Source organism: Pontivivens marinum (genome assembly GCF_900231835.1).
GTDB lineage: Bacteria > Pseudomonadota > Alphaproteobacteria > Rhodobacterales > Rhodobacteraceae > Pontivivens > Pontivivens marinum.
The window spans coordinates 1-55888 of record NZ_OCTN01000002.1 but is presented as its reverse complement, the minus strand read 5'-3'; the positions used below and the strand labels follow the sequence as shown (position 1 = coordinate 55888).

Below are 55888 nucleotides of genomic sequence, written 5' to 3'. Positions count from 1 at the left end.
CGAAGGTGTTGTCGGCCACAATTATTTTCTGGTGATGACAGGCACCAAAGGGATGATGACCGTCCAGCGCAAAATGGATTTGATCACTGCTGGTCACATAGACCGCTGCGGTGGAAAGCATACGGCCGGGCGCCACAACGACCGCGCCGTTCCACTTCAGGATATAGACCTGCAGGTCGGGCGTCCGCTCGACGACCGCCTCCAGAAAGGCACCTACCTGGTTTGGCAGGCCATCGGGTGCGTTACCGTCATCGTCGCTCTCGCCTGGCAACATCTCGATCTCAAAATCGAAGTCCCACCCGATAAGAAGCAGCTCACGCTGGGTCTGCAGGACGATCTGCCGCAATGCTGCAAAGTAATCTTCACCATCGACGACCAGCGCCAGGCGCTCGGCCTGCCTCACCCGCCAGCAGTTTATGTCTGGGTTAAAGAAACTGGCCGTGACTGTTTCGCCCTCATGCCTGCTCTGTCCCATGCCTTAGCCCTTCATTTTGTCGGTTAGTTAAAGGTCCTATTGTCGCGACCCTGTGCGTTTCGACGAAGCGCCCGATCACTCTGATCCGAATTTACACGTCATAGAAACCACTTTCTGCCAAGTGTATGCGCCGCAGCATTTGTCAAAGATCTTGGAGCCAACCTCCGAAACATAACGCCTGAAGTGACCGACCATGATACCACTAATCCGGCGCACGAAGGTCGCGCAGACCTATCGAATCGGCCCCAAACATGCCGTTAGGAGTCCGCAGTGGCGCTTACCGCCCAAATTGGACGTTTACTAAAGTCGGCCGAGCTAAAGTGAAACCTCCCTCGAAATAGCATTGGGTCCATGGCTCTACTTCGCTCCAGGCCAAAATTTAATATCCCCTTTTTAAATGGACCAACCGCACTCAGCTTTCTATATTTTCGTCCTTTAATTAAAAAATACGCATCTAATTGCATAAAATTGCCTTCAGTCGCATGATACTTTGCAACGTTAAGCAAAAATCACACTGAGTTATTAGGCATTACTGTGTGTAGGCGGAGCATTCAGGAGCACGCTAGCGCTTAAAGTCTAGAAAGCTGTTCGCTTGGAGCGATGTGCGGCCATATCTTGGCCCGCTCTGCAGGCGCCATTGCAGGGCTGTAGGAGACAAAATCGCGATAGGAATGAGACTTGACGCTAATGACCGTCGATAAGCGGAGAGGTATTTTGATATTTAGGAAATCCACCCAAACTTAAATCAGAAAATAAGTATAGCGATGGCCATTCAACAACTAATCATAAATGGTGGTTTTGAGTCTGGCAATGCTAACTGGTCAGGAACTGATACAGAGATAGGCCTAACAGAGGCTCAATATTTCAGCGGTGGCTCTGACAACAAAGTGGCCGAGATGGATGGCAATCCACCAGCAAGTGTAATCACTGTAATGCAGCAAACATTTACAGTTACGAACCCAACGTCAACGAGTTTGAATTTTGATACTGGACTGCGTGATGCTTCAAATCCTGATGCAGGGCTAGAAGGTTTTCGCGTTGAAATTTTGGATAGCGCTGGTAACCAAATTGTCAGTGCAGATTTTTTTCCTACTGCAAACTCTCTTCAACCGGTTTCGGTTCCGGTTACGTTTACGTCTAGTGGCAATTACATAATTCGATTTACGGAGTTGGGCCCCAGCAATGCTTTAGGTGCATTGATAGATAATGTTTCAATTTTTGTTTGCTTCGCGAATGGAACAAATATCCTTACCGCTAAGGGCCAAAGGCCAATTGAAGAGCTTCGAGTAGGCGATGACGTGCTGAACCTGGACGGCAAACGACGAACTATTCGTTGGATCGGATCTCGACAGTTTGACGAAAAAGAATTACGCGAAAATCCAAAACTCTACCCAGTGCGCATAACCGCCGGTGCTATGGGGGAAGGACTTCCTAGGCGTGACCTATTGGTGTCACAGCAGCACCGAATGCTCGTTTCATCAAAAATCACAGAGCGTCTATTTAAGAAAAATTGTGTATTGGTTGCGGCTGTAAAATTAACCAAAATTCCTGGGATTTACGTTGATGAGTCGACCCGTGCGATAAATTATACACATTTGTTATTCGAAGATCATGAGGTAATAATTGCCGAAGGTTCACCATCAGAGAGCTTATTTACTGGACCTGAGGCTCTAAAGATGGTTCCCACTAAATCGCGAGATGAGATTGTGACCATTTTTCCGCAATTAATGAATCTTGATTACAGACCGAAATCCGCTCAGCTAATTGCCAAAGGTAAAAAAAGAAATGAAATGATTGAAAGGCATCTAAAAAATAGAAAGTCCCTATACTGTAATTCTTAAAATTTAAATAAATTTTTTAAAATGATCATGCAACTTAAAGCTAGCACCTCGCGATATGCTTTCAGTTCTAATTACGCTCGGGGTGCAATCAAACCTTGTTTTAAATGCTCGGATAAACTGGCTGCTACTAGAAAATCCAAGGTAAAGGGCTATAAATTCAATGGATTTATCTGAAAATTTTGAGTTACTTAAAATTTCATAGCCAACATCTAATCGCCTATCTCGGATCAGCTTTGCGATACCACCATCCTGTGCGAATACACGATATAATTGAGCCCGCGATACTCGGAAGCGCCTCATCAAACCCTCTACGCAGATATCAGAGCTTAGCAGATTTAAATCAATATAATCTAAAACTCTCTCCCTTAACGAAGATGAGAAGAGTGATGTTGGGGTAGCCGCATATTTTTCGGTCTCATGCATATTGGCCGATACTAGTTTAGTAAAGGCATCCTCGAACTTAATCGTGACGTCTTTTTTAATTGAGTTACTTACATCTTGTAGCCCCTGCATAAAACTTGACAGCATGCGCGTGGCTGGGTCGTGTGATCGCAGAACCATACCGTGAAGTGCCCCCCTAGCCTCTCGGTCAATCATGTCACGCGGGGCCACAATCGTTAAAGTCGAACCGCTAGTTGCGTCCCCCTTCAGCAATCGCATTGGATCTACGATGCAGATATCTCCTGTCTGCACAGAACTTATTTTGCCATCAAAATCGCCAATGAAGCTTCCTGATGTGTACATTTGAAATATGTAACTATCAATTTCAGATTTAATTATGCTTCGCTTATTCCTAAGGCAGCTTTGTGCATTAAACTCTGAACTACTCACTGATAGGCTTCCTATCATCTTTGATTTTATAACACCCTTACATGTTTTATCACCTGAATCTTGAATTAGTGACGGTTCAAAAATTGGGGATACTACAGAAAACCAAAAATCATTTCTATGCCTCTCATCCACCATTTCCGTTGAGATGAATATCTTAGTGTTAGGCATGCCCGCCCCTTTCGATTTCATATTCCCATCTGAATTTTTGAATTTTCCCACGCATATAATTTGCTAATATTAAATAATATTTTGGTATAGCTTTACAGACTTTTTTTGTTGTTTCGATGTTTTGTGGTGCCGCATTGTAGGCTGTCAGCATTGCTTAATGTGGAACGTATCTCGTCACGTGGACAATTGAGTAAAATGATAAATATCCGGCATTTTTTTGGATTTATCACAACCTCTTTTGAGATGCCGAGTACACGCAGCAAATGGCCGCTACCCGCCCCAACCTGCCCTCTTCACCCAAACAAATCCACAATCACCTCCCTGTTAGAGATGACCAGTTCCTTCGCCTCGGTCGCGGCCCCGGCACTGATTGTGTAGGTCAGCGAGACCTCCTCCAGATGGAACGCGGCGAAGGTCTCGCGGATCTCGGGGGTGTCGTTGATGCTGAGAACAAAGGCACCTTTGATCGAGGCCAGCTGGTCCGCCATCTGGCCGAACATCTCGCGCTCGAACATGCCCTTGCCGTAATCGGCCTCGCCGCCTGCATAGGGTGGATCGAGATAGAACAGGGACTGTTCGCTATCGTAACGACGGATGACCTCGGACCAGTCGAGCTGCTCGAACACCACGCCATCAAGGCGGTCATGGGCGGCGGCGAGGATCGGCTCCAGCTTGGAGAGGCTGAACCGCGGACCGGATGTCGAGGCAACACCGAACACACCACCCACCTGCCCGCCAAAGGCCAGCCGCTGCAGGAACAGGAACCGCGCAGCGCGCTCCAGGTCGGTCAGGGTTTCAGGTTTGACCTGGCGCAGCCGCTCGAAGTCGGATCGCGACGAGAGCTGGAACCGCATTAGATCGAGCATGTAGGGATAGTGGCGTTGCAAGATGCGGAACAGGTTCACGATCTCGCCGTTCAGATCATTCGCGACCTCAAGCCGAGGCCGCCAACTGCGGCGCAAAAAGACCCCGCCCATGCCGACAAAGGGCTCGATATAGGTTCTGTGAGGGATGCTCTCGATGCGCTTGATCAGGCATTTGTGCAGGGCTTTCTTGCCGCCCAGCCATGGTGCGACGGGCGCAGCGGGACGGACTTTCTGGTAATCGTTCATTAGGAATTTCCGGCGATGGTGCCACGGCCCCTTGGGGTCACGGGCGATCGATTGTGTAAGCCGGTCGGTGCGGGTTTCTAATGGGTTTCCGCATGGTGAGGGCGTTGGCGCGCCCAAGCCCCCGTGTAGGAAGCATCGTTTCAGGTTCGTTGAGTGTGTAGGGAGTGGTCTTACGCCTATTTTAGGCGCGCCCAAGCGTGGCGGGAACGCGCGACACAATAACGTTAATAAACAACAACATAATTAAAAACCGGAACATTCGCTTCAAACGAACTAATTAAAAATTAACCTTAGTTAACAATCTACGCTTTACGATAATGAAATTTAAAAGCAGGTTGCAGGCGTTAACAAAAGGATAGATTCTTAATGCATAAAATCGCCACAGCATTCACGCTCTTATTTTTGATTAGCGGATGTATCTCCCAACCATCTGAACCTCTTGTCGCCTCCTTCAATGGAGACAGCGTAGATATTCAGATAGATAACATTGAATACCTAACAGCCCCGGCACTAGCAATATCCAGAGCAAACGCAGATGCTCGGGCACAGGAAATTTGCGAACGAGGCCCAAAGAAGAAGGCAGAGTTTGCTAGTGCTCGCAAACTATATACGGCAAATCAATATATAGTTCATGAGCTTAGACTTTACCTTTGCCTTGACTGAAATGCCTCCTATCCCCTGACCCTAAGCAAAAATGCACCCAGTTCAGGGTTCACGCTGCTGACCGCGTCGAGATCCAGCTCCGGATCCGGCGCGGCAGCAACACCGGGCGTCAGCGCGTTGCTAGGCACTCCAACACCGCCGCGCTCAACCTCTCCCGATCTCCACGCGATCCCCTCAATCCGCTCGATACTGGCAGCCGCCGCCTCCACCACCTCAGGTGTTATCCCGCTCCTGCTGCGGGCGGCGCTCAGCTCACGTGCACCGAAGTAGAAGCCGACAATGGCGCCCATCAGCCACCACATCGGCTCGGGGATCAGGGCGACGCCCTGCATGCGGGCGGCAAAGCCGATCGGGTCGGCCATGGCCCAGCCAAAGAGGCCGATCGTGCCGAGCGCCATTGCGGGGCGCGGGATCCGGTTTACCCCGTCGATGAGCGCATCGAACCAGGTCCGGCGCGGCTGGAACTCCGCCGCGAACTGCGCGAGGGCCGAAGAACGCGCCGTCGCCGCCCGCGCAGCACTTGCCTCCGCATTCGGGGTGAAGGCCCCCGCGACATCCGCAACAGCCCGCCCTGCCCCCGAGATCAGGCCCGTCAGGCTTCCAAGCTCCGCGCTTCCAATGCTCAGCCCCATGCCGCGACCCTCCGCTGATGCTGTTCCTGCGTGTAGCGCGCAGCGGGCGACATGAACGCCTCGGCCCGCGTGATCCAGCCGCCCTTGCCGCCATCGCGGCGGCGCGCATATTTGCGACTGGCAGGCCGCCGATCCGCCAGCCGGTAATAGAAGTCCCGCCGCAGGATGCCGTAGCCATCGACCAGCACTTGCGGCCCCAGCTCGCCAATCGCATCGGCCGCCGCGCCAATGGTGCGCGCCCCGATCAGCCCGTCGATCGCCCCGACCGCATAGCCGCACTCGCGCAGCAGTTGCTGGAGAAGCCGAACCGCCCGCGATCCTGCATTGACCTGCATATCGAACACCGCCGGTTGCAGCGGCGCAGGCAGCGCATCGATGCGCGGTTTCCGCAGATATTCGGTTGCGAAGATCTCCGCGGCCATCCCGATCGGCAGCGCCCGCACATCCTCGATATCGACATCGCCGTCACCGTCCACATCCAGCCCCAGACGGCGCATTGTGTGGATCGTCACGCCCCAATTGGTCGGCCCGCCCGGATCATCGGGATCGTTCACAAAGCCGCCCTCGCTGCGCAGGATATCGCGGATCATTTCCTCCACTGTCAGCATGCCTCAACCCCCGTTTGTGTAGAGTGCAGATCGGTCATTTGATGCCCCGCTCGATGTCGCGCAGGTCCTTGCGCATTTCATCTACGGCCCAGGTCAGGCGGTCGATCTTGGACGACAGCTCCGGCGGGTACTGGCACAAAGGCGTGGCGGCAGACGGAGCATCCCCCGCCTCCTTCTTGCCCTGCACCCATGCCCACCGCGCCACGGCCGTGATCGTGCCCAGGATCGAGACGGCCAGCGCCGCCAGTTGTTCAGTACTGAGCATGGCGGGCCCCCAGCGCGTGATAGGAATCCTTCACCGCGCCATAGAAGACCACGATCGAGGCATAGCTCATCGCCAGACCGTAAAAGAACACCCCCGTGGTCCAAGGATCCACCGAGTAGAACCCCGCCGCAAAGATCAGGTAGACCGAGAAGTTGACCCCCGCGATGCAGAACCGAACCAGCGGCGTCCACCACCGCCGCCCGTTGATCCACAGCGCCCCGCAATGCGTCACACCCGTGACCGCAAAGAGCAGCCCCCAATAGAATTCAGGGGCCCAGAGGCGCAGCTGGACAAAGGCGAGGCTGTCCATGCTCTGCGCCGGTGCCATCAGGAACAGCCCGAAGCACAAGGTCACGCGGGCGAACCACCATTCAATCCGACGGTCGCGATGCGGCCTCATGGCACCACCCCTGCGAACACATGGCGCGGGGTGCGGATATCCTCGATCAACTCGATCCCCGCATAGGACAGCGCGGTTTCCATGCCGGTGGTGGTTTCCACTGCGGTGCCGCCCGTGGCCCAGATCAGCAGCAGCGCATCGACCGCCGCCATAGTGGCGCTCTGACCGGTTTCAGCATCGTGGAAGGCGGCCGTCAGTGCGGGCCCCGTCACCAGCAGATCGACATGCTCGCGCGGGTCTACTGGTGCTGGCGTCACCACATCGCCGGTTTCAGGATCGAGGATATCCTCGCCGATCTTGAACCGGCCCAGCCAGACCAGGCTGATGCCCCGCGCCGGTCGCCAGCCAGCACTGGCGCCTGTACTTTCCCCCTCATCGCCAGCGATACCATCTGGCTGCAGCACCCCGAACTGCCGGAACGCCGCCTCCAGCACCGCACGCGACGCGGCCCGCAATCGGATGATCATGATGCGCCCTCCACCAGTTCGGTGATCTCGGCCGAGGAAAGCGAGCGGTCATAAACCGTGATAGCACGATATTCCAACGGCCCGACCAACGCGACAGTGCCAGTATGGCTCGCGCCCAATGCCAGTGTATGCAGGCCGGATCGCGGCAGAGCAAAATCACTGCGACTTACCTCCGCTTCGCCCGACAGGCGCACCCGCAGGTCAGCGCCATCAACCACGACAACGGCCCGCTGCCATAGGCCCGCAGTGATCACCCCCAACGTGACGCCCAGAACGGCCCCGCCCTCGGAGGGCGCGTCATGCAGCACCAGCAACAGATCGCCTGTGTTCAACCCGCCATTATGCTGCAACCGCAGTGATCGGCCTTCATCGCCGCCAAAGTCAAAAACCCGCGCCGATCTCCCCGCGACCTGGACGGCCGAGAACCGGAAGTCGACCACCACACTAAAGACGCCGCCATTCACCGGCGCGGGCGTGGTCACGACATCCGCCGCCCGAGTGGCCATCGCGCCGGAGGTGCGGATCGGTGAGGTCACGGCGTCGAGCTCCATTTGCGGCAGACCGATATCGAGCGTCACATCGATCGCCGCTCCCGACGTCGACGCGATCTGTATGGTCGGCACGAGATAGGAGATTTCACCTGCGCCATTCGCATCTGCGAGTGCGGCACCCTGAGCACATCGCTGCCAATCCGCGCCGATCGCCACATCACTGCCCGCATATCCACTATGACCCGTGCCACCACTTGCCCGCGCTTCAGGCCGGACTCTGATGGCCGAGATATTTGCCAGCGATCCCGAGATCAGGCGCATGTAAACAGATTGCGCCCAGAGCTGCCCATCCTCCGCCGCCACAGCCCCGACGCCCTCGGTATAGATAAAAACACTGCTGCTGGTCGTGACGCCTTGCAGCCGAATGCGGATATAAGGCAAGCCTACATCCTCACCGATCTGCACGACCTCAACTGCGGATGATGGCAGGCCGAAGGGTGCCGTCCACCCGGTCGGCAGCGCCCCGCCCGCATCCAGACGCCCGACCGCTGCACCCGTGCCATCATTCGAACGCACGTGGTTGGTCGCCTGTGGCTCGACCCGCATCACGCCGCGCGTCGGATCATCAGGATCGGGATAGCGCACCACCGCCCCCGCGGCGAAGTTGCTCAGCACCCCGCCCACCAAGGCCGTCGCTGATGTCGCTCGATCGCAGCTAACAAAGTTCTCAAAATCGGCCCGCGCCGCGCCAATGCCCATGATACCGACCTCCCCGGTTTGAACGTGGCGCTGCCCCGCGCCGTGCAATTGCGTCATTGGTCGCGCTCGACGCTCAACGTCCCGCTACCCGCAGACCACGCCCAGCATTGCAGCTGGCGGTTCGCCAGATCGGCGCGGATATCCACCGAGCCCACAGCGAGATCCTCGCCCAGATCCTGATACTCCGCAGGCAGGCTGGCCGCGTAGAGGATGCGCACCGCATAGGATCCCCGGTTCTGGATCCGCAGGAATGTTGCAGCATCGGCAATGAGGTGCGGCGCAGTGTTCAACTGCACCACATCCGTGGAATGAGCCATAAGAGCCCCCTTTCAGATTGATCAGGAATAGCGTGGTGGCGGTGCAGGCAAGGCCGCACTGGCCGGAATGTTCACCCGCTGGCCGTAGCCCGTCGCCGTCCAGGACAGCTCCGCCACAACCGGCGCCCCCGCCCCGTCATAGGCAAGCACGCGGAACCGGTTGGCGCTCACGGAATAGACCTGCAAGGAGACCACATCCGAGGCATCCTTTGCCGTGACCTGCACCTGCGGCACCTGACCGAAGGGCCAGTCAAACACCACCTCGACATAGGAACTGTCGCTGCTGGTCACCTCGCCGAACTCGGCCCGTGGCGCCTCGAGGATGCGCCATTTCGCGGAACGCACCACCGGCGTGGTCTGCGCATCCTCGCTACGCAAGACCAGATAGGCCAGCGTCACGCCGCCCAGCTCGAACTCCTCGCCCGGAACAATGCCCCGCAGCTGCGCGATCTCCGACAGCAAGCCTTCCGGTTGCCGCGCAATCTCCACCGACCATTTGCCCGGCACCCCGCCGCCGGAATGCTCGGCATAGGCATCGATCTCGCAATCGAGCAGGTAGAGCTTATGGGCTGCGGTTTCTGTGAAGGAGCCGCCAGTGGATTTCGTCCAGACGGCCGAGGCTGGATATGCGTCATTCTCCGCCAGCAGGCGCACCGCTCCGGATGTGTCTTCCGCCGCCCCGACCTCCGGATCCGCAAACCCCACAGCATAGCCCGCGTCCACCAGCTCCGCAGAATAGACCAGCCGGTGCTGCGTATTATCCGCCGCGACCAGAACCGAGGCCTCTGCCAGACTGGTCTGGCCGGAATAATCCACCGCGCGGACCATCCAGTGCCCCGTGCGCCGCGCCACCGTCGCCGCGACCTGCCCCGCCGGAACCTCCAGCATCGGCTGCGCGGCATCCCAGGAAACGGCCGGATCGAAGGCATAGCGGACCTCATAGCCGCGCAGGTCCGGTGTCGCCACGGCAGGCCAGCTCAGCGTCAGATCAAAGCCGTTCAGCCGTGCCAGCAGCTGCACCACATCCGGCGGCGGCGCATCATAGGCACTGGCCACTACGCTGCCTGCCGCGACCCAGCCCCGCGATCGACCCAAAGCATCCAGCGATTGCACCGCGACCTCATAGAGAACACCGTCCTGCAGCGCTGCGGTGTAGAGATAGCGGCTGGAGACAGGTTCGAACGGCCCAACCTGCCACCGGGGACTCGTCCCGTTGCCAGTCCCGCTGCCCCCGGCCTCGAGGCCAGCCTCCGCCTGCCGCCAGCGCAGACGGTACTGCGCGGCCGATACGCCCCGCTGCGTATCCGCCTGCAATGCGACAAGGATACGCGGCTGCGCAGCGCCACCGCGCTGTTCCAGCCAGGACGTTTCATCTGACACCGCGCGCGCAACCACGGGCAATGCAGGCCCCTGAAGATCGAGCACCGGCAGATCGGTGATTTGCGGATCATAGGCAGGGATCAGCCCTTGATCTGCGACCAGAACGCCTGGAGCAGCAGCCACGGCCGAGAAGGTGGCGCTGTCCACACCCGAGCGTCCTATCCGGCGGACCAGCAGGGTGACCGGCTCGGCCTCGATCTCCTCCAACATCACGTGATCACCAACAGCCAAAGCCCCGACATCAATCCTGTCCACAAAATGGAATGTCGCGACCTCACCCGCCTCATAAGTCACCTCGCCCAGCACCGTATCGCCGTCCCGATCACGTCCGCGCAGACGCAGGCGGCGGGTCCCCGATACGGCCGCACCTTGCGTGCGATCAAAGCTGACCTCTCTCGCCACCGGATCCAGATAGAGGATTGCACCGCGATCCTCGGCGCGCGCTGATCGCGCCCCGGCTACAGCAAAGCTGACCGGCTCAGCGACCGGCGACAGGTGCATCACGGCACCATCGGTGTAGGACTGCGTTGACGCGATCTCGGCAGCCGTTTCAGGCGCGCCATCGGACAAGCGGAACCGCTCATCCATGCGCACCCATGCGATCGAGGTTCCGACCGTGCCCACCTCGACGATGCGCCCTGCCCCCACGCCGAACAGCGCCACGTCGTGCTGCACGATGATCTTGTCACCGTTATTGTAGCGGACATGCTCCCAGTCAGTCGTCCAGGTGAACTCCTCGGGCCGCAAACGGTAAGCGGCGATGTGATATCGACCGATGCGCCAGATGTTGCCCTGATCGGTATCGTCACCGGTTAGCACAAACCCGCGCAGCTCCATCGTTTCAATATTGGTGGCATTGCCGGCATCGTAGCCGTCATCGTAAACGGTCAGTTCATGCTGCTGCCAGCCATGCGCCTCCGAGATGTATCGCATCCGCAGGGCATGCACGGCGGGGCGCACCACGCGCTCGAATTCGAACCCGGACACGGTGCGCTGGCTCATATGTCCTGCGATTGGACCGTCAGCCAGATCCCGCACGATTGTATATTTCAGATCACGGCGGGTTGGCGTAGCGCGCCCGGTCGCTGCAATCGCGCGCAGCACGTCAGCAAGGCGCTCGGGCTGATCCACCACCATATCGCAGGTCCAATGCGGCTCCACATCCGCCCACTCCTTCAGATCATCGGGATCAATCTGCACATCGGGCACAGGGCGGGCGAGGTGATCACCTTGCATGGCCAGCGCATAGGCCCATGCCGGATGGCGCACAGGTTGCGGCGCAGACCATTCCGCCCCGTCCCAGACCGGCGCATGCCGCCAGAAGATCCCGTTCAAACTCTGCAAACTGCCCGAGAGCTGGTCCGTGGCCTTCACCCGCAGCGCGATCTCGCAGGTCTTTGGAATATTGGGCAGCGGCTCGGCCGAGACCGAGCGGATCACCGAGAGCGTCGTGGCCCCGTAAAGCGTCGCGCCGCTGGTCGCCTCATCCTCCGTGCGCCGCGTGATCCTCACCTCGAACTTGCCAGGGGCTGCAGGCGTGATCGTCTTGCTGACCCCGAAGGAGGTCTGGATCAGGCCGCTATATTCTTCGGATCCCGCATCGATCCACATATCACTGCCAACTGCGCGATATTCATAATCCACAACCACCGTGATCTTGAACTTCTTGGTCCCGCTGCGCGTCACACCGTAAAGCCCCTCGCTCAGCGACAGATCGACCGAGAAAGAGGCGGTGTTCGCCTCGGTTTCCCGCAGCACCGGCGCATCCATCAGCAGCGCCACGCTCTCATGGACCTCCGAGATATCGCTTGGATACAGCGCCATCGGGGCCTCATCGCCCAAAAACACGCAGTCCATATCTGCCAGTTCGGGGATCGCGGCACGGGTGCGCGTCTCGTCAAAATTGCGCAGCTCGATCTCGACATCGCTGAACGCCGTGATCGAGGTCTCGCCAATGCGCAGATCCTCCAGATGTCCCGTGCCGTAACTCCACACTGCGCGGAACCGGTAATAGACATCATCGCCCACCAGCTCGGTATAGCCGCGCCCCGTCAGCACCGGATACATCCGGTGGCGCCCCAGAACCGAGGGCACAATCCCCCACGGGTTGAACGCATTCGAGTTGCCGGTGATGGCATAGCGCGGATCTGATTTCTGAACGGTCTGCGGTTCGGGTGGTGGGATGAGCGCGTTGATCAGCAAGTTGCCCACCAGACCGATGCCCGCCGTGACCAAAGCCAAGGTCTCTGCCGCCACACCAACAGGCAGCAGAGTGCCCGCCAGATATGGCGCAAACACGCTTACAGCGACCAGCAGCGCCATGCGAAGCACATCGCCCTCGACACGCCGCGCGATCTCGACCGTGGTTCCCGGTTTCGGGCGGACCTTCCCCCACATGTCGATCGGGACGGGCCACGCGCGATCCCCCCGCGACAGCACGACATAGCACGCACCGCGATGTTCCAACGGGATATGCGCGCCCACCATCTCCATGATCGTGGCGCCCGGCGCGATCCACGATACAGCAACGGGCGCGAAGTTATGCGGAGCGGTTACCAGCTCGATACTATCCGGCATGTCGATACAATCCTTCCAGACGCGGCTTCCACAGCAACCCGTCCCAGCGCTCGATGCGCGATCCAGTATCATCCTCGATGTGCAGCATCCGGTGCGCGTCCAGCACATATCCGACGTGCAGGGCATGACCCCTGATCCGGAACAGGGCAGCATCCCCCTCGCGCGGGGCGTCCCGTACCGGTGACCAATGCGCCCGCATTTTGTGCGCGGCCGCACGCGAGGTCGCGATTGTGCAAAGCGGGTCATCGACCACGGCACCGGATCTGGTGCGGGTGATCGTGACGAACAGGCCCAGACAATCATATCCCGGCCCCCGCCCGCGCTGTGCGTGCGGCAGGCCGATCCACCCATCAGTCCAGTGCATCAGCTGTGCAGACCGGGCGCATTCACGGTGTTCAGGACGTGCTGCCCGAACACCTGATCTGTTAGCGGGCTGGCCGCCAGGATCAGCACCACATCTTGCGATGTCGTCTTGTGCGACAGCACGTCGAACTCCAGCGGACCGATATCGACCACGTCAGGCTGCGACGCCAGAACGAAGCTCAGCGTCACTGTGATAGATCCCGTGGCAAGGCGCAGCGCCCGCCCGATATCGCGCGACACATTGTCGATCGACAGCTCGATTTCACCGGCATCGTCATCGTCGGACTCGTCGGGCAATCCCACGCGGAACGGCACCGCAAAATAGGTCTGGCCGCCGCTGGTCACATCAGCCCATGTTTGCCCCGCAAACCGCTCGGGCCCCGGCCAGCCCCCGGCCTCGACCACAATCAGCGGCAGCAGCACCTCGCCCGTTTCCTGCGCATTCAGGGCCCGCAACATCACCTCGGACAATTGCCTCATGAGGGCAGTTCCCACAGATTGAATGACAGGGTGAACAGGTCGCTGGGCAGCCGCACCACTTCATATGCCGGATCATCCGCGAACGAGAACAAGGACAAGCCGCCCTTATGGGGATGGACGGCCTCGAAGGACAGCGCACCCGTCAAGGTCGAGACCTCGAACCACGTCTCGAACTCTGCAATCTGTTCGATGGTCAGGAACGTGATCGACATTGGCAATGCGCGCGGCGCAGCTGTCGATCTTCGACGCCGCTTGGGTAATCCGGCATCCATCTTTGTGATCGTCAACGCGCCTGACGGACCACTAAATCCAGCGCGGGATTGCTCCGTCTCGAAAGGGATCGAGGGCAGCCACGAGATGCTCATATCAGGCCCCTCCCACGGGTTGTTTGCGGGCGCCATATTGCGCCAGCTCCTTGCGGAATGTACCCGTGCGGAAAGCCTCTTTGACAACGCCTGTAATAAACAGCTGCGCCGACTTGCCATCAGGGGCCATCTCGACACGTTCCTCGGAGGCGCCGCCGATCACTTGCAGGGTAAAGGGCATTTCAACGGTGACATTCCCGCCCTGCCCGCCGCCGGTCGCCTGAACGCCCAGCTTGCCGTTGCCCAGCCGGGTAAGAGGCATGATCGCCTCGGGCCCGGCCTCGCCCATCAGGCCCGTATTGCCGCCAACCATGGGGAACGTAGTTGGCCCTGACACAACGCCGCCAGTAGCGAACGCAACCACGTCGCCCCCTTCGAAGACGTTGCCATTCGCGCTTTTGACCGTCTTGGCCCCAGTGCCACCGCCAACCCCGAACAGGTTGGACAGGAAGCTGCTCGCCACCCCGCCATCGCCAAAGAGCGCATCCGAGAGCGGTCCCGTCACATTGCGCTGGATGCCCAGACGCGCCAGATCCTCCAGCCCGCTGGCCACCAGATCCTCGATCGCCAGTTTGCCCGTGCGCGCAGAGCCCACAATCGCATCCGCCAGACCCGACATTGCCTGCTCGCCAATATCGCGCACCGCCTGCAACCGCTCCGCCATCGCCTCGAACTCGACCTCCGCATCGACCGTGCCATTGATCATCGCCTCGATTTGCTCCGAGATCGTGAGCCCCGTATCCTCCCACTGATCCCCCAGATTAACCCCCGCCTCTGTCAGGATCCGCACCGCAGCATCGAACCGCTGCGCCTTCTCGATCGCATCCCGGCTCAGACCCACCCGCGTCAGCGCGGCCTGCGCATCGCGCGATTGCCCCGTCAGCTGCGCCATCAGAGCCGCCAACCGCTCCGCCCGCTGCTCCGCCTCATCAGGCTGTCGTGATTCGCTATCCGGCGTGTCCGCTGGTGGCCTGCTCGAGGGTTCGGGCGGCAATAGCCCATCGCCCCCGAGCCCGAACAGCGCGCCCAGATCACCGGTAGTCTGCCCGAACACCAGTGAACGTGCATTCTCCAGGCCCGCCCGCGCTTCCTCGACCGCGCGCCGCCCCCGTGCCACCAGCGCCTCTTGCGCCGCCAGCAATCGCTCGCCCCCGGAGATCGTCTCCTCCACCAGCGATGCGCCCGAGAGCAGCGGCTGGAATGCCCCCGGTTCGCTTTGCGCCGCCAGCGCATTGGCCTCCTGACGCTCCCGCGCCAGCGATGCCTCCATCAGCGTATATTCCGCCTCCGCCGCATCCAGCGAGGATTGCGCCAGCGCCACATTGCGCTCCGCCAGATCCATCGCCGAGCGCCCCGCATCCGGTGCATGGCTGTCGCCAAACAGGGCCAGCGCCGTGTTCAGCGCCTCCGTCCCCGCCACCGCATCATACATCCCCGTTTCGGCCTCGGCCGTATTGTCGCGGAAGGTCAGCCACACCGCCGCCCCCGCCGCGACCAGCGTGATCACCGCCCCCACCGGACCCAGCGCAAAGGTGCTCGCCAGACCCATCGCCCGCAGCGCCGTGGTCGCCCGCATCACAACCGGCGCCAGCCCGATCAGCGTGCTGCTCAATTTGGCCACACCCACAAAGACCAGACCAATTTTGACGGAAGTGAGATCACCGGCCGCGTTCATCTGCCCCAGATGATCGACCAGACCCGTCACCCCCACGATCAGATCCGTCGCGCCTTGCGTCAGGCTGCGCAGCGCATCACCTAAGCCCGCCTCCCCCAGCGACAGCGCCAGAGCCTCCGCCGCCGAGTGCAGCGTCTGCACATCTCCAGCCAGGGTATCGCGCATCACCGAGGCCATGCGGTCCGCCTCGCCGCTCACATCCTGCATGCCCTGCGTCAGATCGCGCAGCCCGTCCGCCTGCGACACCAGCGCCAGAATGGCAGGCCCGCCCCGATCGCCAAAGATCGTCAGCGCATCCGCCGCATCCAGACCCGCCCCCCGGAACCGGTCCACAATCTGCGTGATCGAGACCACATTCGGATCCAGATCATCCAGCTCCAGACCCAGAGCCGCAATCGCATCCGAGGCCTCCTTTGGCGGGGCCACCAGCGTGGACAGGATCCGGCGCAACCCCGTGCCCGCAGAGCTGGCCTGAATGCCCGCATCCGACAGCTTGCCGATCGCTGCCGCCGTATCGGCCAGCGACACATTCATCGCCGCCGCAACCGGCCCCACATAGGACATCGCCTCGCCCAGCTGCGGAATATCCGTATTGGCCCGCGACGAGGCCGCCGCCAGAACATCCGCAGCCTCCCCCGCATCACCGGCCGCAATTCCGAAGGCCGACATGATATTCGAGGTAATATCCGCCGCATCCCCCAGACCCAGCGCCCCCGCCGTGGCCAGATCCAGAACCGCAGGGATTGCCGCCACGCTTTGCGCCGCGTCAAAGCCCGCCATCCCCAAAAACCGCAACCCGTCCGCCGCCTGGCTGGCACTGAACTCCGTTGTGCCACCCAGCTCGCGCGCGGTTTGCGTCAGCGCTGCAAATTCGGCCTCTGTCGGATCGGTGATCGCGCGCACCTGCGCCATCGACGCCCCGAACCCCGCAATTGCCGTGGCCGCCCCGCGCACCAGCTCCACCCCGGCAAAGGCTCCGCCAAGGCCCAGACCGGCCCCCAGAACAGTTCGCAGCCCGCCCAGCTCGCCGCGCAACGTGCGCACCGCCCGCGACGCCCCCCGATCCGTGCCGTTCAGGATCAATCTGATGCGCTCATCCATCTGGTGCATCCACTTCGAACAGGGCAAGCCATCCGACATATTCGGCCATGGGCATTGCCTCGATTTCGGTGAGGGTCTTTTTCAGCTTGTAGGCCAGATGATAGCGCGTCCGCAGATCGGGACGCGCCATCAGTTTTTTACCGTGTCCCCGAACTTCGGAACCGCGACCAGCTTCAGCGCCCGCAAGGCCACCGGATACATCACCGGCGCGCCGCCCTCGCGCATCAACTCGCGCAGATCCGCATCCTCGACCAGGCGCTTGCCGTCCGCATCCCGCGCAATCCGGATGAACAACCGGATCACCCGCTCGAACTCGCCCACCGCCTGCGAGGAATAATCGCTATCGCGCAAGGCAGGCGGCATCAGATAGAGCGTGAACGGATCCTCTTTGGTCCCCAGTTCCGGCGCATCCATCGTGATCATCCCGGAGCTGCGGGTTCCCTTGACCCGCTCCAGAAAGGCCCCGTTCATGTCACAGCCGTGCGCACAATATCGCCCGCATTGGCAAAGGGCACATCATGGGTCTGGAACTCGGTGGACCCCAGATTGCCGTAATCCTTACCCGTCAAAACAACATCCACATCGATCTGCTCCGCCCCCGATCCGTCCCCGTCAGGGAACAGCTTGAGCGCCACGACCGCGCCCGAGATCAGGCCCGCCTGCCCCGCATCGCCGGGATAGCGCTCCACCTTGATCGAGCCGGTCATTGTCGTTTTGCCGGAGCCGTGATGATCCGTCTTGCGGCCTGCAATCGAAGAGGTCACCGTGCCGGTCGTCTCGGACCAGCTCACCTCCTTGATGCCGGTGACAGTCACGTCGCCGATTTTTACGATGACATCATCGCCAGTTACGCGGGGCATAGAGCACCTCCTGTTGCGTGGGTAATGTGGAATTATGTGAGTGTTGCCGTCACTATGTGAGAGTAGTGGGATCGCGCCGCGTCGTGCCGTAGACCACGCGGAACAGCAAAAGCGCCTCGCCCAGCACATCCTCGGCTTTCTCGAAAGCGCGCTTTTCCTGTGTCAGATGCAGGCTCTGGCACGCACCGCCGAGCTGTGGATCCGCCGCCAGCGCGATCTCGACCTGCGCCTGCAAGGCATCGAGCTGATCCTCGATCGCCTCCGCCGTCCCGCGATCCACAATGCTGATCTCCAGCATCATCTCGCGCGCCAGCGACTGCCCCGCCACCTGCGCCGATCCATCCCCGCCCGTCACAAAGACGCACGGCATCAGATCGCGGCCCAGATCATAGGGCGAGGCCTGCCGCACCGTGATCCCCGCCGCTAGCGCCGCCCGGATCACCCCATGGGCCGCGCTCCGGATATGCGTGCGCTGGTGGATCATTCGCGTGATGGGGCTTTGCTGTCGGTTTTGACGGCTGGTGTCGTGACCGGTGGGGAGACAGGCTCAGAGATCAGGGTCGGGACAGATGTAGGGGCCGAGGCCCCGATCTTGCCCGCCTGCTGCCACAGCACCGCCTGCTCCGCATCCAGCAGCACCGACCCGCCCTTCGCGATCGATGCGCCATCCGCCGCCACGCAGCTGCGCAGCACCTTATAGGATTTGGTCTTGCTCATGAGACGATCTCCAGTTCGATTTCGACAAGCCCGCCCCCCGATCGATAGGGGCGCGGGTTGCGGGAGAACCCGTAGGTTTCTGTTTCGACAATGACGAGATCGCGGCCTGCCTTCAGCCCTGCCGCATCCGTTGCCGCGATCCGCAACACCGGCAGCGTCTCGCCGATCTGGCCGCCATCGCGGATCATCTCCACTGGCACATGGCGCAGCACGCCGTGAACAGACCGCGCAACGCCATCAACGATCAGCGTGACGCTCTCGCCAAATATCCCCGTCAGGGCCTCGGCCATGCCGTCAAAGGGCGAGCCCATCGATTAACGCGCCGCGCCGTCCAGCAGCACACGACCGGTGCCCGACGGGTTGGCCGCGACCTCGACAGCGACACCGACCAGCATGTTGGATGAGGCGACGGTGGTGCAGACCCCCGCAGCGGTTGCATAGATCTTCTCCCCAACGGCCCAGGCCTGCGCCGATGTTTTGGGAAGGTCAAAAACCCCCTTGCGCACCAGCTCCACAGGCTCGCCTTCAGCAGCCGCCGCCTGCGCGACACCGCTCAGCGCGGCGATGGTGACCAGCGCACCGGCTGTAACGCCACCGGATGGCGCGGGCACGGTGACGTGATCACCGGGTTGCACGTAATTCTTCATGAGTGTCTCCATGTCATTGAATATCAGGATGGATCAGATCGCCCGGTCCGGATCAGGCGCCGGCGTTTTTATAAGAGCCGCGATATTCCGTCGCGTTCGCCCCGAAGATGTGACGCGCATCCATCGTCACACCATCCGGGTTCATCCCCGATTTGGTCTCCACCATCGGCTCCTCGAACCCTTCCAGCAAAGCATGCTCCAGCGGCGGCAACTCGCTGCTGAACAGATACCACGCGGTATCGGAGCCCCCCGCAGCACTGCCCAGACGTGCCTCCGTCGTCGGGGTCAGCGTGAACGGGTTCACATCAACCTGCTTGTTCGGGTTCACCGCCGTGGTGAACTGCAAGGCCGCAAGCTCCAGCGCAGGCGGCACGAACAGGAGATCCGGCTCCACCTCGATAAAGTCGCTCTTATCCGTGCTGCCATAGGGGCGTTGCTCCCACATCGCCTTGCGACCTGCCCCCACAGCCGCCACGCTGACAGCACCGGCCGATCCGGCCAGATTGCCGTGACCCGCGTGGAACAGCGCCTTATTATCACCCAGCTTGGCATTGTCGCGGATCAGGCCCCAGATGATCTTGGATTCCAGATTGCGGGCATTGCGCGCGAAGTCCGATGGCAGACGCTCGAACGCGCCCATATCGTCATTCACAATCGCTTCAAACGTGATGTTCAGCGTGCGACCGTATTTCTGGACGGCGAGGCTCTCGGCCTCATCGCTCAGCTGCGCCTGCTGGTACTCGCCATTCTCCCCCACCGTCTTGAAGGTCAGATCGCCGCCAAAGCGCACCGAATGCAGGCTGCGGAAGTCCGTCGCCGTGCGCCGTCGCGAGATCGCCCCCCATGTTGGCGCCCGCCGCGTGTAATCCGCCCGCAACATCCGCCGCATCACCTCTGTCGTAATGTAAGCAAAATCACTGACCCCATGCGCGCCGCCCATCATCGTGGTCGAGCGCATCCCCTGGCGCACCATCTCCGCCTGGTTATACCCCGTGCCCCCGCCCAGGCTCATCGCCAGACCGCGCAGACCCATATGGCGGAACTCCACTGCCGGGCCCTCCATCGCGTGACGATTGGGCGCCGCGCGGTGCATCAGCGCGCCAACCATGCCGCTCATCCGCGTGTCCCCTGCATCGCGCTGGATATGTGCGCGCTGGCCCGAGGGCGTGGGTGCACCACCTGAAGTCGCAGACCCCGCCATCAGTGTCAGGATGCGGGCATTTGCCTGCTCGGGCGTGATGCCCTCATCAATCATCGACGCCACAGCCTCCGCTCCCAGCGTGGACATAAACGGCGCTGCCGCCGCGCGGATTGCAGCGCTGCGATCCCGCTCGCCCTGCACCGCTTGCGCCCGCACCGCAGCCATATCCGGTGCGGGTGTTGGCGCAGGCACTGGTGCCGGTGCTGGCGTCGGTGCGGTCATCGTGGGCGCCACCGGGGGCGTCGCATCTGGTGTGCTTTGGGGATTGCGATCGGGCATATTGTTCTCCTGAAGGTTGGAAGTCGCAGCGCTCGGCTGCTGTTGCGCAGCAGCAGATGCCGCCACAAAATCGGGCCGCTCTCGCAGGGAGGTCGAACCCAGTCGCGTCTCCGCCATCCGCACCAGCTCCGCAGGCGCATTGGCATAAAGCCGGTAATCAAACAGGGGAACGCTTGCGTTCATCGCGCTTGCCGTGGCGGCGCTATCGGCATCCGCGCCCTCGGCGCCCGCAACACGATCGGCAAAGCCCGCATCAACCGCCTCCTGCGAGCCGTACCACCGCTCCGCAATCATGATGTCGCGCGCAGCCCGGGCCGTAATTCCCGCCCGCTTGCCGTAGATCCGCGCGTAATTGCCCGCCAGCGCATCCAGCGCCGCCGCACCGTCGCGCATATCCCCCGCCGTGCCATAGATCCCCGTGCTCGGATCATGGATCATCAGCATCGCTGCCTCGGACATCACCAGATCATCCGCAGCCATCGCCAGCAGCGACGCCGCCGAAGCCGCCAGACCCTCGACGATCACCGTCACACGCCCCGGATGCGAGACCAGCGCCGCATGGATCGCTGCCCCCTCCGTCGCATGACCCCCGCCGGAGTTCAGCCGCACCGTCACATCCCCCGGGAACTGCTCCAGTGCCGCGACCACCAGCTCATGGGTAATCCCGCCGCCCGTCCACCAGTCAAAGCCGATCACCCCGCTCAGGACGATCTCGCCGCCCACGACCAGATCACTCTCCATCGATCTCTCCTGCTGTGCTGAATGTGTCCGCTTGCAATTCGGCGTCGATTGTCTCGGGATCGCGGCCCAGCGACCGGATCACGCCGTGGCGACTGTTGAGGCCCGCCGAGATCTCTTTCACCATTGCCGGGATCTCTCTGGTCGGATCGACCAGTTGCGGGCGCGGCGCAGTCCAGCTCAGCTGCCAGTCAGCCGCTTTCCCGAAGTTCAGCAGCCAGGCCTCGCGCATCCACCGCTCGATCCCCGTCAGGAATTGCGCGCGGATAATATGGCCCTGCCACACCTCGATATTGCGGTTCATCTCCATCCGCCCCATCCGGGCGCTGGAGAAGTTCACACCGCTCAAATCCCCCGACAGCGCCTCATAGGTCAGGCCCAGACCCGACGCGATCGCGCTCAGCCCCTGCTTCATGAACTGGTCATAGCCATCGACTTTCGGTGGCTCCGTCGCGGTGACCTTCTGACCCGTCGCCAGCTCGATAATCGCGCCCGGTCCGATATCATCCAGCGCACTGGCCCCCGTCCCCCTGGACGCGCCCGCATCGCTCTCGCTCTCCACAAAAAACGCCATCAGCGCCGCCATCCGCTGCTTGGTGATCTGCGCCTCCTGATAGTCGCGCATCTCCCCCAGGGTCAGGATCACCGGCGCCATCCACGGCACGCCCCGCGCCTGACCCGGTCGATCCAGCTTGCGCAGATGCAGGATTTCCGGGGCGGCATAGCGGCGGGATTTAGTGTTGATCGTCCGGCTCACATCGCCGGGATGCTGGTCATAGAGCCAATAGGCAACGACCCGCCCCCAGGGATCAAATTCGATCCCCTCGATGACTTCGTTGCCGCCATTCCATTGCTTGGTCTCGTCCAGATAATCCGGCTCCAGCAGCTCGATCTGGAACGGCAATGTCAGGCCATCGGACTTCAACCGCATCCGGCGGCGCACCAGCAACTCGCCACTCTCGAACACGGCGTTCATGGCGATCCGCTGACAGGCCGCGAGGTCATTCAGCCCCATCGCATCGATGGCCGTTGTGCCAAGATGGGTGTCGAGAACAGCGCGCAGTTGCGGATCCTCCGCCCCGTTAATGGACGGCACAAAACCACCACCGACCACATTGTTCGTGATCAGATGCTGGGCCCGCGCTGCAAAGGGCGCATTGCGCACCAGATCGCGGCTCAGCTGGCGCAACCGCCGCCGCGAACCATATCCCGCCGCATCCGCCGAGCTTGCAGGCGCTTTCCATCCCTTGGTCCGGCGCCCCCGGCTTGCCCCGTCATAGTTCATCAATGCTGTGTAGCGGGTATGCGCCTCGGCCCGACGCAGGGCCGCGCGCGGTGCAAAATGCGCCATTGCGCGCGTGATCAGGTCCACCTCAAAGACCCCGCGATGTTGTGGGGTAATGCGTGCGCAGACCGCGCGTCACACCTTCAATGTCGGCCTGCATGATGTTGATCTGCTTTCGCATTTCCGCCATCGAGGCGTATTCGACACTCTCGCCGTTGATCGTCGCTTTCAGCACGCCACGCGCCAAGGCAGCCCGTAAGCAATCGACATCTGCCTGCGTGTATGCCTGTCTGTATTCGGCCATGTCAGCCTCCCAGATATTTGATCGTGCGCGGCCTCGAGCGGGCCTGCGGTTCAGGGGGGGACGGGACCGCGTCCGGATCCCGCAGCGGCACCGCCAGCACATTCGCGATGCCAAAGGCCGCCCAATCCGGCGGTGCATCCCAGTCGATATTTTCAATGCCGTGATGCCGCGCCAATGCGAGATTGTACCCCGCGAGGTCAAACGCCTCGTTGCGCTTCACCCCCGCCTTCATCTCCCAGCCAGCAGCCCCCCGACGCTCCGCGCACAACTCGTCGCGCAAACCCGCATCGATCCAGTTGCCCAGACGATATGCACCAGGTCCGGGAAGCCGCGTCAGGGACTGGGTCACCGAGTCCTTCACCAGATCGGTTGCGATGTTGAGGATCTTCACCCCCCGCGCCTTCTTGCCGCCATGGGCCCGCTCGGGCGCCGCATACCAGACCAGCGAGCGCTGCTTCAGACCGCCATGCCCCCGGATCAGAAAGAACCGCGACATCAGCCCCTCGCGCCGCATCTTGCGCCAGAACTTCTCCGCCTGATCCGTCACCCCGGGCTGGCCGTGCATATCGCATCCCACCGCCAGCGTGCGCAGGCCGTAGCCCTGCCCGCTCACAGGCCAGACCCTGTCCAGCAACGGACGCAACACGTCCCAATCCTCGGAATAGCGCTCCGGTGCCAGCGCCCGCGGGCGATCAGGATCTCCCGCCCCCGGTGCATCATCGGGCGGCTGCGCCAGATCGAACCGGTCTATCAGGGCCCGCTCCCCATGGGTGCCCCAGGCCTCGACCTGAACCACAAACCGGCCCTTCTGCACATCCACCGAGACCAGCACGAACCGCGTCCAGTCCGGCGCCTCGCCCCGCGGCAGACCCTCCGCCCGCTTGAGCAAGCCCTCCGCCGTCAGCGCGTTTTCCTCATCCATCATCGAGGGTCGATAGGGCAGCCCGATATCCGTGTTCACCACCACCTGCAGACCCGTCTCGTCCCCCATGGTTCTGGCATGCTGGCTGGCGACCATGTAACGGCTGACAATCGCGGACCAACTGGCAAAAGCCGCCGCCGCCCCGTTCAGGTGGTAACTCAGACGACTGACGGATCTGATGCGCGGATCCTCGACCCGCGCCAGACCGCCCTCGTTTGTCTCGTGAAGCCAGTATCCAGAACGGTTCAGGCGGGGCTTCTCGCTGGCAGATATTAACGCACCGCATTCCGGGCACTTCATCTCGGCTGATGCACCGGCCTGCGCAGGTGGCAGCTCCGCATCATATTCCAGCAGATCAAAGCGCGGCTCGAACGCCTCCCCGCAATGCGGACAATCCCAGTACCACCGCGCCCGCGTCCCGCCATTATAGAGCCCCACAATCCCCTCGCAGGGCGGCAGCTCATGCACGCTTTGCGGTGTCCAGTCCTCGATCTGGATCGGATGACCGGGCGAGCTTTCCGCCATCGCCATGCCCCGCGACAGCAAGGTCTGCGGACGCTTCGCCGCCAGCGAGAACGGCGCCCCCTCCCCGTCGATGTTCAGCTTCATCCGGTCCAGATCGGTGATCAGCTCGAACCGCGAGGTCCGGCTGGCAAAGTTCGACGCAGTCGGTGCCCCGATCGAGATCTTCGTCCCGCCGATAAACCGCTTGCTGAAGATATTGCGATCACTGCGCGCCTTGCCCTGCAGCGCCGCCAGATCAGGGCTGTTGCGCACCGAGGGCGCCAGCTCATCCTCCGCCCACGCCTTCGCGGAGTCGCGGTCCATCTGCGTCACATGAACAGGTCCGGGATCGCAGGCAATCGCATAGCAGGCCGTGCCCTTGAGCAGCAGCTCGCTCTTGCCCGCCCGCGCAGGCCCCACAAAGATCAGCTCCAGGAACCGCCGCGACGCCATCATATCCAGCGGCTCGTTCATATAGGGCGTCACGCCCCGATCAAACCGCTGCCAGCTGCCCCCGACCTTGACCCGCAGATACCTCTCGCAGGCCTGCGTCACGCTGATCCGCGCAGGCGGCCGCAGCGATGGCAGGCAGTCCAGCACCACCCCCGCCATGCTCGCAAAGGGCGGCAGCGGCTCGTAGTCGAAGGTCACAGCCGGGCCGCGCGGTCCTGCGGGTGACCCGCATCATCCCGATCGCCCGGATCCGCGCCGAACCGCTCGGCAATGGTTTCCGCCAGACCCTCCAGCGCCCCGTCGCATCGCCTGGTCAGCGCATCGATCGAGGCCGCATCCATCGCCGCCTCCCGCTCCATCCAGTCCGGCAGCGATTGCAGCACCTCGCGGATATTGGCGAAGATCGCCTCGATCCCGTCGGTCACATCCGACACATAAACCAGCTCGCCGCGCTCGCGCCCCACCTGGTTCAACCGCAGCTCCGCCTCCGCATGGGCCCGCGCCTCCAGCGGCGACATCCCTGCATCCGCGTCACGCCCCTCGCCACGGTTCAGGAACGCCATGCGCAGCTGCCGCACAGACCGCTCCGCCTCGGCATCCCGCTGCTTCTTGCCCTCGACCTCCCCCGCGCGCCACGCCCAGCACGCAGAGAGCTGGAACACATAGCTCTGCCCGTTCGTGCCATCCTGCAGCACCGGCATGCCGTCCCGCCGCCACTTGTCGATCGTATTGGCCGAGACATTGAACGCATCCGCCAGCTGCCCGCGGTTCACACGCGCATCGATCACCCCCTCGGGCAGCGGGTACTGTGTGGTCAGCTCAGCCATCGGAACAACAACCTCAATGTAATCCTGCAGCCCCCGGATCCCGAAACACACAAATCACACGCGGTGCGAATTACCCGCGTGCTAAAGAGGCCGGGAAGGACCCACTCGTGGGGAACCCGTTAGCGGGCTGGCGTGGGGGTCATCAGCGGGCGGTGCGCACGGCCTCGCGCAAAGCGTGGCTGAAGTTCGGGCCAAGGCGATTGGCCGCAATCTGTTTCCCGCCCTGCACAAAGCCGAGCCGTGGCCGGTACTTCGCCTTGCCCTCGAATGCCACCAGCAGCTGCGGTCCCTTGAGCTCGCCCCGGTTCTTGTTCCCCGCGCCGCCCTTGCGGTATTTGCTGCGCTTCGGACGTTGATAGATGCCAGGGGCAAGATGTGCTGTCGCCTTTGCAGCCCGCGACGCCACGAACGTATCCGGCTTTCCGGCCGCCTTGCTGACAGCCCCGCGCGTCATGTTGCCGTACCGGTTCAGCCGCATCCGCTTCGGGATCACAATCGCCCGCCGCTTTGGAGACTGCACGCCCCCGCTTTCCTGCAATGCGAGATATCGTGACTGGATCGTCTTGAACCCCACCTCCGCTGTCAGCTGCGTCTTGCGCGCCGCACGGATATAGAGGCCACGCCTGGTAAAAGGCGTCGGGCGGTCAAAGACACGATCGAGCTTTTGCCCGGTCCGCTCCTTGATGTCCTGCGCCGTCATCGTCAGCGCACGCGCCGCCGCAAACGGGATCTGCTTCTCCGCAATGTCGCCGAGGCGGCGCATCGTGCGCGCAAGGTCGGAGGTGATCTCGAACATCGGCGCCTCACGGTGAGGGGGGCTGGAACTTAACCTATTAATTTTAAAGGCGGGATCGATGACAGCTTACTCACCAACGCTGCGAACAAAGCGTGAGTTTACCTAAGGGAATTCACGAATTGATTTGGCATAAAAAAAATGTCATCAGTTGAGCTGTAAGTATACCCACTCAACGTAGGGTCGTTCTGAGTTCAAGCTCCTCATATGGCGCTCGAGCTTTGGAAGAACTGTGCCGTGAGTGGTAAATAATTCGCCCCGACACGTCGATTAAGGGATCAAGGATAGACTAAAATTAGCGCGCTATATGAACAGCATGCTTCTTACACACAGGCAGAGTAATTGCCTGAAATTTATATATTTTGAGTAACATCACGCCGCAGCTGTCGGAACTGATGTAGTTTGAGAGACAGCATGGCTAACTTTGTAATCACTGCAAACAGTTTTGGGTCGTTTTATCAAAACGTCGGAAACAACGGCACCGATGACACGGTGACTGTAAACATTGGCATCGGGTTTAGCGGGGCGATTACCGTCGATTCACAACCTGCGGATGGTGAAATCGAATCCACTATCGTGAATATACCCGATGGCTGGAGCCTCCAAGTTGATAACCTGGTAGAAGACGCTGGATATGAGGATCCTTCATTCAAGGAATGGTCATATCAAGTTTTCAATACGAACGGTGATCCGGTCGGAACACTGAGTATTCGAAACAACAATGTTTCGGGGGTTCCCTGCTTTTGTAGAGGTGTAAAAATTGAAACCGAGAGAGGCCTTGTAGCCATTGAAGATCTTGGCGTTGGCGACAAGGTGCTAACTCTGGATAACGGCTACCGTCCCATCCGCTGGATCGGCAACCGTAAGCTAGATAGTATCGACTTGGCGATAAACCCTAAGCTACGCCCCGTACGCATCACGGCAGGCGCGCTCGGTAGAAACATGCCTGAGCAAAATCTGATGGTAAGCCCGCAGCACCGTGTACTGATACGCTCTAAGATTGCACTGCGCATGTTTAATACCAGCGAGGTGCTGATCCCCGCCATTAAACTGTGCAGCATGGATGGCATTGAGCAGGTGATGAACGTGTCCGAGGTCGATTATTGGCATATGCTATTTGACGACCATGAGATCGTCTACTCGAATGGAGCTGCGACAGAGAGCTTATTTGTCGGACCTGAAGCGCTCAAAGCTGTCTCAACCGAAAGCCGCGACGAAATCATTGCGCTCTTCCCCGAGATTGCAACGCCGACTTACGCTGCCAGACCGGCACGCTTCATTTCGAAAAAGGGTAGATGCGTGAAGCAGCTTGTCGCGCGGCACCTCAAAAACAAAAAGAAACTCTTTGCAGAGGTGGTCTAGGCGTCTCATGTAGTCTCACCCTCCTTTAACAATTGATTTTAGAACACACAAAAGTGGTTCAGATTTGCGCTGTCACCAACCAATCCCCCCCCACAGCGTCGCACTTTGCGATCCTATCCCCTCTCCTGGGCACCGGATCGCAGAGGGTCGCCATATGCCTCATTGGGCAGGGATCAGCGGTCATCCTGCCCCAACCGGTAAAACCCCTGCCCCGAACCTGTCAACTGCCCAAGGGAACCACCGCTCCGATCGGAACCACAGTAAGCCGCTGGACCTCGAACACCTGCATCACCACCTTCGCAAAGTGTTACGAACGGCCCTTACCGGACTTTGGACTTGGTCGCAGTTAACGGCAGCAACGAGCCCTTACTACCATTTGATTGACGCGCGATCTTCCTGACGATAGCTAGTATTCCATGGAAAACACTATGATCATCGCAATGACTTGGTGGCTGGCCTCCTGACAGGGTGGCCGGATGACCAAACGTATTCCGAGGCCGCCGCATGGGCGGCCTTTTGTTTTCCGAACCTCCCGATGCGCGGCCTCTCATTTTATGAGAACACGCAAAATGAACAAATCAACCATTCTGACAGGCGACCGCACGACTGGGCCGCTTCACATCGGGCACTATGCAGGATCACTTGCTAACCGGCTGCGCTATCAGGACAGCCATGAACAATTCTTGCTGCTCGCGGATATTCAGGCCCTGACCGACAACGCCCATGATCCGGAGAAGGTACGGCGCAGCGTGGTCGAGGTCGCGCTTGATTATCTGGCTGTGGGCATTGATCCTGCTCGCACGACGATCTGTCTGCAATCGCATCTTCCGGCGCTGGCCGAGTTGTCGATGCTCTATCTGAACTTTGTCACCGTGGCACGCCTCGAACGGAATCCGACGATCAAGGATGAAATCCGCATGCGAGGGTTCGGGCGCGATATTCCTGCCGGATTTCTGTGCTATCCGGCGGCGCAGGCGGCGGACATCACGGCCTTCAAGGCGTCCATCGTACCGGTCGGCGAGGATCAGGCCCCACTGATCGAGCAAACCAACGAGATTGTGCGGCGCATCAACGCAACCGCAGGCAGCGTCGTACTGCCCGAGGCGCGGGCGATCATCCCGAAGGCGGGCCGGTTGCCCGGTATCGACGGCAAGGCCAAGATGTCGAAATCCGGCGGCAACGCCATCGCTTTGTCCGCATCGTCGGAGCAAATCCGAAGTTCTGTCAAAGCAATGTTCACCGATCCGCACCACCTGCGCGTCGAAGACCCGGGCCGCGTTGAGGGCAATGTTGTCTTCACCTATCTCGACGCCTTCGATCCGGACCAGGACGAGCTTGCCGAGCTCAAGGCCCAATATCAGCGCGGCGGGCTTGGCGATGGCAAGATCAAGGCGCGTCTGGAAGCGATCCTTCAGGAGCTCATAGCCCCAATTCGCCAGCGTAGAGCTCAGCTCGCCGAGGATCGAGGCTACATACTTGAGGTGATCAAAGAAGGTACCGCACAGGCACGAGAACGCACCGAGGCAACAAAGCGCGATGTGGTGAATGCCTTGGGCCTATTCCAGTTGTAGATGAACAGGCGCAGGCGATCCGGATGAAGGTCCGGTTCGTCCGCATAGCAAACCTCTGCGCAAAATGCAGCGAACGTCCGGTCCCCGCCAACAGTGTATCCCGCTAATGTTCGAATTGGGCTGTAGGAGCGGTCACCCTGCCCGAACCTGTCAACTGCCCAGCGGAACCAGCGCTCCGATCGGAACCACAGTAATCCGCTGGCCCCCGAACAGCTGCATCACCACCTTCGCGTGCTTGTCACCCACCGAGCGCACCGTCACTTGCGTCCCTGCAAAGCTGCCCTGCGCGACCCGTGCCTGATGCACCTTGCCCAGCTGCGCACGTAGCCGCTCCAACCGTTCCGCGTCGGTTTCCACTTGGCCCGCAAACGTGAACCCGTCCTTGCCATGCGCCCAGATAAACCCGTCCATCACGTGGCACCGGATCCGGCTGGGCACACCGTCCACGCCCACAAAGCCCCGGACATCGCGGTGCGCGGCCACTGCATCGAAGGCATGGGGCAAACCCCGTGGCCAGCCCACAAAAACCCAGCGAGGCACCAGCGGCGACGACACCATCTTGCGCGCTAGTGTGGCTAGAGCGTTGTTACAGACGCAATCTCTTGAGCAAGGCAGAACACACTGTAGTAAGGCAGACAGCCCCGACAGATACCTTCGTATCTGCTTCGCCTTAGAACGAGTAACGATACCCCAAGACAATATTGGAAGAATTGAATTCGGCATCAAAACCACCCCCAAGACCTCCCGCCACTCCCGCGTCCTCTACCGAGAGATACCGATATTCGGCAAAGATTTGCGACGCGGGTGTGACGTCATACCGCCCGCCCAACATGATCTGCCCGGCAGCAACGGTTTCAGAGTTTTCGTAGGTACGCGCGAACTTATAGGCCACATTAGCGGCACCTAAACCCAAACCGGCATATCCTTCAAAGCCACCGTATTGGAAAAGGTTGTACCGCGCGGTAATTAATATTGTATCCGCGCCCATAGAGTTCGTCCCGCAACAGACAAATTCCTGCTCGTTGGTGTTGTATTCTAAACCAATTTCGAGACCAGGGACGAAAACATCGTTACGTGAAACCCCGAGGCCCAAAACTCGGCCACTATCTGTGTCGTATTGGAAGCCGCCCCACCCCAATTTGTTTTCTGCGCTAAGGCCAAAAAAAACATCCAAATTATAATCCTGTGCCTGCACCATGCTTGCTGATCCGATGCAAAGTGCGGCCGAAATTGCGAATGCCATTTTCATGAGATATTCCTAACAAAAACGTACGTTTGTACGCCGGTAAGATTGTACATATGCAGACTTGCACGTCAGCAAGCTTACACGCCTGTACAATTTCTATATTAGATTTCGTCAAAATCGATCAAAAATGATATGATATTTTCGAAAAATCGCCCCCACTCGCACAAACAGGACAGAGCGGCGCAATATTTCTCCGAAAAACAGGCAGTCAGAAAACCATTATTACAAAGCAATCCATACGACGGAAGATTCTTCAATCATCACGGTGATTTTTCGCACATCAGAATCGTTTTAACACAAAAGGCCGTTTATTGAATGGCTCACTGAAAACCACATTGGTGCATCCGCAGCGAAAGCTCACTAAATCCACACAACGGGCTTTGCGGGACATTCAGTAAACCCTTGTCAAAAGCGAAACTCTTAAACCCACCCACAGCGTCGCACTTTGCGATCCTATCCCTCTCTCGGCACCGGATCGCAGAGGGTCGCGATATGCCTCATAGGGCTGGGGGCGGTCACCCTGCCCCAGATCTGTCAGACATCCAGCGGAACCAGCGCTCCGATCGGAACCACAGTAAGCCGCTGGCCCCCGAACAGCTGCATCACCACCTTCGCGTGCTTGTCGCCGACCGAGCGCACCGTCACTTGCGTCCCGGCAAAGCTGCCCTGCGCCACCCGTGCCTGATGCACCTTGCCCAGCTGCGCACGTAGCCGCTCCAACCGTTCCGCGTCGGTTTCCACCTGGTCCGCAAGCGTGAACCCGTCTTTGCCATGCGCCCGGATAAACCCGTCCATCACGTGGCACCGGATCCGGCTGGGCACACCGTCCACGCCCACAAAACCCCGGACATCGCGGTGCGCGGCCACTGCATCGAAGGCATGGGGCAGTCCCCGTGGCCAGCCCACAAAAACCCATCGCGGCACCAGCGGCGACGACACCATCTTGCGCTGCCCCGTCCGCCGGTTCACCGGCCCCTGACGACGCCAGACCGGCACATAGGCGACCAGACCCAGCGCCTCGACCGCATCTGCCACGGTACGCTCACGGCCCGATGTAACCTCGGCCGCGTACCAATCCAGCGCAACTCGACCCTGCGCACCCGCTTCGATAGCCCCCATCACGCTCATCCCTTCAGCCCCATTTCCCTGATCTCCTCGCATTTGCGCAAAGCCGCCAGCCGACGGTCGCGCCACGCCTGGTCCGCGCCCTCCAGCGCCGCCCCCGTCGCGATCCGTTCCTCGAGCCGCCGCATCAGCCGCACATTGTCATCCGCGCCGTTTCTGATTTGCGTCAGCGCAAACCGTCCGGGCCATTTGCGCGTCCGCCGCACCTGACCCAGCAGCTCCGGCGACCACCCGCCCTGGATCGCCTCCAGACCCGTGGCCGAGCTGAACACCGCGCGCATCAGCGGCGAGGCCGTATCGCTGGGCGGCTGCACATCCGCCGCATAGCCCAGCACAACCGGCCCGATCGGCAGCCGGTCCCGATCCTTGCCCGCCGGATTGGCCGCAACGATCTCCTCCAGCGCTCCCAGATTGGCGGGCGTCATATAGGCCAGACGCTTGCAGATATCCGCCTTCATATCCTCGAACTGGCCCTTGCTCACCGCAGAGGGCCGCGCCAATCCCCGCCGCAGCAATGGCTCGATCAGCAACGCCATCACACGCGCCTCCCCCTCTTTTTGCTCAACGCTGTCCATCAGATCTTCCTTTCTCAACCCAATCCGTCCGCTTGCAAAAACCGGCCCGTCAGCGGCCCGCGCGCCACCGCGCAATTGTCATTTTCAATTTCATGTCCTTGTCTTTTCAGCGCGGAACAAACCGGATCAAAAAAAAGCCGGACACGGCTCTTTCACGCTTTTTCGCTCCGACTTCCTTCCGGTTTCCTTCCGCGTTCCTTCCGTTTTCCTTCCGCCGGAAGAAACGCGGAAGGATTACGCGCCGCGCTGATCCTGAAGATCGAGATCCTCAAGCGCCCTGCGCACCGTCGCCGGGCGTCGTTGCTCACCGTCATAATGTTCCAGAAGATGCTCATCCAAACGCAGGACAAAGGCCTCGTCTTCCGTAGCCTGCTTGCGCAATCCCGCCCGCATCATCTGCTCGGGCAAAGCCTTGAGACGCTTGCGCGCCTTGTCATTGGCCCGCTTCTCCGCATCCTGCTCCTTGCGCCCCAACGCATCCAGCACGATCTCCAGCACCACCGGATGGTAAAGCCGCACTTCACCATCATCGCACACACAGCGCTGCCAATTGGTCAGCGGCGGGATCGAGCGCGCCGCCAGCCCCCGCCAGGTCTCCAGCGACACATCGACCAAACGCGCGATCAGCTGGTCATTGGTTGGCAAGGTCCCCACCGGCGCCTGATCCTGCGCCGCGCAAAACAGATCCAGCGCCACTCCGCGCACATCCAGATCCGCGAGGTTGCGAAAGTCGCTGTTCAGCCAGCGCCGGTGGTGGAAAGTCAGAAAGAAGTGGTTCCGAAGCCTCTCGCGCGTCGCAATCGGATAGTGGAACAATTCCTCCGACTGGACCGCCTGCAATCCCGACGCTTGCGGTTTCATGACGCGCCCTCCCCTTTGGATGTTTCGCGCAGCCACGGGACCGGTGGCGCGTCCGGTCCGGCCTCGATGGCGCGCAGCACATCACGACCCAGCGCCGTGGCGCGGTAATAGGCCCGCAGGCGTTTGGTATTCCCGCGACCGGATCGCCGCTGGCCCGCCTGCGCCATCAGCCCCAGCCGCTTCAGAAGCCCGATCGTTTTCGTGGTCGTGCAATCCAGCACGCCCTGCTCGATCAGCTGCAGCCGGTTGAACCCGCGAGAGCTGGCCGACCGGCGCAGCACTTCCAGCCGCGGCCCCGCGAACTGGTAGCCCCCATGTTTGGCGACCCCCGATTTGGTCCAGCTCACCAGCGGTGGCACATCAGTCCTGGTCGGCGCCGGTTCCGGATCCGGTGCAGGTGCCCGGTCGCGGACCGGCGTCAGGTGATTGCGCTCGATCGCCCGCAAATACCGCCAGCCAATCGCCAGCTGCGCCTCCCGGGCCGAGACGCCATCCGCCCGCAATCCCGCAATATCCGCCCGCACCTGATCCGCGATCACGCTCATGGCGCACCGCCGATCCGCGCGATATCCGCATCCTCCGCGACCAACATGGCCAGAACCGCGCCTAAAGCCGAGGCCGGTTCTGTGACCTCCGCCGCGCCCGCAACAGGAACCGTGCCGCAGCTCGCCCCCATCTCCGCCGCGGGCACGCCGTGCTGCAGCGCCACGCTGATCGCAACGCAGGCATCCGATAGCAGCTGCGCCACATCGGAGCCGACACGCTCGCCATCCATAAACACTTCCCGCGCGCGCCCTGCCCCGTCATAGCCAACGCAGACCCGCCACCGCCCCCCATAGGCCGTGATCTCATGCGTTCGGTTCTGCCGGCGGTCCGGTAAATGCACGCGGTTCATAACGCACCCGAACAAAAAACCCCGCCTGCGCGTGGGGCACAGGCGGGGGAGTCCGGGGAGGCTACAACTGCGAACCCTATAGGCCCATCAGTTGAACGCTGGGGCATGGCGACCTCGCCCAGCTCAAGAACTGAATAAGTCAAATACCCACCCATCGCCATGTTTTGTTGAGGGCGCGCCGCGACAACCACGATACGGCGCGCCCCTTTCCGGTGCGGTACGCCGCCCCCCGACACCGGAAACCCTGCTGCGAAGCCCGGCGCGAGCATCATTTGCTCAACCCCTTGACCCGCAGGAAAAACTTTTCCGCGCGCAACCGGAACACGCTTGCCGCATGCTCCGCCCTCTTTGCCCGCCACGTATTCAATCGATAGCCCACCCACGCACGGACCTTCATGATGCTGCCTCCGGATCAATTAGTGCAAAGACTGCCTCGGCACCCGCCAACGCCATGACGCGCACCACGTAGCGAAAATGCGGCGCATTCTCGCATTGCAGCCAGTTTCGGACCGTCCGCGGATTCACAGGACGCGCATCATCGGTCAGAACCATCGCCGCCAGCTCGCACAGCTCATGCTCGGATCGTGCCTCGGGAAATGCGCTCCACAGCATCCGCGCAAACGCCGCACGCTCAGCCCCCTCACCACCGCCCTTTCCGCCCGAACCAGAAATTTTGCGGTTTCGTAAGTTTCGGAAAGACATTTCAGGCGCTCCTCTGCGATCATCCACCGGTGAAGGCGATGCTTTGAATGCTGTGGAGAAGACGGGAACGGTCATCCGACCACCCCCCTCTCAATCGCTGGACACGATGAAGATGCGGCGCGGGGGCCCATACCAAATGAACCCCGCGTCGTTTCGCCAAACCGGTGAGTGGCGAATGCGTGAAGACGCGCTGGATCAGCGGCAGGGGTTGTGAATGCCACCAGCGGACCGTGGCTCATTGCGGCGGCGCTCATTTGCTCGCCCCGATTTCCACATCAACGCAAGGACGGGAAATGGCTGTAGTAACTGCCTTTAAGTTATCAGGCGCCGACCTACCCGCTAGAATGCAAAGCTCTTGATAAGTAACAGCAGCGGCACCGTGGCGCTGAGCGCTGGCCCTAACAATTCTCTGGAAATACACACCGCGCACAGAGTCTGTCCGATGCATTTTATTCACGGCAGACAGCGAAAGCACGACTTCCTTCGCGAAGGCTACGCGAGAAGGCCATGTGTCGATCACGTCACCAAATGTTTGAAATCTCATCTCCATACACCCTGCATAATGGGCGTTTCGTCCATTCGTCAAGATGGGAGAAACATCAATGGACGCTTTATCCACTTACGCAGGACACTCAGTCATGGAAACCAAGGGGGTATGCCGTGAACGATTACGATCCATTTAATCCTGTCGCAGTAGGCCAACGACTGGAGGCATTGCGAGCTCATCACAACCTAACGAAGTCAGAACTCGCTGATTCAGTAGGAATAGACCGGAGCAGCTACAGCCGCATCGAACAGGGCGTCAAACCACTAAAAGCTGATATGGCCTATAAAATTGCAGAGCGATGGGGCGTTTCGATGGATTACCTTTATCGCGGGCGCTTAACCGAAGTTCCCAGAGCTCTTGCTGATAACCTCATGAGCAAACGAACGATTAAGGCTCCGTAAAGTTTATCCACACTGACCCCGGTAAGGCGTGAAAGGCCCAACAAAACACGTTCATCGACGTCATACATTTCAAACTCCCGAGCCATTTTTTCGCCATGGTGGAGTTGGTTTGCAATACACGCAATGGACGTTTTGTCCATTTTATAATTGACCGATGGGCAAAACGCCCATTAGATTCCTCCCAAACAACAGGGAGAGACCTCGGTCATGCCGTCAACGACTTCAAACACATCAATTTTCCCGAACGCCCCAGAATCTCTGCCCGTGCAGATAGGCGGCTTTAACTGCCTCAACAGCGCGCTCACTACTTCGAAGCAATTAAAGTCAAATGATCCGCGTGCAGCGATAGACCTGCTGATCGCACATCACGATGCGATCGCGGCCTATGGCTGCCCGAACAACAAACCCCGCCACGTCATCACCTGCGCCGGAGCGGAGGGTGAAGGCCCGACGCCCGGCGATGCCCTGCATTCCTGGACCATCCGCGCGCGCTATCTGCTGGCGGAGGTGATCCAATGAGCAAGCGGATCCGCAATACCAACACCCGCGCCGCGAAGATTGCCCGCGCCGCCATTGCCAGCCAGCTCATCCAGCAGTGGAATAGCGACGGCTATGACAGCGCGGCGATCAGCGTTCGCACGACCCATGCGGGACGGATGACCCTCGCCCATGGCACCTACACCGTCGCGATTGCGAACCTGACCGTCGAGCATATCGGCTCGGAACGGATGGCGCTGCGGCGCTGGACCGAACTCGCGGCCGAGGGTGCTCACGGCTATCACCCGACGCCGGTCGGCGCGCCCACCAGCTACCGCTCCAGCAGCGTTGTGCAGCACCGGCAGGGCGTTCGCTCCGCACGCGCGGTTGCCGCAATGGGCGAGATCCCGATGCTGGAGGGTGCAACCCGATGAGCGCCCACCGCATCGCCACCGCCCTCGCCATGATCGAGGCCCGCTACGGCACCCGCAGCGCGACCGCGCCCGCCGCCCTGCCCGCCGCAGATGCGGTCGAGGTGATCGACATTCTCTGCGCCGAATTCGGGGCCAGCCTTGACGCGCAGCCGACCAAGACCTCGATCGAATGCGGCGACATCATCGGCTGTGGGCCTACGCGGGCCAGCGCCCTGCTCGCATGGACAATCGCCGCGCGGCACCGCGTGGCTGAGGTTACGGCATGACTGTGCTGAACCGCGCGGCCAATGGCCTGACCTCCGCCGCGGCGATGCTGTTCATCGCCTATTTGGTCTGGCTGAACGCGATGCTCTATAGCACGCTGTACTATATGCAGATGCAGGTGCCGGGATGATCCAGCCCCTGCAACCCTATGATGCTGTTCGCTTAACCGGCGTCTATCGCGATATCGACAGCGCCCATGCCGATGGACTGGGCAGCGTGCGGATGCTCGATCTGATCCAGCACGGCACTGGCAGCGATAGCGCGCTGATCGCCTCGACCGAAACACGGCTGACGCTATCTCGGGTCATGGCGACCGGCGGCACCCTGGAGATCGCCACGGGCCTCTGGCTGTCGCAGGCCAATCGCGTTGTGAATGCCCGCGCGCAGGCTGCGGCGATGCTCTGCTCGGATATCGCGTTCCGCCGCTGGCTGCGTGGCCGGTCGGATTGCCCTCAGCTGCGCACCGACATTCCGAAACCGGAACGTACCGCCACCCAGCTGCGCGCCATCCTGCAAATCCGCAGCCGCCGTGAACTCTCGACCAATGCCGCCGCCGCAACCCGCTGGGATCTGCTGCGCGAAACATTCGAGCGCGCGACCGGTCGCATAAATGACGGAGCCCGATGATGGCCGAGAACCTGACGATGACCCTCAGCGGTCCGGACGGCAATGGCGGCACCACGACCAGCCCGCCCTTCACCAGCGGCGATCTGCGCCGGGTCGCTGACAGCCTCAGCTCCGGCAAGGTCCCGCCCCCGATGAAAGAAACCGACGCCGATCGCGAGGTCTCCACCAAGCAATACCGCATCACGGTGGGCGAGCTGCGCTCCTTCGTCGAGCGGATGGAACGGCTGAACGAGGAGAAGAAGATCGTCTCGGATCAGCAAAAGGAGGTCATGGCCGAGGCCAAAGCCCGCGGCTACGACACCAAAGCCCTGCGCAAACTGATCGCCCTGCGCACCAAAGACCCCCAGCAGGTCGCCGAGGAAGAAGCCGTCCTGCAGCTCTACCGAGAGGCCCTCGAATGTTGATCCCTCGCCATACAGATCGAGATCACCGGTTTCTGAACGGCGGCGGCATCATCCTCGCGGTGTGCTGCACGCTTGCTGGCTGGGCCGCCCTCTCATTCACCCTATGGGTGATATTTTACCTGATACAGATGGAGGCACGGTATTTATGGCTGGCGTGAAAACAACTGAAAGACTCATGGACTACATCCGAGCAGCGCGAGCCGCTGGCGTCGAAGTCACATGCGCACGGATCTCGGGCCGTGTGATCGAGCTTGATTTCAGCACCAACGTCACGCCGGATGAAGCAGATCCATACGACACCAAAGATATGAGGGCCTGACATGGCACATCGTGAGTTGCCGAAATATGTCCATTGGCGAGGTCGCCCCGGTGCTGCGAAGTTCCTGTATTTCGAGTGCAAGGATCACCGCCAAAAGATCGATGCAGAATTCGGGACACCTCAATTCTGGTCCGAATACTCAAAGCTGCTGAACGGACCAGCTCACAAGGCGCCCAAAACGCACACATGGTCGCGCCTCATAGATAAATACTTCGACGGCCCACGCTTCACCCAACGGGCCCCTCGAACCCAATCCGATTACCGCAAGTATATGGAAAAGCTGCGGGTGATGTTCGGAGAGGACGATCCAGCAGGAATGCGCCGCAAACACGTCATCAAGATGCGAGACGCGAACGCAGATCGCCCCCGGCTGGCAAATTACCTTGTTCAATGCCTAAGCATCCTGTTCGAGTACGCGATCGATTTGGGCTGGATGCCTGATGATCGAAACCCAGCGAAGGGCGTGACACTTATCAGCCTGGGCGAAGGAACGCGCGAGCCGTGGCCAAATCAGCTGGTTGTCGACTTCCGCGATCAAAATGCGATAGGCACCCGCGCACGCCTGATTTTCGAGATGTGCCTCGGCACCGCACAGCGCATGGGTGACATTCTGAGAATGCAGTGGGGTGATGTTTCGCAGGACGGGATCAGGGTTAGGCAAAACAAGACGCGCAAGCGGTTGGTGATACCGCTGACGACCCAGCTTGAAGCCTGCCTGAGAGCTACGCCACGGGACGGGCTATTCATCATCGCAGGAGATCACGGAAAGCCGTTGAGCTACCGCCAAGCTGCCTATGCAATGAAGATAGCACGTGATGCCTGCGGAGCTGGTGAGGCCCACGATAATCACGCACTGCGATACACCGCGACTGTTGAAATTGCCGTGCTCGGCATGACCGATTCGCAGATCGCAAGCATTACCGGGATGAGTGAGAAAACGATCGCGCACTACACTCGGCACCTCCGCCAGATCGAGATGGCCAAAGAGGTGCAATCGCTGCGCAAGTGATTGCAGAACTGAAACTCAGCTGACGGACTTGGCGAAGCAATTCACAGCCTGCGTCAGGCGTGCCGCTCAGATCGCCGCAATCCCAAAAGACAAGGCTGCAGATGTAAGTGACACAGAACCCTTAGTGAACGAGAACACTGTAACAAGTGCTGTAACAATGGACTTGCACCCCCCAAAGGATCGCGTTATCAGCCTTGCACCACAGGCTATGAGGCGAGTTGGCGGAGTGGTGACGCAGCGGATTGCAAATCCGTGTACACGAGTTCGATTCTCGTACTCGCCTCCATACTTCCAGTAGCTTTAATGAAAATCCCTTAATCTCAATATATCAGCGCTAGCACTGCAAATGGCACCTATTTGGCCAAAGACAGCGCTATCGCTACAACTGTCGCCAGCAACAGCAGACCTGCTCACAGTGGCTACAGCCGTGCGAGAAGTTCGGCCTTTTTGCTGGCAAACTCTTCTTCGGACAATGCGCCAACGTCGCGCAGTTGTGCCAGCCGACCGATAGTCCCCAGAATATCCTCGCCACCCAACGATGGGGCAACGTTGATTGCAGGCTCTGGCTCAGGCTGAAAGGTCTCGGCTGGCTGCATCGGCTCGAAAACTTCGGGCTCCGCCGCCCCGTCCGTGCGTGCGACTGGGAATGAGGATAGCGCGAATTGACCGAACTGGCTGGAGACGGAAATACCGCTGAATGGATCGCCATATCCTGATTGCTGCTGACTAAAACCGCCGATTTGGTGGTCGCCAGTGTCCAGCAAGACGATTTCGCGGCCATCGCCATGATCGAACGCCAACCGGCGCGCCTGTGGAAAATAGGCGTATCGTGATTGGTTCTGCCCGCCGGACGACGCTGGCTGCCCTAACCATTCAGGCCAGACGGACCCACCCATTGCCATGCTGAGCTGCTCGAAAAACAGGGTGGAGGCCATGGCGTTGGACAGCTCGCCGCACAGGTTGGACACTGTATTCTGCAAGCCACTGTTGAACATATCGCCAACCATGGTCATGCCACCGGACATCCACTGGCCAGAGCCACCAAGTTCGGGCACGTTGAACTGTGCCATCGTCCCGCCACCATTTGAAACGGCGCGGGCCATATGCTCCACCGCATCCTGCGATAGGCCATAACGGCGGGAAAGGTCGGCGATTACGGCACGCCCGTTAGCGGTCAGATTCGACATCGGATTTCCTTCTCAAACTCTGCCCGAAAAACCATGGGTTAACGCCTCATCCGCGAGTGTCCGATACATGTCAACCGTAGTCTGGGTGTTGCCAATACACCCCCGCTATTTAGAAACGAGATTCCGTTAATTTGCTCAATAATATGGGTTTTAACGGTGGCTAACGGAAAATTAGAACCGAACGGCATCAATCACCATACTCGATGCTGAAAATACTAGACCGTAGCATCGCAAACGGTTCAACGTCACCGCAAGTGCGATGACGTTGTTTCGGGTATCAGGCAACGGGTTCTTCGCTGACCACATCGGCGAACGATTTAAAGAACTTGGCTGCCAGCTTTTTGGCTGTGCTCTGGATCAAGCGACTGCCCAGCTGGGCCAGTTTGCCACCAATATCTGCCTTTGCCTCATAGCGCAGGATGGTTTGGTCGCCATCCGCAGTCAGCGTCACGTCCGCACCACCCTTTGCATGCCCCGCTGCACCGCCATTTCCCTGACCGGTCAGCGAGAATGCATCTGGCGCACCCGATGTATCCAGCTGCACATTACCGCTAAAGCGTGCCTTAACCGGCCCTACCTTTAGCACAACCTTTGCCTCCAGTTCCGTGTCGGAATGCTTGATCAACTCCTCACACCCCGGAATGCACTGCTGCAAGATTTCGGGATCGTTGAGCGCGGCGTAGACCCGCTCCTTGGGGGCGTTGATAATGATCTCGTCTGACAGTTCCATAATGTGTCCTTTTCCTAACAACAGGGGAATCTGATTTGGTCAGCTTGCTCAGGGGTGAGCGCCATTTTCCGGCGCAAGCAGCGCAGCGTTTTGATGAGGCGTTTCATGACGCGCACTCCGATATTGCGGTGAGTGAGGCATAGGCCTCGGGTGTATCGACATCGGTGTAGAAACCTTGTGCCGACAGTGAATGCCGCTGAACCATGTCCGGATTATCGCGCGTGAACCGCATGCACCCCGGACGCAGGCGGTCCATGGTCAATTGCGGTCGCACCACATGCGGCACAGCAATCGGATTGCCGCGCTTACCATCAGATGTCGGGATCGAGATCTTTGCCGGATGGCCGCTAACATGCGCCTCCAGCAAGGCTGTAATATCCGCTGATCGCAGCAAGGGCTGGTCCCCCAACCCGATCAGAACCACGTCAGCCGGCGGGCAATTGCTGAGCCCGAAGGCAACCGAGCTTTGCTGCCCCTGTTCATAGCTCGGGTTAAAAACGCATTGCGCACCTAGCCCCAGCAGCGCCTGTTTCACCGCGCAGGCATCCCAGCCGGTCACGACAATAATTGGCCCGTCCAATGCGGCCCGATATTGCTGCACAACGTGGCGCACCATCGGCAAACCGTTTACGGGCAAGAGCAGTTTGTTATGCGCGCCCATCCGTCGTGACAGCCCAGCGGCCAGAATTATCGTCGCAACCCTATGCATTTGCGGCATGAACCCGTGCGCGGCGCACCTGAACCAGATCAGCTAGGATCGACAGCGCGATTTCCTCGGGCGTTACAGCGCCTATATCCAATCCTGCCGGTGCCTTGATTGCATCGATCTTGGCAGGCTCAATGCCTTCCGCCTGCAATCGCTGCGACAGGTTCGCGAATTTCCGCGCACTGCCGACAAAGGCGATATGGATCGCGGGAACGGACAGTGATTTCTGTAATGCATCGACATCACCCTGCCCCTGTGTGGCGATAACGATGACGCGCTGGTTGTTATGACTTCCATCGGGCAGCGATTGCGCCACGGACCAATGGAATTGCGGGGCCAGCCTGATCAGCGCCTGTGCGACAGGAGATGTTCCCAATACGATCAATTGAGGAGGCGGCAAGCATGGCTCAATAAAGATATCCACGGTCCCCTTGGACGGGCAGCCATTGCGGGCAAATCGGGTGCCGTCGATTTCCTCCCCCGCTTGGATACCGCGTTGCGCCAACAGTTCCTCTGGCGCGACGGAGATCAGCTGCGGCTGACCGCTTTGCAGGGCTGCGATTGCGGCCTTTTTCACAGCTCCACGTGTACAGCCGCCGCCCAGCCAACCGTGCAGGATCGTACCATCAGCGCCCAGCAGCGCCTTCGCCCCCGGTTTTGCCGCCGTGGCACCTGCCGTGCGCACAATGGTGGCAAAAGCAAAGGGCTGATCCTGACGCTGCAAACGGTCTGCAACATCGGCAAGGTCGGGGGATAGGATTCCAGCCGGTTTCATAGCGCCGTCACCTCGTTCTCCAATGAAAGCAGGTCGTTCAGGGTGTTGGCCGATTTGAACAAATCCAGATGGGGCATCGCAGCGGCCATGCCGGTGGCGACGGGGGCATAATCCCTCCACCCCTTGAGCGGGTTGAGCCAGATGATTTTGCAGCCACGTTTTTTCAGATCACGCAGCGCCGCATCCATCACCGCAGGGGGCGACGTGTCATATCCGTCTGACAGGATCAGCACGACGGTACGGCCATCCACAAACCGTTTGGCATATGTGCTGGCGAACCGGCCAATCGACGGGCCAATCTGTGATCCGCCGCCAAAACCGTCGGCCATCAACGACATGCGGCCAATCGCACGCATCGTATCCTTTTCACGCAATGCTTCGGTTATCCGCACGAGGCGAGTGTGAAACAGGTAGGCATCTGCTGTCGGGTCGCTGCGCATTAGCCCTGCCAGAAAGGCCAGAAAGATCTGCGCATAAACCGTCATTGATCCCGAAACGTCGCACAGCGCCACAATCCTGCGCGGACGGTCGGGCCGGTTTTTTCGCAGCAGGCGCAGGGGGTCACCACCCGTTGCTAGGCTGGCACGGATTGTTTTGCGGAAATGCAGACGGTCGCCCCTACGCGCCGCACGACGCCGCCGGGAACGGCGGTCGCGCAGGGCAGTGCCCAAACGGCGGGCGACCTCCTCTGCCTCGGCGACATCCTCAGGCCGAACCAGATCGCGCAAATCCTTGCGCATCAGGTTGCGCACCTCGGTTGCGATCAGGCGCCCCTCACCGTCACTCTGCGCATCACCGGTTCCGCCATCAGGCGCATTGGCGGTGCCTGAGCCGCCCATATCCTCGCCCTGCGCATCGCGTGAGGAATGCATGTTATCATCCGTTTTCGATGCGGCGGTTTGTACGATCTTTTGCCTCACCCGACCGGCATCCATCCAGTAGCTGTCGAAGAGTGCATCAAAGCGCTCGGCCTCGTCCTTGCACCCTGTACATATGGTGCGCAGAGCTAGGCGGGTTTCGCTGGGTTGGGCAGCATTCACCTGGCACAAAGCAGCCAGTGCCACATCTGTTTCCGAAACGCCTAGACGCAGGCCGTTCTGGCGCAGGTGATCCATGAACCCGACCACCCGAGCGGCAGCACCGGTGTCGCGTGCGGCAAAACGTGTGATCCTGCTCATGCTGCGCGCCCCGCAATGCGGCCAGCGACCTCAACCGTGACATTCGCACGATCACGTTGGGTTTTCAGCAACGTGCTGAGCGTATGTTGCAGGGCCGCAGGGTTCGAGGTCAGGTCCGCAATGCCCAGCCCCATAAGTGCCGCCGCAAAATCCAGCGTTTCGGCAATGCCCGGAACCTTCTCCAAGTCCTCCTCACGCAGTTTCTGGACGAAACCGACGATCTGCTCGCCCAAGCGGACCTCAATCTGCGGGCATCGGGCGTGCAGGATCGCCAACTCGGTCGCGCGATCGGGGTACTCAACATAGGAATACAAACACCGGCGACGCAGCGCATCGGACAGATCGCGTGAGCCGTTTGAGGTGAGGATAACAATCGGGCGCGTGGTCGCACTGATCGTGCCCAGCTCGGGGATGGAAATCTGGAACTCGGACAGAACCTCCAGCAGATAGGCCTCGAATTCCTCATCAGCGCGGTCAATCTCATCTATCAGCAGGACCGGCGCGACATCCTGTGTAATCGCGGCGAGCAGCGGACGCTCCAGCAGGAATTCGCGTGAGAATATCCGCGCCTCGACAGATTTGCCGGTCTCACCATCCTCAGCCGCGGCACGGATGGTCAGCAATTGCCGTTGATAGTTCCACTCATAAATCGCCTGCGCCGCATCCAGCCCCTCGTAACATTGCAGGCGGATCAGTTTGGTATCGCGCTGCGCGGCCAAGCTGCCGGCCAGTTGGGTTTTGCCCACACCTGCCGCGCCCTCCAGTAACAGGGGGCGGCCCAGTGTCAGGGCCAGATGCATCGCAACCGCCAGGTCATCAGATGCAACATATCCGTCCGCTGCCAGAGCGGCTTGAAGGTCGTGCCAAGTCATTGTGAATTCCTGCATGGTGGGTGCCCAGTCATTCGGGCACCCACTATTGCTAGTTCAACCGAGTGCGCATTCAGTCATGCAGCCCTAGGCCATTTGCAGTTTTCCAAATCCGCCAATGGTCGTGCGGCATGTTGGTATGCGTATTGCCAAAGGGCCGGAATGCATCCTGCACAGCGTTCGAGAAGCACGGCACGCCGCCCACATGGGGGCTTTCGCCGACACCCTTTGCACCGATCGGGTGATGCGGGCTGGGGGTAACTGTGAAGTCGGTCTCGTAATTGGGGACTTCCCATGCGGTTGGCAGGAAAAAGTCCATCAGCGTACCGGTTTTGCAATTGCCCATATCGTCATAGGCAATCTCTTGGCCCAGCGCGACGGCCAGTGCCTCGGTCAAGCCGCCATGCACCTGCCCCTCGATAATCATCGGGTTGATGCGTGTGCCGCAATCATCCAACGCATAGAACCGGCGGATTTCTGGAACGCCTGTATCGACGTCAATATCCATGACGCAGACATAGGCTCCGAACGGGTAGGTCATATTGGGCGGGTCGTAATAGCTGACCGCCTCCAGACCCGGTTCCAGCCCTGGAATGGCCTGATTATAGGCGGCAAAGGCAATTTCCTTCATGGTTTTGAACCGCTCCGGCGCGCCCTTTACCACGAACCGGTCAACGTCGAATTCAACGTCATTATCGTGCACCTCCAGCAGATAGGCCGCGATCATCTGCGCTTTTGCGCGAATTTTACGCCCCGCCATAGCGGTGGCCGCACCAGCAACAGGGGTGGAACGTGATCCGTATGTGCCCAATCCATAAGGCGCGGTATCGGTGTCGCCCTCCTCAATCGTGATGCTGTCCGCAGGTAATCCGATTTCCGAGGCGAGGATTTGCGCAAAGGTCGTCGCGTGCCCCTGCCCCTGCGAAATCGTGCCAAGACGGGCAATCGCGGAGCCGGTTGGGTGGATGCGGATTTCGCAACTGTCGAACATGCCCAAACCTAGGATGTCGCAGTTTTTGACAGGCCCGGCGCCCACAATCTCCGTAAAGAAGCTGAGGCCGATCCCCATCAATTTGCGGGTTTTACCTGCCTTGAAATCCTCAACCCGTTGGGCCTGCTCGGCGCGCAAACCATCGTAATCAACGGTCTTTAGCGCCTTATCCCATGCGGTGTGATAATCGCCGCTATCATATTCCCAGCCCAGTGCGGCCTTATACGGGAACTGCTCCTTTTTGATGAAGTTGATCCGGCGCAGTTCAGCCGAATCCATGTTCAGCTTGATCGCCAGAACCTCGATCATACGCTCGATGAAATAGACTGCCTCCGTCACGCGGAAAGAGCAGCGATAGCTCACCCCACCGGGGGCCTTGTTTGTATAGACGCCGTCAACCTCCAGATAGGCGGTCGGGATGTCATAGGAGCCAGTGCAGATATTCATAAAACCGGCCGGAAACTTGGTCGGATCGGCACAGGCGTCAAACCCGCCATGATCTGCGGTCACGTGGCATTGCAGGCCAGTGATCTTGCCCTCCTTCGTGGCGGAGATTTTGCCCTTCATCCAATAATCACGGGCAAAGGCCGTGGTCATCAGATTGTCCATCCGATCCTCGATCCACTTGACCGGCCGCCCTGTCACGATGGAGGCAACGACCGAGCAAACATAACCCGGATATGCGCCCACCTTGTTGCCGAACCCGCCACCAATATCGGGTGAGATCACGCGGATATTGTGTTCCTCGATACCCGAAATCAGCGAAACGATGGTGCGGATCGCATGGGGGGCCTGAAATGTTCCCCACAGGGTCAGCTTACCGTTCACCTTATCCATCAACGCCACACTGCCGCATGTTTCCAACGGGCATGGATGCGTGCGGTGGTAGTACATCGACTCCTCCGCGACGATATCGGCATTTGCGATGACTTCCTCGGTCGGCTCCTTATCACCGGCCTCCCATGTGAAGATGTGGTTGGGGTGTTTACGCGGGCCATGTGCGCCATCGGCATTCGGGTCCAGATCCTCACGCAGAACCACATCGGATTTCAGGGATTCAAACGGGTCAACGATGACCGGCAGTTCCTCGTAATCCACCTCAACCAGTTCAATACCATCGGCGGCGGCGTAGCGGTCCTCGGCCACTACAAAGGCGACCTCCTGCCCCTGAAACAGCACCTTACCGTCGGCCAGCACCATCTGCTTGTCACCAGCAAGGGTTGGCATCCAGTGCAGACCCAGCGGGGCCAGATCCTCGGCGGTTAGAACGGCCAGAACACCGGGGATTTTCAACGCCTCCTCAGCGTTAATCCCCTTGATCCGCGCATGCGCATAGGGCGAGCGGACGAAATCGCCGAACAGCATACCGTCCAGCTTGATATCATCGACGTAGTTGCCCTTACCCTGTGTGAACCGAGCATCCTCGACCCGTTTGCGAGAACATCCCATGCCCTTGAGGTTGGCAACGCGGTCGTCGCGACTGATTACTTCGTCTTTCATTCTGCGGCCTCCTTGGCTGAGCTCATCTCCACGGCGGCGGCCTGAATGGATTTCACGATGTTCTGGTATCCAGTGCAGCGGCAAATATTGCCGGCCATGCCAAAGCGGATGTCTTCCTCAGTCGGATTTGGGTTTTCCTCCAGCAGCTTGGTCGCCCGCGTGATCATGCCGGGGGTGCAGTAACCGCATTGAAGCCCGTGATGCTCCTTAAACGCCTCCTGCAAGGGGTGCAGGCTGTCAGGTGTGCCGATCCCCTCAATAGTGGTCACGCTGGACCCACTGGCCTGCGCTACGAACATCGTGCAGGCCTTGACCGACTTACCGTCAATCGTAACCGTACAGGCGCCGCAGTGAGACGTATCGCAACCGATATGGGGGCCTGTGATATTCAAGCGTTCACGCAGGGTGTAGATCAGCAATTCACGTGGCTCGGCCAGAAACTCCTCGTCCTTGCCGTTCACGTTCATCTTGATGTGCATTTTATTAGACATGTGATCCCCCCTTATGCCCGCGACCAAGCGCGCGTGATTGCACGGCGCAAAATGACGGCGGCGACGTGTTTTTTGAACGCGATTGGCCCGCGATTATCCTCGCTTGGGTCGATGTCGTTCAACATTGCGGCGGTCGCAGCGGCAAGTGCAGCATCGTCAACGGAGGTGCCCACCAATGCGGCGCCAGCAGCCTCGGAATAGATTGGAGTATCGCTGAGGTTCGTCATCGCAATCGCGGCGGAGGTGCAGGTGTCGCCATCCTTGATGATTTGCACGGCGGCAGCAGCGGTGGCGTAATCACCGATCTTACGCTTCTGCTTCTCATAGGCGTATCCGCCTGCGGGCGTCGGGATGATTACTGCGGTCAGGACCTCGTCATCCTCACGCGTGGTCATATAAGCCGCCTCATAAAACTCGCGAGCGTCCACCTCACGCTCACCATCTGCGCCGATCAGGGTAAAGCGCGTGTTCAGGCATTGCATCAGGCCGGGCATGTCGTTCCCCGGATCGCCACTCGCAACGTTTCCGCCAACGGTTCCCATATAGCGGACCTGAGGATCGGCGATCTGCAAGGCGGCCTCACGCAGGATGGGCGCAGCACTGCGCAGTTCCGTATTGTCGATAATGTCCGCCTGCGTGACCATAGCGCCGATGCGGATTTCGTCCGCGCCCACGACGATATCAGACATGCCGCCAACATCCTGTAAGTCGATCAGATGGGGCACATCCGCCATGCGCAGTTTCATCATCGGGATCAGACTGTGCCCGCCTGCCATGACGCGCGCGTCATCCCCGTGCTCACCCAAGATGGCAAGAACACCCGCCATATCCTGAGGTCGATAATATTCGAATGCCGCTGGAATCATCGGCTGTCCTCCCCTGAAAACTTTTGTTTTTCTTAGGGAGAGGCTTGCATGCCGTTATCTATCACCGCTTCAACAAACCCATGAAATACAGGGGTTTTGCACGAGATGCGCCTCAGCTCGCACGAATTGCGCTGGGTTGCGCGCCCAACGCATCCTGAATCAGCTTCAGCTTGGACCTGCTAACCGGTGCGGGGGGAATGTCGGCCGCGGCAAAGACGCACTGCCCCTTATCTTTGGCCCGCTCAAACCGCGATACCTTGGCCAGATTGACCAGATAGCTGCGATGCGTTTGCAGCAGGCCGACCGGCAACAGCTTCTTTGTCGCCTCGGCAATTGGCCATGCGCAGAACAGGCTGCCCTGCTCGGTATATATCTGCGTGTAGTGCCCATCGGCGCGCACGAAAGCCACATCGGTGGACAGGATGAAAACCCGCACGCCGTCACGCTCACACGGGATTTGCAATGCACGGGGCATTGCATCGACCGTGAGGGGCGCAGTATCCTGCATCTGCGGGCTTGCCACCAGATAGGTCACGCTAACCCAAAGGAACGTGCCGAACAGAATGAAGCTGGAAAAGATCACTCCCAATGCCAGCACCTCGTTGCTCATCGTTGGGCCGAATTCGGTCAGGTTTGGCAGGGCAACGAAGTTGGTGCCCGACATGGCCAGAAAATGTACCGAGCAAACCGCAACGGCGAAGCACAGCGTCCCCAGAAAGATGTTCCGGTTTTGCCTGCGGCCATATGCGATGCCGAATGCCAAAACGCATAGGCCAATCGCAACCGCCGATGACGCCAGAACGCCCATCGGCGTATATGTCGCCCTGCACAGTTGCAGCCCCGCCATGCCGATATAGTGCATCCCCAGAATGCCAACCCCGACGATACCGCCTGCCAAACAAATCACCAGGGGTGTCCGCTCAACAAAATGCAGCAAGACCAGCGCCGCCCCAACGATCAAAATCGCCGTCAGTGCTGAAACCAGAGTGATCGCGGCGTCATAGTAAAACAGGATAGGCAGTTGCAGCCCCAGCATCGCAACGAAATGCATCGACCAGATCCCACCACCCAACGCGATAGCGGCCAGAGCGATTGATATCTGCCGTTGCAATAACGGCTTTCGTGACAAATCGCGGGTCAAGGACAGGCCGGTAAAACCCGCCACCAAAGCAACCACACATGACATGACGACTAGGAGAGTGTTGTGGTCTGCTTCAAGAAGTTCCATGCGCTAACCTGTACGAAATGATCTCTGTTGGCAAACCCCCAAGCGGCCTATTCATCGGATGCTAAAACAGAGCCATCCAGACGCCACAAAACATCAGAATACCGCCAAAATTCACCCAACTGTGCCACAGCGCATAGCGATAGGGCATTTCCTTGCGAATGTAGAAGGCCGTTCCGATGACATAGCACGCAGACCCGCCAATGATATAAAACAACACATCTGACGATACGACCGCCAGATCGGGTAGCGCGCACAGACCGATAGCGCCCAACCCCAAATAGGATGCCGTTGACCAGCGGGACTTAACCCGTTCATCGGTAATCTTTTTCCACATTGCGACAGCCGTTAGTGACCAGCAAATCGCCAGTAAGCTGAGCGTCCATGTTGTGTTGGCATATAGGAAAAAGGGCGTAAACGTCCCCGTAATGCTGGGATAAATCGCCGCGTGATCCACCCGTCGCAACAGCAACCGCCGATCATGCCATGGCGCAAAGTGATACGCCCATGAGGCCAGATTGGATGCAAGCGCACAGCAGACATAGGCGGTAACGCCAACAGCCAGCGCGCCATTCACCTGTCCAAAACTTTTGAAGATCAGCACGCTGCCCGCCACTAATATCAGGGCAAGTCCGATGATGTGCACGACCATATCAGCAAAACGATAGGATGCCCTAGGGCTAGGATAATTCGTTTCGCGCACAGTCAGCCCCAGCAATGGATTGGATCACGCCAGATAGATGTACCCATCGGCTGCTGACAAGATAATTTGACCAGCCACATAAAAAATCCCTAAACGCGGCCGATAACTCGCCCCCAGCGGACGCATCAACTGGGGACGTTGGCAGTGTTTAACCGCGGCCCTTAGCAGCCATCAGCCGCAACATCGCAACGAGCACGATCCCGTAAAGAACATGGCCAACCAGCGCGACCCAAGTGATCCCGCTAAAGTTCAGGAAGAACGGCAGGCCCGCAATAGATGTGATGCCGCCAATTGCAAAGACCCATAGTCCAAAGCCGTAAACAGCGGATGGCACAAACCACCCGAACTTAACGCCCAGCACACGCTTCCAGATTGGCTCGAAGATGAACAGCCAGCCGATGGGATAGCCAATCAAGCCAACAAGGTAAAAGTGGAAAAAGTATCCAGCAAAGTCACCATTTGGCAGGCCGAACTTCCCCAGAAGGCTTTTCGCAAGCCCATGCGGCGACAGGTTCGCATAACCAAGGCCGGGGCTAACAACCTGACCCCAGAAATCGAACGCATTCGTCGCCATAAATCCGGCAATGAACATCAGTCCAATAGTAGCGATCGACATTTTTGGCATTGCGCCATCCTTGGTGCCTGAGGTGAAGTTAACCATGGTGCTTTTCTTTCCCGTTACGCCCCTCGACTTACCCAATATCCGAGTTCAATCGAGCGACTTATCTACAATCCTTCTATGTCTTTCGCATACCTTAGTTTTTTGCTGACTCAACGAGTGAAGTGCATTTTGTAACATTCCTACTCGCTTTGTTATGGTTCCGTGTGCACCAGCCGCATTCATTACAAGAGTGTGTGAGATAGGTGCATTATGCTGACTGCGCAGCGGTTAGCGCCCAATTTTGCACTTAATCTGCCGATTTCCACTTGATCGGGTTAACGTAAACGACACTATCGCCAACGCTGACCATAACCTCACCATCCTGAATATTTACCTGCAATTTCATCGAACGGTCCGCCTGCGCACCAAGTTGGCTCAGTTCGCTTTCGGAAATGTTAATGACGTGCAGATTATCAAACCGGGTGGTGCTGTTTTTAAGCTTATCCCACCACATTTCCGCCGTCCTGCCCCCATAGGAGTACACGATCACTTTGTCGGCCTTACCGCACGATTGACGCACAATCTTTTCGCTGGGAAGCCCCAAGGTCACCCACAGCTCGATCTCAGCACTCAGGCTTCTTTGCCAAACATCCGGTTCATCATCCGTTGAAATTCCCTTGGTGAACTCCAACTGCTCGTGTGCATTCAGAGCGAAAGCAACAAGCCGCAGCATTAACCGCTCATCCGTTTCTGAGGGATGTTTCGCAATGGTCAGGTTATGCGTCTCGTAATAGTGGCGATCCATATCGGAAACGGAAAGCTCGGCTTTATAGATAGTGGATTTTTGCGCCATAATTTTTCCCAATGAGCGAAGTTGAGGATGCGTAATCCGCCAAACGCTGTTGTGAAAGCAGAAAGAGGCAGCGCACTGTGTCGTCCCCTAATTTTGGCGAGGCAATCATAGCCGCCCTCCTTCAAGCTCTACTGACCTGACAGTCGGCCAACGAAAGATCAAAGCCGAGTTTTCCTCACTTATGACACCGCCCCCCTAGCCGGCGCAGCTAAGCCTAGATCAGCGCGTTATGTCATGAGGTTCAAGATAATCTGGCGGCGTGTCATAAATGATCCCGCGCAATGTGGTGATCCGAACAACGGCCCGATCGCTGGAGTGAAGCAAATGTATGCGCAATGCGTCGCAAGCCTCAGAAACGGCCCCCTTTCGCAATGCGCTGAGGACATGCACGTGCTCTTCCAGAAAGGGTTCAACCGGATAAATTTCGGCGGTGTGCTGGTAGAAAAATTTATGTGCCAAAAGCAGTGACTGGGCTTCGGTCATTGCCTTGCGTAGCGCAGAATTATCGCAACGCTGGAGTAGGCCAATGTGCAAATCCGCTTCGAGTTTATCGAGCCATTGCCCACCTTTGCCTGCGGCGCCCTGCAGATCACAGATCATCTGATCCAGTTGCGCCTCCGACACCAGATTGCTGACGCGCTGTAGCGCGGCGGGTTCAAGCAAGGCGCGCAATTCATAAAGGTCGCGCACCCGCACTTCGCTGAGTTTCGGTGCGACCCATCCCTTGCCTTCATTAACAACCAAGCCGCGCGTCTGTAGTCGTGCCAGAACGTCGCGCGCAACTGTGCGACTGACCCCAAACTGACGGGCAATACCTGTCTCGGTTAAGCGCCATGCCCCAAAAGCAATGCGCCGCGTTAATGCATCCTCGACCTCGCCATATATCCGCTGCCATGTAGGCGTGATGTCCGTGGTGAACGGGTCATCGATGGGTGATGACAGTTCCGCGGCACGCTTTTGGGCATTCTTTACGACAACAAATCCCCGCCCGGGGGCAGTCATATGCGCGACAAGTCCTAAAGCCTCCAACTGCGCTAATGCCTTGCGTGCCGGTGCACGCGACACACCGAAGCGTGTCGCAATTCTGTTTTCCATCAAACGGTTACCCGGCTGAAGATCACTTCCCGCGATCTCTGATGTCAGAACATGCAGAATGCGGTTGTAGAGCGGCTCTTGCATATCGGCAAATCCAGTAAGGGCATCGTTTTATACAACTCCTAGCTAGCACGGTGGACGCACCATCGAATAGGGCTTGCCTAGCCTCACATTTAATGACTTATGTACACAAAGTGCATATTTTCTAACACCAATATCTGGCTGCGCGTCTATCAGCCAGAATACGCGGTCGTTGAGGCGGAAGCCCAAGGGTGCCAACATGGAAGACATATATGCGGATCAGGAAAGGTTGCGGGGGTTTTGCCAAGCAATCTTGGGCGCTACGGGGGCCGATGCGCCTAGCGCCGTAGCTGCTGCGCGCGCCATGCTTCATGCGAGCAGCCTCGGCGTTGATAGTCACGGCGTCCGGCTTTTACCCCATTACGACAAAGTGTTCCGTGGCGGGCGGCTCAACAAAGCCCCGAACATGAAATTCGCACGTACGCGGGCAGGATCGGGGCTGCTCGATGCGGACAACGCGCATGGCGCACTGGCGGCATATGCCGCAGCGGACCATGCTTGCAACTTAGCACGCGAGGCCGGGATCGGTGCAGTTGGGATCAGTCGGACATCGCATTGTGGTCCCGCAGGGGCATATGCACTAGCCATCGCAGAGGCGGGAATGATTGGCATCGTTATGTGCCACTCTGATAGCTTCGTGCGTCTTCATAACGGCGCAGAACGGTTTCACGGAACAAACCCAATTGCGGTGGCCGTCCCAACGCAGGGCAGCAATCCTTGGCTGCTTGATATGGCAACAAGCGCAGTGCCCTATAATCGGGTGCAGCTTTACAAATCATTAGGCCGTGAGTTGCCTGCCGATGCCGCATCGGACCACAACGGGCTGGATACAAATGACGCCAATGCCGTTGAAATGCTGGCCCCGCTAGGCGGTAAGTTCGGTTTCAAGGGGGCGGGTTTAGCCGGTATGGTAGAGATTTTTTCCGGCCTGCTAACCGGCATGAAGCTCAGCCCCGAGATTTTGCCAATGGGCGGACCGGATATCACCACACCACGTGATATGGGCGCCTTTGTAATTTGCATCGATCCTGACGGGCTTGTTGGGCGCAGCTTACTGCTCGCGGGAATGGATCGCTACCTAACCGCTCTGCGCGAAAGCACATCGCGAGAGGGCACAACAGTGATGGCACCGGGCGACCGAGAGTGGGCGGAAGCCACGCGACGCAGCAAGATTGGCGTTCCGCTTGATCCGGAAACCGTTGCCGAATTCAGACGTCTGTCTCAAGGCGCAAAGATCGCCGCACCATTCTAAAGTATCATTATATATCAATTAGATGAAGCGAGCCACAGCAGGCACAAAGACCTGAAAATCATAGTCATTCGCTCAATCATCAAAGGGGAGGAATTACAGATGGCAAAAACCATACAGCAACAACGCGTGGGTGTGGCCCTTATTGGAGCCGGCATGATTGCCAAAACCCATGTCGCGGCACTATCGGATGCGCAAAACGAAATCGCATTGAGGGCGATCGTGTCACGCCGACCTGAAAATGCACGTTATCTCGCCGATTTTTATGATGCCGAACCGCCTATATTCACATCTGATTTGGTCGCAATTGCCGCTGATCCGGACATCACAGTGGCCATCGTTGCGACACCGCCTAGTGTCAGAAAAGACATTATCGAGCAGCTTGCCGCGTCCGGCACACATATCCTTCTTGAAAAGCCTGTTGGACGAAATCCGCAAGAAGCACTTGAGGTAGTCGAGATATGCGAGCGTGCAGGCGTGACACTGGGTGTCCTGTTCCAACACCGGATGCGGGCCCCTTCAATCGCAGCCGCCGCTCATGTGAAGGGCGGCGCACTTGGTAAGCTCGGCCTCGTCGAAATCAACGTGCCGCTATGGCGCGACCAATCCTACTACGATGAACTCGGACGAGGGACCTATGCCCGCGATGGCGGTGGCGTAATGATCACGAACGCAGTCCATTCCATTGACCTCGCTTTGAGCTTGGCCGGTCCGGTCACACAGGTTCATGCAATGACAGCCACCACGCCATTACATCAAATGGAAGCCGAGGATTTCGCGATTGCAGGCCTGAAATTTTCCTGTGGCGCCGCAGGGTCATTTGTCGCCAGCACAGCGATGTATCCACACAGAACGGAAATAATCCGCCTACATTTTGAAGAAGCCAGCCTCAAACTTGACAAGGACGCGCTCGAAATTTCCTGGCGAAATGGGCCTACAGAAACCGAAGCAAAGGATGCTGACCCTCGAAAGGTGAACCCGTTACTGGGCGGAAAACATGAATGGCATCAGGCCGTCATAACCGATTTCATCGATGCAGTCCGTCACGGAAAAAAGCCCATGGTTACGGGGCGAGAGGCACTGGTTTCCCATCAGTTGATTGCAGCAATCGAAACTTCATCACAGACGGGGCAACCAGCGCGTTTAATGGATAAATGATACTGCAATCAGGATTAACCATTACTTATCAATACACCACATGTCGGCGTGTCTGATATGTGTTTTCCTTCGACACACAATCCTCCTCATGAGCTCCGTTGCGGCGCGATAGGCCCAATACGAAAGTGGAAGCTGCGGGACACTCTGATCACTCTTTGGATCGACACAGGCTCTTTTGTGATCGCTTAGCGTTCTAGAGGCGCTCTGCAAAACCAGTGACCTGCTCCCCATTGAGTCCGCTAATTTAGGTTAGCTCTGTTCAGGTTTTGGTCTTCCTTTGACCGGTTAACATATTCGGCTGGTGTTAGGCC

The 55888-nt window shown here is 59.3% G+C and carries 63 protein-coding genes and 1 tRNA gene (1 of these 64 cut by a window edge); 15 read left to right on the top strand and 49 right to left on the bottom strand.

The genetic code is table 11. The features are described 5' to 3' along the window. Both CR254_RS18195 and CR254_RS06180 read left to right on the top strand, forming a co-directional pair. Window positions 1-502, top strand: partial view of a hypothetical protein gene (locus CR254_RS18195; RefSeq protein ID WP_245851455.1) — the 3' portion only. Its footprint begins 47 nt before the window's first position; the window shows 502 of its 549 coding nt (coding positions 48-549); its start codon lies beyond the left edge, outside the window; it ends in the stop codon at window positions 500-502. Window positions 503-1239: 737 nt separating this feature from the next. Continuing rightward, window positions 1240-2316 (top strand): Hint domain-containing protein, encoded by a 1077-nt coding sequence (locus CR254_RS06180; RefSeq protein ID WP_097928977.1) that lies wholly within the window; start codon window positions 1240-1242, stop codon window positions 2314-2316. Between the two features lie 3 nt (window positions 2317-2319). Here the strand turns inward: CR254_RS06180 and CR254_RS06175 are convergent, their stop codons facing one another. The 27 genes from CR254_RS06175 to CR254_RS06050 all read right to left on the bottom strand — a co-directional run bounded on the left by CR254_RS06175 (window position 2320) and on the right by CR254_RS06050 (window position 26503). Then, window positions 2320-3315 carry an AraC family transcriptional regulator gene (locus tag CR254_RS06175; protein WP_180955904.1) on the bottom strand — a complete coding sequence of 332 codons (996 nt, stop codon included), beginning with the start codon at window positions 3313-3315 and terminating at the stop codon, window positions 2320-2322. A 293-nt stretch (window positions 3316-3608) separates the two neighbouring features. Then, window positions 3609-4427 (bottom strand): DNA adenine methylase, encoded by an 819-nt coding sequence (locus tag CR254_RS06170; protein WP_097928975.1) that lies wholly within the window; start codon window positions 4425-4427, stop codon window positions 3609-3611. Between the two features lie 671 nt (window positions 4428-5098). Further along, complete coding sequence (locus tag CR254_RS06165) at window positions 5099-5722, bottom strand: holin family protein (RefSeq protein WP_097928974.1); 624 nt, start codon at window positions 5720-5722, stop codon at window positions 5099-5101. After that, entirely contained in the window at window positions 5713-6330 is a 618-nt protein-coding gene (locus CR254_RS06160) for a holin-associated N-acetylmuramidase (protein ID WP_097928973.1), read from the bottom strand. Before CR254_RS06160 ends, CR254_RS06165 begins: the two co-directional genes overlap by 10 nt. Window positions 6331-6364: 34 nt before the next feature. Continuing rightward, a complete protein-coding gene (locus CR254_RS06155; protein ID WP_097928972.1) occupies window positions 6365-6595 on the bottom strand; it encodes a hypothetical protein in 231 nt (76 codons plus the stop codon). Next, complete coding sequence (locus tag CR254_RS06150) at window positions 6582-6995, bottom strand: hypothetical protein (protein WP_097928971.1); 414 nt, start codon at window positions 6993-6995, stop codon at window positions 6582-6584. The genes CR254_RS06155 and CR254_RS06150 overlap by 14 nt, the downstream gene beginning before the upstream one ends. Continuing rightward, entirely contained in the window at window positions 6992-7462 is a 471-nt protein-coding gene (locus CR254_RS06145; protein ID WP_097928970.1) for a hypothetical protein, read from the bottom strand. Before CR254_RS06145 ends, CR254_RS06150 begins: the two co-directional genes overlap by 4 nt. Further along, window positions 7459-8769, bottom strand: a complete 1311-nt coding sequence (locus CR254_RS06140; RefSeq protein ID WP_097928969.1) for a phage head spike fiber domain-containing protein — start codon at window positions 8767-8769, stop codon at window positions 7459-7461. The genes CR254_RS06145 and CR254_RS06140 overlap by 4 nt, the downstream gene beginning before the upstream one ends. Continuing rightward, window positions 8766-9029 carry a hypothetical protein gene (locus CR254_RS06135; RefSeq protein ID WP_097928968.1) on the bottom strand — a complete coding sequence of 88 codons (264 nt, stop codon included), beginning with the start codon at window positions 9027-9029 and terminating at the stop codon, window positions 8766-8768. Before CR254_RS06135 ends, CR254_RS06140 begins: the two co-directional genes overlap by 4 nt. Window positions 9030-9050: 21 nt before the next feature. Beyond that, on the bottom strand, window positions 9051-12986 hold the full coding sequence (gene gpJ, locus CR254_RS06130) for a TipJ family phage tail tip protein (RefSeq protein WP_097928967.1): 3936 nt from the start codon (window positions 12984-12986) through the stop codon (window positions 9051-9053). Then, a complete protein-coding gene (locus CR254_RS06125) occupies window positions 12976-13350 on the bottom strand; it encodes an NlpC/P60 family protein (protein ID WP_097928966.1) in 375 nt (124 codons plus the stop codon). Before CR254_RS06125 ends, gpJ begins: the two co-directional genes overlap by 11 nt. Beyond that, window positions 13350-13829: a DUF1833 family protein gene (locus tag CR254_RS06120; protein ID WP_097928965.1), complete on the bottom strand. Its 480-nt coding sequence runs from the start codon at window positions 13827-13829 to the stop codon at window positions 13350-13352. The genes CR254_RS06125 and CR254_RS06120 overlap by 1 nt, the downstream gene beginning before the upstream one ends. Next, entirely contained in the window at window positions 13826-14194 is a 369-nt protein-coding gene (locus CR254_RS06115; RefSeq protein WP_180955903.1) for a hypothetical protein, read from the bottom strand. Before CR254_RS06115 ends, CR254_RS06120 begins: the two co-directional genes overlap by 4 nt. A gap of 1 nt (window position 14195) precedes the next feature. Beyond that, window positions 14196-16970 carry a phage tail tape measure protein gene (locus CR254_RS06110; RefSeq protein ID WP_180955902.1) on the bottom strand — a complete coding sequence of 925 codons (2775 nt, stop codon included), beginning with the start codon at window positions 16968-16970 and terminating at the stop codon, window positions 14196-14198. Next, window positions 16963-17100, bottom strand: coding sequence for a hypothetical protein (locus CR254_RS18005; RefSeq protein WP_180955901.1), 138 nt, complete (start codon window positions 17098-17100; stop codon window positions 16963-16965). The genes CR254_RS06110 and CR254_RS18005 overlap by 8 nt, the downstream gene beginning before the upstream one ends. Then, window positions 17100-17441, bottom strand: coding sequence for a hypothetical protein (locus CR254_RS06105; RefSeq protein WP_097928962.1), 342 nt, complete (start codon window positions 17439-17441; stop codon window positions 17100-17102). Before CR254_RS06105 ends, CR254_RS18005 begins: the two co-directional genes overlap by 1 nt. Beyond that, entirely contained in the window at window positions 17438-17830 is a 393-nt protein-coding gene (locus tag CR254_RS06100) for a hypothetical protein (protein WP_097928961.1), read from the bottom strand. Before CR254_RS06100 ends, CR254_RS06105 begins: the two co-directional genes overlap by 4 nt. A gap of 52 nt (window positions 17831-17882) precedes the next feature. Then, window positions 17883-18314 carry a hypothetical protein gene (locus CR254_RS06095; RefSeq protein WP_097928960.1) on the bottom strand — a complete coding sequence of 144 codons (432 nt, stop codon included), beginning with the start codon at window positions 18312-18314 and terminating at the stop codon, window positions 17883-17885. Then, window positions 18311-18547: a hypothetical protein gene (locus CR254_RS06090; protein WP_097928959.1), complete on the bottom strand. Its 237-nt coding sequence runs from the start codon at window positions 18545-18547 to the stop codon at window positions 18311-18313. Before CR254_RS06090 ends, CR254_RS06095 begins: the two co-directional genes overlap by 4 nt. Continuing rightward, a complete protein-coding gene (locus CR254_RS06085; RefSeq protein WP_097928958.1) occupies window positions 18544-18858 on the bottom strand; it encodes a head-tail joining protein in 315 nt (104 codons plus the stop codon). The genes CR254_RS06090 and CR254_RS06085 overlap by 4 nt, the downstream gene beginning before the upstream one ends. Before the next feature lie 3 nt (window positions 18859-18861). After that, complete coding sequence (locus tag CR254_RS06080; protein WP_097928957.1) at window positions 18862-19194, bottom strand: DUF2190 family protein; 333 nt, start codon at window positions 19192-19194, stop codon at window positions 18862-18864. Between the two features lie 52 nt (window positions 19195-19246). Continuing rightward, the gene (locus CR254_RS06075) at window positions 19247-21415 is read right to left on the bottom strand and encodes a head maturation protease, ClpP-related (RefSeq protein ID WP_097928956.1); all 2169 of its coding nucleotides are present in this window, start codon (window positions 21413-21415) and stop codon (window positions 19247-19249) included. Then, window positions 21405-22784, bottom strand: a complete 1380-nt coding sequence (locus tag CR254_RS06070) for a phage portal protein (RefSeq protein ID WP_097928955.1) — start codon at window positions 22782-22784, stop codon at window positions 21405-21407. Before CR254_RS06070 ends, CR254_RS06075 begins: the two co-directional genes overlap by 11 nt. 1 nt (window position 22785) lies before the next feature. Next, window positions 22786-23001, bottom strand: a complete 216-nt coding sequence (locus CR254_RS06065) for a phage head-tail joining protein (protein WP_097928954.1) — start codon at window positions 22999-23001, stop codon at window positions 22786-22788. A 1-nt stretch (window position 23002) separates the two neighbouring features. Continuing rightward, complete coding sequence (locus CR254_RS06060) at window positions 23003-25078, bottom strand: terminase gpA endonuclease subunit (protein ID WP_097928953.1); 2076 nt, start codon at window positions 25076-25078, stop codon at window positions 23003-23005. After that, the gene (locus CR254_RS06055) at window positions 25075-25758 is read right to left on the bottom strand and encodes a DUF1441 family protein (RefSeq protein WP_097928952.1); all 684 of its coding nucleotides are present in this window, start codon (window positions 25756-25758) and stop codon (window positions 25075-25077) included. Before CR254_RS06055 ends, CR254_RS06060 begins: the two co-directional genes overlap by 4 nt. Window positions 25759-25849: 91 nt before the next feature. Next, complete coding sequence (locus CR254_RS06050; RefSeq protein ID WP_097928951.1) at window positions 25850-26503, bottom strand: hypothetical protein; 654 nt, start codon at window positions 26501-26503, stop codon at window positions 25850-25852. A gap of 411 nt (window positions 26504-26914) precedes the next feature. Between CR254_RS06050 and CR254_RS06045 the strand changes: the two genes are divergently transcribed. Both CR254_RS06045 and trpS read left to right on the top strand, forming a co-directional pair. Continuing rightward, window positions 26915-27862, top strand: coding sequence for a Hint domain-containing protein (locus CR254_RS06045; RefSeq protein ID WP_097928950.1), 948 nt, complete (start codon window positions 26915-26917; stop codon window positions 27860-27862). A gap of 569 nt (window positions 27863-28431) precedes the next feature. Next, complete coding sequence (trpS, locus tag CR254_RS06040) at window positions 28432-29433, top strand: tryptophan--tRNA ligase (RefSeq protein WP_097928949.1); 1002 nt, start codon at window positions 28432-28434, stop codon at window positions 29431-29433. Window positions 29434-29583: 150 nt separating this feature from the next. On the opposite strand, the gene CR254_RS06035 is transcribed toward trpS, so the two are convergent. The 8 genes from CR254_RS06035 to CR254_RS05995 all read right to left on the bottom strand — a co-directional run bounded on the left by CR254_RS06035 (window position 29584) and on the right by CR254_RS05995 (window position 34837). Then, on the bottom strand, window positions 29584-29991 hold the full coding sequence (locus CR254_RS06035) for an ACT domain-containing protein (RefSeq protein ID WP_097928948.1): 408 nt from the start codon (window positions 29989-29991) through the stop codon (window positions 29584-29586). Window positions 29992-30103: 112 nt separating this feature from the next. Beyond that, window positions 30104-30682, bottom strand: a complete 579-nt coding sequence (locus CR254_RS06030; RefSeq protein ID WP_097928947.1) for an outer membrane protein — start codon at window positions 30680-30682, stop codon at window positions 30104-30106. Between the two features lie 531 nt (window positions 30683-31213). Then, window positions 31214-31798 carry a transcription termination/antitermination protein NusG gene (nusG, locus tag CR254_RS06025; RefSeq protein ID WP_180955900.1) on the bottom strand — a complete coding sequence of 195 codons (585 nt, stop codon included), beginning with the start codon at window positions 31796-31798 and terminating at the stop codon, window positions 31214-31216. A 5-nt stretch (window positions 31799-31803) separates the two neighbouring features. Next, window positions 31804-32379: a hypothetical protein gene (locus CR254_RS06020; RefSeq protein WP_097928945.1), complete on the bottom strand. Its 576-nt coding sequence runs from the start codon at window positions 32377-32379 to the stop codon at window positions 31804-31806. A gap of 234 nt (window positions 32380-32613) precedes the next feature. Next, window positions 32614-33240, bottom strand: coding sequence for a hypothetical protein (locus tag CR254_RS06015; protein ID WP_097928944.1), 627 nt, complete (start codon window positions 33238-33240; stop codon window positions 32614-32616). Next, a complete protein-coding gene (locus tag CR254_RS06010) occupies window positions 33237-33785 on the bottom strand; it encodes a hypothetical protein (protein WP_097928943.1) in 549 nt (182 codons plus the stop codon). The genes CR254_RS06015 and CR254_RS06010 overlap by 4 nt, the downstream gene beginning before the upstream one ends. Then, window positions 33782-34135 (bottom strand): TSCPD domain-containing protein, encoded by a 354-nt coding sequence (locus CR254_RS06005; RefSeq protein ID WP_097928942.1) that lies wholly within the window; start codon window positions 34133-34135, stop codon window positions 33782-33784. Before CR254_RS06005 ends, CR254_RS06010 begins: the two co-directional genes overlap by 4 nt. Before the next feature lie 393 nt (window positions 34136-34528). Further along, the gene (locus CR254_RS05995) at window positions 34529-34837 is read right to left on the bottom strand and encodes a hypothetical protein (protein ID WP_097928940.1); all 309 of its coding nucleotides are present in this window, start codon (window positions 34835-34837) and stop codon (window positions 34529-34531) included. A gap of 660 nt (window positions 34838-35497) precedes the next feature. Between CR254_RS05995 and CR254_RS05990 the strand changes: the two genes are divergently transcribed. The 9 genes from CR254_RS05990 (at window position 35498) to CR254_RS05955 (ending at window position 39605) form a co-directional block, all read left to right on the top strand. After that, the gene (locus CR254_RS05990) at window positions 35498-35785 is read left to right on the top strand and encodes a helix-turn-helix domain-containing protein (RefSeq protein ID WP_245851453.1); all 288 of its coding nucleotides are present in this window, start codon (window positions 35498-35500) and stop codon (window positions 35783-35785) included. Window positions 35786-35992: 207 nt separating this feature from the next. Further along, window positions 35993-36304 (top strand): hypothetical protein, encoded by a 312-nt coding sequence (locus CR254_RS05985; protein ID WP_097928938.1) that lies wholly within the window; start codon window positions 35993-35995, stop codon window positions 36302-36304. Next, entirely contained in the window at window positions 36301-36696 is a 396-nt protein-coding gene (locus tag CR254_RS05980) for a hypothetical protein (RefSeq protein ID WP_097928937.1), read from the top strand. Before CR254_RS05985 ends, CR254_RS05980 begins: the two co-directional genes overlap by 4 nt. Then, window positions 36693-36962, top strand: a complete 270-nt coding sequence (locus CR254_RS05975; protein WP_097928936.1) for a hypothetical protein — start codon at window positions 36693-36695, stop codon at window positions 36960-36962. Before CR254_RS05980 ends, CR254_RS05975 begins: the two co-directional genes overlap by 4 nt. Further along, complete coding sequence (locus tag CR254_RS18295) at window positions 36959-37090, top strand: hypothetical protein (protein WP_281252975.1); 132 nt, start codon at window positions 36959-36961, stop codon at window positions 37088-37090. The genes CR254_RS05975 and CR254_RS18295 overlap by 4 nt, the downstream gene beginning before the upstream one ends. Continuing rightward, a complete protein-coding gene (locus CR254_RS05970) occupies window positions 37087-37587 on the top strand; it encodes a hypothetical protein (RefSeq protein WP_097928935.1) in 501 nt (166 codons plus the stop codon). Before CR254_RS18295 ends, CR254_RS05970 begins: the two co-directional genes overlap by 4 nt. Continuing rightward, window positions 37587-37991, top strand: a complete 405-nt coding sequence (locus CR254_RS05965) for a DUF2312 domain-containing protein (RefSeq protein ID WP_342744469.1) — start codon at window positions 37587-37589, stop codon at window positions 37989-37991. The genes CR254_RS05970 and CR254_RS05965 overlap by 1 nt, the downstream gene beginning before the upstream one ends. Window positions 37992-38581: 590 nt before the next feature. Continuing rightward, complete coding sequence (locus CR254_RS05960; protein WP_180955899.1) at window positions 38582-39319, top strand: tyrosine-type recombinase/integrase; 738 nt, start codon at window positions 38582-38584, stop codon at window positions 39317-39319. A 212-nt stretch (window positions 39320-39531) separates the two neighbouring features. Continuing rightward, window positions 39532-39605 (top strand) — tRNA-Cys (locus tag CR254_RS05955). A gap of 133 nt (window positions 39606-39738) precedes the next feature. Here the strand turns inward: CR254_RS05955 and CR254_RS05950 are convergent. The 14 genes from CR254_RS05950 to CR254_RS05885 form a co-directional block, all read right to left on the bottom strand. Then, the gene (locus tag CR254_RS05950) at window positions 39739-40506 is read right to left on the bottom strand and encodes an SHOCT domain-containing protein (protein WP_097928933.1); all 768 of its coding nucleotides are present in this window, start codon (window positions 40504-40506) and stop codon (window positions 39739-39741) included. Window positions 40507-40783: 277 nt separating this feature from the next. Beyond that, entirely contained in the window at window positions 40784-41236 is a 453-nt protein-coding gene (locus CR254_RS05945; RefSeq protein WP_097928932.1) for an SRPBCC family protein, read from the bottom strand. Window positions 41237-41339: 103 nt separating this feature from the next. Then, window positions 41340-41954, bottom strand: coding sequence for a nucleotidyltransferase family protein (locus CR254_RS05940; protein WP_245851451.1), 615 nt, complete (start codon window positions 41952-41954; stop codon window positions 41340-41342). Beyond that, window positions 41938-42717: an XdhC family protein gene (locus CR254_RS05935; protein ID WP_097928930.1), complete on the bottom strand. Its 780-nt coding sequence runs from the start codon at window positions 42715-42717 to the stop codon at window positions 41938-41940. The genes CR254_RS05940 and CR254_RS05935 overlap by 17 nt, the downstream gene beginning before the upstream one ends. Continuing rightward, on the bottom strand, window positions 42714-43895 hold the full coding sequence (locus CR254_RS05930; protein WP_097928929.1) for a vWA domain-containing protein: 1182 nt from the start codon (window positions 43893-43895) through the stop codon (window positions 42714-42716). The genes CR254_RS05935 and CR254_RS05930 overlap by 4 nt, the downstream gene beginning before the upstream one ends. Further along, entirely contained in the window at window positions 43892-44767 is an 876-nt protein-coding gene (locus tag CR254_RS05925) for an AAA family ATPase (RefSeq protein WP_097929515.1), read from the bottom strand. The genes CR254_RS05930 and CR254_RS05925 overlap by 4 nt, the downstream gene beginning before the upstream one ends. A 70-nt stretch (window positions 44768-44837) precedes the next feature. Continuing rightward, a complete protein-coding gene (locus tag CR254_RS05920) occupies window positions 44838-47255 on the bottom strand; it encodes an aerobic carbon-monoxide dehydrogenase large subunit (RefSeq protein WP_097928928.1) in 2418 nt (805 codons plus the stop codon). After that, complete coding sequence (locus CR254_RS05915) at window positions 47252-47746, bottom strand: (2Fe-2S)-binding protein (RefSeq protein WP_097928927.1); 495 nt, start codon at window positions 47744-47746, stop codon at window positions 47252-47254. Before CR254_RS05915 ends, CR254_RS05920 begins: the two co-directional genes overlap by 4 nt. Window positions 47747-47757: 11 nt before the next feature. Next, the gene (locus CR254_RS05910) at window positions 47758-48612 is read right to left on the bottom strand and encodes an FAD binding domain-containing protein (protein ID WP_097928926.1); all 855 of its coding nucleotides are present in this window, start codon (window positions 48610-48612) and stop codon (window positions 47758-47760) included. Window positions 48613-48724: 112 nt separating this feature from the next. Then, window positions 48725-49840 (bottom strand): MHYT domain-containing protein, encoded by a 1116-nt coding sequence (locus CR254_RS05905; RefSeq protein WP_097928925.1) that lies wholly within the window; start codon window positions 49838-49840, stop codon window positions 48725-48727. Window positions 49841-49901: 61 nt separating this feature from the next. Beyond that, complete coding sequence (trhA, locus tag CR254_RS05900; RefSeq protein ID WP_097928924.1) at window positions 49902-50489, bottom strand: PAQR family membrane homeostasis protein TrhA; 588 nt, start codon at window positions 50487-50489, stop codon at window positions 49902-49904. Window positions 50490-50688: 199 nt separating this feature from the next. Further along, window positions 50689-51201 carry a hypothetical protein gene (locus CR254_RS05895; RefSeq protein WP_097928923.1) on the bottom strand — a complete coding sequence of 171 codons (513 nt, stop codon included), beginning with the start codon at window positions 51199-51201 and terminating at the stop codon, window positions 50689-50691. A gap of 247 nt (window positions 51202-51448) precedes the next feature. Beyond that, window positions 51449-51994, bottom strand: a complete 546-nt coding sequence (locus tag CR254_RS05890; RefSeq protein ID WP_097928922.1) for a YaeQ family protein — start codon at window positions 51992-51994, stop codon at window positions 51449-51451. Between the two features lie 219 nt (window positions 51995-52213). Then, on the bottom strand, window positions 52214-53173 hold the full coding sequence (locus CR254_RS05885; RefSeq protein WP_097928921.1) for a GntR family transcriptional regulator: 960 nt from the start codon (window positions 53171-53173) through the stop codon (window positions 52214-52216). A 196-nt stretch (window positions 53174-53369) separates the two neighbouring features. On the opposite strand from CR254_RS05885, the gene CR254_RS05880 reads away from it, so the two are divergent. Continuing rightward, on the top strand, window positions 53370-54422 hold the full coding sequence (locus tag CR254_RS05880) for an Ldh family oxidoreductase (RefSeq protein ID WP_097928920.1): 1053 nt from the start codon (window positions 53370-53372) through the stop codon (window positions 54420-54422). Window positions 54423-54521: 99 nt separating this feature from the next. After that, a complete protein-coding gene (locus CR254_RS05875) occupies window positions 54522-55577 on the top strand; it encodes a Gfo/Idh/MocA family protein (protein ID WP_097928919.1) in 1056 nt (351 codons plus the stop codon). Window positions 55578-55888 lie beyond the last annotated feature (311 nt).

Bases quoted from the DNA above. Each gene is read 5' to 3' on its own strand.
- CR254_RS06180 (WP_097928977.1), top strand. From the start codon at position 1,240: ATGGCCATTCAACAACTAATCATAAATGGTGGTTTTGAGTCTGGCAAT.
- CR254_RS06175 (WP_180955904.1), bottom strand. From the start codon at position 3,315: ATGCCTAACACTAAGATATTCATCTCAACGGAAATGGTGGATGAGAGG.
- CR254_RS06170 (WP_097928975.1), bottom strand. From the start codon at position 4,427: ATGAACGATTACCAGAAAGTCCGTCCCGCTGCGCCCGTCGCACCATGG.
- CR254_RS06165 (WP_097928974.1), bottom strand. From the start codon at position 5,722: ATGGGGCTGAGCATTGGAAGCGCGGAGCTTGGAAGCCTGACGGGCCTG.
- CR254_RS06160 (WP_097928973.1), bottom strand. From the start codon at position 6,330: ATGCTGACAGTGGAGGAAATGATCCGCGATATCCTGCGCAGCGAGGGC.
- CR254_RS06155 (WP_097928972.1), bottom strand. From the start codon at position 6,595: ATGCTCAGTACTGAACAACTGGCGGCGCTGGCCGTCTCGATCCTGGGC.
- CR254_RS06150 (WP_097928971.1), bottom strand. From the start codon at position 6,995: ATGAGGCCGCATCGCGACCGTCGGATTGAATGGTGGTTCGCCCGCGTG.
- CR254_RS06145 (WP_097928970.1), bottom strand. From the start codon at position 7,462: ATGATCATCCGATTGCGGGCCGCGTCGCGTGCGGTGCTGGAGGCGGCG.
- CR254_RS06140 (WP_097928969.1), bottom strand. From the start codon at position 8,769: ATGACGCAATTGCACGGCGCGGGGCAGCGCCACGTTCAAACCGGGGAG.
- CR254_RS06135 (WP_097928968.1), bottom strand. From the start codon at position 9,029: ATGGCTCATTCCACGGATGTGGTGCAGTTGAACACTGCGCCGCACCTC.
- gpJ (WP_097928967.1), bottom strand. From the start codon at position 12,986: ATGCCGGATAGTATCGAGCTGGTAACCGCTCCGCATAACTTCGCGCCC.
- CR254_RS06125 (WP_097928966.1), bottom strand. From the start codon at position 13,350: ATGCACTGGACTGATGGGTGGATCGGCCTGCCGCACGCACAGCGCGGG.
- CR254_RS06120 (WP_097928965.1), bottom strand. From the start codon at position 13,829: ATGAGGCAATTGTCCGAGGTGATGTTGCGGGCCCTGAATGCGCAGGAA.
- CR254_RS06115 (WP_180955903.1), bottom strand. From the start codon at position 14,194: ATGAGCATCTCGTGGCTGCCCTCGATCCCTTTCGAGACGGAGCAATCC.
- CR254_RS06110 (WP_180955902.1), bottom strand. From the start codon at position 16,970: ATGGATGAGCGCATCAGATTGATCCTGAACGGCACGGATCGGGGGGCG.
- CR254_RS18005 (WP_180955901.1), bottom strand. From the start codon at position 17,100: ATGGCGCGTCCCGATCTGCGGACGCGCTATCATCTGGCCTACAAGCTG.
- CR254_RS06105 (WP_097928962.1), bottom strand. From the start codon at position 17,441: ATGAACGGGGCCTTTCTGGAGCGGGTCAAGGGAACCCGCAGCTCCGGG.
- CR254_RS06100 (WP_097928961.1), bottom strand. From the start codon at position 17,830: ATGCCCCGCGTAACTGGCGATGATGTCATCGTAAAAATCGGCGACGTG.
- CR254_RS06095 (WP_097928960.1), bottom strand. From the start codon at position 18,314: ATGATCCACCAGCGCACGCATATCCGGAGCGCGGCCCATGGGGTGATC.
- CR254_RS06090 (WP_097928959.1), bottom strand. From the start codon at position 18,547: ATGAGCAAGACCAAATCCTATAAGGTGCTGCGCAGCTGCGTGGCGGCG.
- CR254_RS06085 (WP_097928958.1), bottom strand. From the start codon at position 18,858: ATGGGCTCGCCCTTTGACGGCATGGCCGAGGCCCTGACGGGGATATTT.
- CR254_RS06080 (WP_097928957.1), bottom strand. From the start codon at position 19,194: ATGAAGAATTACGTGCAACCCGGTGATCACGTCACCGTGCCCGCGCCA.
- CR254_RS06075 (WP_097928956.1), bottom strand. From the start codon at position 21,415: ATGGAGAGTGATCTGGTCGTGGGCGGCGAGATCGTCCTGAGCGGGGTG.
- CR254_RS06065 (WP_097928954.1), bottom strand. From the start codon at position 23,001: ATGGCCGAATACAGACAGGCATACACGCAGGCAGATGTCGATTGCTTA.
- CR254_RS06050 (WP_097928951.1), bottom strand. From the start codon at position 26,503: ATGTTCGAGATCACCTCCGACCTTGCGCGCACGATGCGCCGCCTCGGC.
- CR254_RS06045 (WP_097928950.1), top strand. From the start codon at position 26,915: ATGGCTAACTTTGTAATCACTGCAAACAGTTTTGGGTCGTTTTATCAA.
- trpS (WP_097928949.1), top strand. From the start codon at position 28,432: ATGAACAAATCAACCATTCTGACAGGCGACCGCACGACTGGGCCGCTT.
- CR254_RS06035 (WP_097928948.1), bottom strand. From the start codon at position 29,991: ATGGTGTCGTCGCCGCTGGTGCCTCGCTGGGTTTTTGTGGGCTGGCCA.
- CR254_RS06030 (WP_097928947.1), bottom strand. From the start codon at position 30,682: ATGAAAATGGCATTCGCAATTTCGGCCGCACTTTGCATCGGATCAGCA.
- nusG (WP_180955900.1), bottom strand. From the start codon at position 31,798: ATGGGGGCTATCGAAGCGGGTGCGCAGGGTCGAGTTGCGCTGGATTGG.
- CR254_RS06020 (WP_097928945.1), bottom strand. From the start codon at position 32,379: ATGGACAGCGTTGAGCAAAAAGAGGGGGAGGCGCGTGTGATGGCGTTG.
- CR254_RS06015 (WP_097928944.1), bottom strand. From the start codon at position 33,240: ATGAAACCGCAAGCGTCGGGATTGCAGGCGGTCCAGTCGGAGGAATTG.
- CR254_RS06010 (WP_097928943.1), bottom strand. From the start codon at position 33,785: ATGAGCGTGATCGCGGATCAGGTGCGGGCGGATATTGCGGGATTGCGG.
- CR254_RS06005 (WP_097928942.1), bottom strand. From the start codon at position 34,135: ATGAACCGCGTGCATTTACCGGACCGCCGGCAGAACCGAACGCATGAG.
- CR254_RS05995 (WP_097928940.1), bottom strand. From the start codon at position 34,837: ATGTCTTTCCGAAACTTACGAAACCGCAAAATTTCTGGTTCGGGCGGA.
- CR254_RS05985 (WP_097928938.1), top strand. From the start codon at position 35,993: ATGCCGTCAACGACTTCAAACACATCAATTTTCCCGAACGCCCCAGAA.
- CR254_RS05980 (WP_097928937.1), top strand. From the start codon at position 36,301: ATGAGCAAGCGGATCCGCAATACCAACACCCGCGCCGCGAAGATTGCC.
- CR254_RS05975 (WP_097928936.1), top strand. From the start codon at position 36,693: ATGAGCGCCCACCGCATCGCCACCGCCCTCGCCATGATCGAGGCCCGC.
- CR254_RS18295 (WP_281252975.1), top strand. From the start codon at position 36,959: ATGACTGTGCTGAACCGCGCGGCCAATGGCCTGACCTCCGCCGCGGCG.
- CR254_RS05970 (WP_097928935.1), top strand. From the start codon at position 37,087: ATGATCCAGCCCCTGCAACCCTATGATGCTGTTCGCTTAACCGGCGTC.
- CR254_RS05965 (WP_342744469.1), top strand. From the start codon at position 37,587: ATGGCCGAGAACCTGACGATGACCCTCAGCGGTCCGGACGGCAATGGC.
- CR254_RS05960 (WP_180955899.1), top strand. From the start codon at position 38,582: ATGGAAAAGCTGCGGGTGATGTTCGGAGAGGACGATCCAGCAGGAATG.
- CR254_RS05950 (WP_097928933.1), bottom strand. From the start codon at position 40,506: ATGTCGAATCTGACCGCTAACGGGCGTGCCGTAATCGCCGACCTTTCC.
- CR254_RS05945 (WP_097928932.1), bottom strand. From the start codon at position 41,236: ATGGAACTGTCAGACGAGATCATTATCAACGCCCCCAAGGAGCGGGTC.
- CR254_RS05940 (WP_245851451.1), bottom strand. From the start codon at position 41,954: ATGCCGCAAATGCATAGGGTTGCGACGATAATTCTGGCCGCTGGGCTG.
- CR254_RS05935 (WP_097928930.1), bottom strand. From the start codon at position 42,717: ATGAAACCGGCTGGAATCCTATCCCCCGACCTTGCCGATGTTGCAGAC.
- CR254_RS05930 (WP_097928929.1), bottom strand. From the start codon at position 43,895: ATGAGCAGGATCACACGTTTTGCCGCACGCGACACCGGTGCTGCCGCT.
- CR254_RS05925 (WP_097929515.1), bottom strand. From the start codon at position 44,767: ATGACTTGGCACGACCTTCAAGCCGCTCTGGCAGCGGACGGATATGTT.
- CR254_RS05920 (WP_097928928.1), bottom strand. From the start codon at position 47,255: ATGAAAGACGAAGTAATCAGTCGCGACGACCGCGTTGCCAACCTCAAG.
- CR254_RS05915 (WP_097928927.1), bottom strand. From the start codon at position 47,746: ATGTCTAATAAAATGCACATCAAGATGAACGTGAACGGCAAGGACGAG.
- CR254_RS05910 (WP_097928926.1), bottom strand. From the start codon at position 48,612: ATGATTCCAGCGGCATTCGAATATTATCGACCTCAGGATATGGCGGGT.
- CR254_RS05905 (WP_097928925.1), bottom strand. From the start codon at position 49,840: ATGGAACTTCTTGAAGCAGACCACAACACTCTCCTAGTCGTCATGTCA.
- trhA (WP_097928924.1), bottom strand. From the start codon at position 50,489: ATGGTCGTGCACATCATCGGACTTGCCCTGATATTAGTGGCGGGCAGC.
- CR254_RS05895 (WP_097928923.1), bottom strand. From the start codon at position 51,201: ATGGTTAACTTCACCTCAGGCACCAAGGATGGCGCAATGCCAAAAATG.
- CR254_RS05890 (WP_097928922.1), bottom strand. From the start codon at position 51,994: ATGGCGCAAAAATCCACTATCTATAAAGCCGAGCTTTCCGTTTCCGAT.
- CR254_RS05885 (WP_097928921.1), bottom strand. From the start codon at position 53,173: ATGCAAGAGCCGCTCTACAACCGCATTCTGCATGTTCTGACATCAGAG.
- CR254_RS05880 (WP_097928920.1), top strand. From the start codon at position 53,370: ATGGAAGACATATATGCGGATCAGGAAAGGTTGCGGGGGTTTTGCCAA.
- CR254_RS05875 (WP_097928919.1), top strand. From the start codon at position 54,522: ATGGCAAAAACCATACAGCAACAACGCGTGGGTGTGGCCCTTATTGGA.